This is a genomic window from Streptomyces sp. NPDC024632 (genome assembly GCF_055559175.1).
Genome location: NZ_JBVHLD010000010.1, coordinates 196,951 through 254,621 on the forward strand (window position 1 = coordinate 196,951; position 57,671 = coordinate 254,621).

Here is a 57,671-nt window from a genome sequence, read left to right on the forward strand (position 1 = left end):
AGCGGCGCGGCCGGGTCGGGCGCCGGACTGCTGAAGTCCGGGCGGGAGTAGCCCAGTCGCGGCATGCGGCTGAGGTCCTGCCCGGTGGCGGGGCCGGGCACCGGGCTCACCGCCGGGCCGTGCGGCGGCTCGTGGGCGCTGGTCGGGGCGAGCGCCGCGCCGGCCGCCGCGTCCTCCAGGAAGGGCAGCATCCCGCGCTCCAGCAGCGCCCGGTACCAGGCGTCGCGCGCGTCGGCGACCTCCGGCGGCAGCGCGTCGGGCGAGTCGTGTATGGCGGAGGAGCCGTCGCGCAGCGCCGTGAGCAGCAGTCCGACCGCGCCGAGCAGTATCGACGCGGCGGTGACGGCGGCGAACAGCCAGCCCGCGGTGCGCAGCGGCGACGCGATGGCGGGCTCGGGGGCCATCGCGCGCAGCGCGTAACCGATCAGCAGGAAGATCACGGCGGCGGCGCCCGCGAGCAGCGGCGTCAGGACGGCGAGGACGGCGATCAGGCCCGCGCCGGAGCCCGCGCCCTCCGCGACGCCCATCGCCGCGTAGCCGAAGGACCGGTTGTCGCGGGCGCGCGCCGACTCGCGGGCGGCCTCCCGCGACGCCTCCCGGACGCCGCGGTACGTCTCGTACTCGGCGGCCGCCGCGTCGGCGATGAGTTCGGCCGCGCCGAGCGCCAGGGTGCGCAACTGCTCGCTGTTCAGGGCGGAGTGACCGTTGGAGTGGTTCGTCCGTCGCGAGGCGGGGCGGCTCTCCGCCACGTCCCCGCCGTCCGGCCCGAGGGCCCGCTCACGGTCGGGTCCGTGATCCCGCAGGACCGTGCGCAGCGCCTCGTCCAGCGCGCGTTCAAAGTCCGGGCGGTCTTCGGTGAGCAGGTGTGGAGCGCTGGTCATGTGCATCCCCCGATGCTCCGACTCCCCGAGCGCGGCCGGTGTTCCCCGAGGGGAACCGGCCCGGTCGGCCGAGTACGCGGAGAGCGGCGTGCCTACGGATACAGCGATGGTAGAGCGGGGAGGCGAGACCGTGACAGGGTGCAACCAGGAAATCTGACGGCGCGAAATGTGCCGGACACCGACACGCCACCCCAAAGACGCCGCGCGAGACGCCCGGCCCGCCGCGCGGAACGCCCAGTCCGCCGCGCGGAGCGCGACGGACCCGCTAACCCACCAGCGGCAGTTGGGCGACCAGCAGCCGTCCGTCCATCGTGACGCCGCCGTCCATCGCCACCGCCAGATTCTCCGCGTAGACCATCGGTCCGTTGACGGTGTGCACCCGCTCCTCGCCGTCGGCCGGATATTCGCCGCCGACCTCGCCGAGCAGGTACGGGATCGGGCTGTGCCCGTGCACGACGCGGTTGCCCCCGTAGGTGCCGAGCAGTTCGCGGGCGGCCCGCGGCCCGCCGTCGCCGCGGAAGGCGAACCGCTTGGTGAGCTTGCGGAACAGGTCCCAGCACTCGTCGGCGTCGCCCCGTTGGAGCACGCCGGTGACCGTGTCGTTCATCTCCTCGACGCTGCTGCCGTAGTCCAGATACGCGGTGGTGTCGGAGTGCACCAGCAGGTGGCCGTCGGTGACGTGGGCCGCGTCCAGCCGGGACATCCAGGTCAGATGGCGGTCCTCGAGACGGTCCATGTCGGTCGGCTGGCCGCCGTTGAGCCGCCAGGCGGCGAGGAAGGAGGCGGTGCCGCCCGTGGAGTTGACGGGGGTGTCGCCGAACCGGTGCGCGCCGAGCAGCAGCAGTTCGTGATTGCCCATCAGGGCACGGCAGTAGCCGCCCGCCGCCGCGGCCTCCGCCGAGAGCTGCATGACCAGTTCGATGACGCCGATGCCGTCGGGGCCGCGGTCGGTGAAGTCGCCGAGGAACCACAGCCGGGCGCTGCCCGCCGCCCAGTGGCCCTCCTCGTCGACCAGGCCGCACTCGCCGAGCGCCGCCAGCAACTCGTCCAGATAGCCGTGCACATCGCCGACCACGTACAGCGGTCCCGGCCGGTCGCCCGCCGCGCCGTCCGCGGTGATCACCGGCAGGTCGTGGGCGGTCGGCGTGTACTCCGCGGGGACCAGGGGCGCGTCGGGTCGCGTCGGCTCGTACGCGGCGGGCCGCTGTGCGGGCGGCGCGCTGTCGTACGCGGGCGGCACCGGTGGTACGGCGGCGCGGGCCGGTTCGTACGCCGGTGCCACACCCGCCCCGCCGGTGGTCGCCGACGGCACGGGCGGTACGGGCGCGGCGGCCGGGACCGCCGATGCCGTGCCGGCCGGAGCCGGAGCCGAATCGATCAGCATGGGAGCCGGTTCCGTCGGAGCCGGAGCCGCGGCCCCGCCGTACCCGCCGGACGTCTCCCCGTAGCCGCCGCGCGGCTCGAATCCGACCGTCGGCTCAAACGCCGGAGCCGTGCCGAAACCGGCCGTCGGCTCGTGCCCGGACACGTACGCGGACGCCTCGGGACGCCAGCCTTCCGAAGTCCCGGGCTCGGGTCCCTGACCTGCCCCCTGAGTCATCGACCCCTCCACGATCGCGCCGCCATCCGCCCATCATAGGAATGACGCTGTCGCGTTGTGACATACCCAGGCACCTGGTTTTCGCAGGGCGCAGACAAACCATCCCTTAGCTCCCTCGTACGCCCGCACGATTCGTCTTCCGGCCGTCGGCGGGGGCTCGGTCACCCGTTCGGCCGATCACTCGCGGGGGTGCCCGGCGGAGCCCTCCGGCCGGACGGCCGCTCTTCCTCAGCCGCCCGCGGGCCCCCGCGGATGACTGACCGTCGTGCGGTGCGCGCGCCGCTGCGAAGAGGTGCGGACGATCAACTCGGTCGGCATCACCTGCTGTACGGGATGCGCGCCGCCGACGCCCTCGATGGCGTCGATGAGCAACTGCACGACCGCCGTACCGATCCGGCGCGGTTTCAGCGACAGCGTGGTGATCGGCGGTTCGGTGCTGGCGTAGACGGTGCTCTCGCTGCAGCAGACCAGCAGCAGGTCGTCGGGCACGCGCAGGCCGTAACGGCGGGCGGCGGCCAGCAGATCGGTGCCGTTGGGGTCGAAGAGCCCGTAGACGGCGTCCGGGCGGTCGGGCCGCGCCAGTAAGCGGTCGGCGGCGACCGCGCCCGCCCGCGGGTCGTGCGCGGGATACGACTCGTAGACCGGCTCCTGGCCGACCCGCTCGCACCACTCCAGATACGCGGTGGTGGACAGCCGGGTGTACGTGTCGGTGGTGGTGCCGGTGAGCAGGCCGATCCGGCGGGCGCCCGCGGCGGCGAGGTGGTCGAGGATGCCGAGGACGGCGGCCTCGTGGTCGTTGTCGACCCAGGCGTGCACGGGCACGCTGCCCGCCGGGCGCCCGTCGCTGACCACCGGGACGCCCTGCCTGACCAGTTCGGCGACCAGCGGGTCGTGGTCGGAGGGGTCGATGACGACGGTGCCGTCCAGCGCCACGTTCCCCCACACGTCGTGCCGGGAGGAGGCGGGCAGGATGACCAGGGCGTAGCCGCGGGCCAGGGCGGCGGAGGTGGCGGCCCTGGCCATCTCCGCGAAGTACGCGAATTCGGTGAAGGTGAACGGTTCTTCGCCGTAGGTCGTCACGGTCAGGCCGATCAGGCCCGATCTGCCGGTGCGCAGTGTGCGGGCGGCGGCGGACGGGCGGTAGCCCAGCCGGTCGGCGACCTCGCGCACATGGCGGCGGGTGGCGTCGGGCAGTCGGCCCTTGCCGTTGAGTGCGTCGGAGACAGTCGTGATCGAGACTCCGGCGGCGGCGGCGACGTCCCTGATGCCCGCCCGCTCAAGCCGGCGTCCGATGGGCCGGCTCGCCTGGTGGTTCCCTGCTGCTGTCATGGCCTGCCGATATTAGGACGGCGCTGGTCCGGTCGGCGCCTGCCGTTTCTACCCCCCAGAAGATAGGTTTCTGCAAGATCGAACCCCGTATGCAAGGTGGAATATGCAGGCGGCAGGGCGTGCCCTGTGGGTGATACCGGCGCGGGTGCGGCCGATGCCCGTCCATTGGTCCACCGACAGGAGTGACGTCAACTCACTCCTACGAGGGACGCGGGGTGCCTTTTTTTGGCCGCCTTCTCTCCCCCGGACTCCGTCCGGGGGTGCCCCCATGGGCGGCTCAGACCCGGTATCGACAGTCGATCGCGGGTACCGCACCTCCACAGGGGGCGCGGGCGCTCGTAGGGTGTGGCCATGACCCCCAAGCTGCGCGCGGAACTGGACGGCATCCCCACGTACAAGCCCGGGCGACCCCCGGCCGTGGACGAGAGCGGTGCCCAGGCCGGGCCCGCCTTCAAGCTGTCCTCCAACGAGAACCCGTACCCTCCGCTGCCCGGTGTGCTGGAGGCGGCCACCGCCGCCGCGGCCACGTTCAACCGCTATCCCGACCTGGCCTGCTCGGCGCTGACCGCCGAGCTGGCGGGACGTTTCGGCGTGCCCGAGGCACACGTGGCGACCGGCACCGGCTCGGTCGGCGTGGCCCAGCAGTTGCTCCAGTCGACCTCGGGCCCCGGCGACGAGGTGATCTACGCCTGGCGGTCCTTCGAGGCGTATCCGATCATCACCCGGATCAGCGGCGCGCTGCCGGTGCAGGTGCCGCTGGACGCGGACGAGGTGCACGACCTGGACGCGATGGCGGCGGCGGTCACCGACCGCACGCGGCTGATCTTCGTCTGCAATCCCAACAATCCGACCGGCACGGTGGTGCGCCGGGCCGAGCTGGAACGATTCCTCGACCGGGTGCCGTCCGACATCCTGGTGGTGCTGGACGAGGCGTACCGCGAATTCATCACCGACCCCGATGTTCCCGATGGAATCGATCTGTACCGGGACCGTCCGAACGTGGCGGTGCTGCGGACCTTCTCCAAGGCGTACGGCCTGGCGGGCCTGCGGATCGGCTTCGCGGTGGCGCACGAGCCGGTGGCGGCGGCGCTGCGCAAGACGGCGGTGCCCTTCGGCGTGAGCCAGCTCGCGCAGGACGCGGCGGTCGCCAGCCTGCGCGCGGAGCCGGCGCTGCTGGAGCGGGTCGCGGGCCTGGTCACCGAGCGGACCCGGGTGGTCGAGGCGCTGACCGCGCAGGGCTGGACGGTGCCCGAGACGCAGGCCAACTTCGTCTGGCTGCGGCTGGGGGAGCGCACCACGGACTTCGCGGCGGCGGCCGAGCGGGCCGGCACCACCGTCCGCCCCTTCGCGGGCGAGGGCGTACGGATCACCGTCGGCGAGACCGAGGCCAACGATCTGCTGCTGCGGACCGCCGAAAGCTTCCGCAAGGAGCTGTGACGCGGCGGCGCGCCCGTCGGCACGATCCCCCGAAACCCACTCCCACCTGCGCTTTCGCCCCTTGCGACCCCCCGGTTGCAGGGGGCGAACTGCTGTGCGTAATACTGAGCTTGTGAATGTATTCACGTTCACAAGCTGATCGGGTTGTAGGAGAAAAGGAGACGGATCGTGCAACTCGCAATGGGTCCACTGGACGTCGCCCGATGGCAGTTCGGCATCACGACCGTCTACCACTTCCTCTTCGTGCCGCTGACGATCTCGCTGTCCGCGCTCACGGCCGGACTCCAGACCGCGTGGGTGCGCAGCGGCAACGAGAAGTACCTGAGGGCCACCAAGTTCTGGGGCAAGCTCTTCCTGATCAACATCGCCATGGGCGTGGTGACGGGCATCGTCCAGGAGTTCCAGTTCGGCATGAACTGGTCGGACTACTCGCGCTTCGTCGGCGACATCTTCGGCGCCCCGCTCGCCTTCGAGGCACTGATCGCCTTCTTCTTCGAGTCCACCTTCATCGGCCTGTGGATCTTCGGCTGGGACAAGCTGCCGAAGAAGATCCACCTCGCCTGCATCTGGATGGTCTCGATCGGGACGATCCTGTCCGCGTACTTCATCCTGGCCGCCAACTCCTGGATGCAGCACCCGGTCGGCTACCGCTACAACCCGACGACCAAGCGCGCGGAACTCACCGACTTCTGGGCGGTGCTCACCCAGGACACCGCGCTGGCGCAGTTCTTCCACACCATGTCCGCCGCCTTCCTCACCGGCGCCGCGTTCATGATCGGGATCGCCGCCTACCACCTGGCCCGTAAGCAGCACATCTCCGTGATGCGCTCCTCGCTGCGCCTCGCCCTGGTCGTCGCCGTCGTCGCGGGCGCGCTCACCGCGATCAGCGGCGACACCCTCGGCAAGGTCATGTTCAAGCAGCAGCCGATGAAGATGGCCGCCGCCGAGGCGCTGTGGGACGGCCAGAAGGGCGCGCCCTTCTCGATCTTCGCGGTCGGCGACGTCAACAAGGGCCACAACAAGGTGGCCATAGACATTCCGAACCTGCTGTCCTTCCTGGCCACCGACAACTTCAACGCCTACGTGGGCGGCATCAACGACGTCAACAAGGAAGAGCAGGCGAAGTACGGCCCCGGCGACTACCGGCCGAACATCCCCGTCGCCTACTGGGGCTTCCGCTGGATGATCGGCTTCGGCGTCGTCTCGATCGGCGTCGGCGCGGCCGGCCTGTGGCTCACCCGCCGCAAGTTCTGGCTCGCGCCCGCGCACCGCACCGGCGACGACGAGGTCCCGCACCTGATGCTCACCAGGAACGGGCAGATCGGCCCCCGGCTCACGCGCTGGTACTGGTGGATCGCCCTGTGGACCATGGCCTTCCCGCTGATCGCCAACTCCTGGGGCTGGATCTTCACCGAGACCGGCCGCCAGCCCTGGGTGGTCTACGGCGTGCTGCGCACCCGCGACGCGGTCTCCCCCACGGTCTCCACCGGCGAGGTCTTCACCTCCCTGATCGTCTTCACCCTCCTCTACGCGGCTCTCGCCGTCGTCGAGGTGCGGCTGCTCCTGAAGTACGCCAAGGCGGGGCCGCCGGAGCTCACCGACGACGACCGCCGCTCCCCCACCCGGATCGGCGGCGACGACGACGGCGCGGACGCCGACCGCCCGATGGCCTTCTCGTACTGAGCGTCCGTACCGACTGATCCGTACCGACTGATCCGTACCGACTGATCCGTACCGACTGATCCGTACTGACTGAGAGGAGTGCGACATGCATCTGCACGACGTCTGGTTCGTCCTCATCGCGGTCCTGTGGACCGGCTACTTCTTCCTTGAGGGCTTCGACTTCGGGATCGGCGTCCTGACCAAGCTGCTGGCCCGCGACCGTACCGAGAAGCGGGTCCTGATCAACACCATCGGCCCGGTCTGGGACGGCAACGAGGTGTGGCTGCTCACGGCGGGCGGCGCGACCTTCGCGGCCTTCCCCGACTGGTACGCCACCCTCTTCTCCGGCTTCTACCTGCCGCTGCTGATCATCCTGGTCTGCCTGATCGTGCGCGGCGTCGCCTTCGAGTACCGCGCCAAGCGCGACGACGAGCGCTGGCAGCGCAACTGGGAGAACGCGATCTTCTGGACCTCCCTGGTCCCGGCGCTGCTCTGGGGCGTCGCCTTCGCGAACATCGTGCGGGGCGTGAAGATCGACGCGAACAAGGAGTACGTCGGCAACTTCTGGGACCTGCTCAACGGGTACTCGATCCTCGGCGGACTCGTCACCCTGAGCCTCTTCACCTTCCACGGCGCCGTCTTCGCCTCGCTCAAGACCCTCGGCGACATCCGCGACCGGGCCCGCGCGCTGGCCACCCGCGTCGGCGTGCTCACCGCGCTCCTCGCGCTGGCCTTCCTGACCTGGACCCAGGCAGCGCACGGCGACGGCCGCAGCCTGCCCGCGCTGATCGTCGCGGTCGTCGCCCTGGTCGGGGCCCTCGGCGCCAATCTCGCGGGACGCGAGGGCTGGTCGTTCGCGCTGTCCGGCGTCACGGTCGCGGCGACCATCGCCATGTTCTTCCTGACGCTCTTCCCCGACGTCATGCCGTCCTCGCTGAACGACGCCTGGAGCCTGACCGTCACCAACGCCTCCTCCACGCCGTACACGCTGCGGATCATGACGTGGTGCGCGGGCATCGCCACGCCCCTCGTCCTGCTCTACCAGGGCTGGACGTACTGGGTCTTCCGCAAGCGCATCGGCACCCAGCACATCGCGGGCGCGGCGACCGGTCACTGACGCGACCGGTCACTGAGGGCCGATCGCTGACAGTCGGTCACTGACCGAAGGGAGATGTTCCACGTGAAACCTGTCGATCCGCGACTGCTGCGGTACGCGCGTACGACCCGGGTCTTCCTCGCCGGGGCGGTGCTGCTCGGGCTGGCCGGGGCGGGGCTGATCATCGCCCAGGCGGTGCTGATCGCCGATGTGGTGGTCGGCGGGTTCCGGGACGGGGAGGGTGTCGGGGAGCTGCGCGGGACGCTCGCGTGGCTGGTGGCGGTCGCCGTCGGGCGGGCGCTGGTCGGCTGGCTCACCGAGCTGTGCGCGCACCGGGCGGGGGCGGCGGTGAAGTCGCAGCTGCGCGGGCAGCTGCTGGAGCGGGCCACCGCGCTGGGCCCCGGCTGGCTGACCGGGCGGCGCAGCGGTGAGCTGACCACGCTCGCCACCCGCGGGATCGACGCGCTGGACGACTACTTCTCGCGGTATCTGCCGCAGCTCGGTCTCGCGGTGGTCGTGCCCGCGGTCGTGCTGGCCCGGATCGTCACCGCCGACTGGATCTCGGCCGCCACCATCGCGGTGACGCTGCCGCTGATCCCGCTGTTCATGGTGCTGGTCGGCTGGGCGACCCGCGAGCGGATGGACCGGCAGTGGAAGCTGCTGGCCCGGCTGTCCGGGCACTTCCTCGACGTCGTCGCGGGGCTGCCCACGCTCAAGGTCTTCGGCCGGGCCAAGGCGCAGGCCGACAACATCCGCGCCATCACCGGCGAGTACCGGCGGGCCACGCTCAAGACGCTGCGGATCGCGTTCCTGTCCTCCTTCGTCCTCGAACTGCTCGCCACCATTTCCGTCGCGCTGGTCGCGGTCGGGATCGGCATGCGGCTCGTCCACGGCGAGCTGTCCCTGCGGACGGGCCTGCTGGTGCTGATCCTCGCGCCCGAGGCGTATCTGCCGCTGCGGCAGGTGGGCGCGCAGTACCACGCGGCGGCCGAGGGGCTGGCGGCGGCGGAGCAGGTCTTCGAGGTGCTGGAGACCTCGCCGCGGACCGGGGCGGGTGCGGTACGGGGGCGGGCCGCCGCGCCGGATCCGCGGGGTGCCGCGATCACGGTCGAGGGGCTGGTCGTACGGGAGGGCGGGTCGCTGGCCGCGACGACGTTCACCCTCGCGCCGGGTGAGACGGTGGCCGTCACCGGGCCCAGCGGGGCCGGGAAGACGACCCTGCTCAACGCGCTGCTCGGCTTCGTTCCCGCCGCCGAGGGGCGGATTCTGGTCGGCGACACCGACCTCGCCGCGATCGACCCGGCCGACTGGCACCGCTGGATCGCCTGGGTCCCCCAGCACCCGCACCTGTTCGCCGGGACCGTCGCCGACAACGTACGGCTCGCCCGGCCCGACGCCGACGACGCCGCCGTACGTACCGCGCTCGCCGACGCCGACGCGCTCTCCTTCGTCTCCCCCGCCACCGTCCTCACCGAGGACGGCACGAACCTCTCCGCGGGTCAGCGCCAGCGCATCGCCCTGGCCCGCGCCTTCCTCGCCGACCGCCCCCTGCTTCTCCTCGACGAGCCCACCGCCAACCTCGACGGCGCCACCGAGGCCGAGATCGTCACGACCCTCCACCGCCTCGCCGCCACCCGCACCGTCCTCCTCATCGCCCACCGCCCCGCCCTCCTCCCCCTCGCCACGAAAGTCCTCTCCCTCCGCCCGCCCCGCATCTCCGCCGTCGACGGCGACCCGACCGCGGCGGGGGACGGGGCGTCGGCGGCGACGGATCTGGTGCCTGGCGGCACGGTGGTCTCGGCGGGGGACGTCACCCCGTCCGAGCCCACGCCGGTCGCGGCGGCGGCTCGCGCGGCGGCGACGGCGACGCCTGTGGTGGCGGATGGCGGGGTTCTCTGGCGGGTGGGGCTGCGGGTGCGGCGGGCGGCTGTGGGGGTGGTGGGGCGGTCCGGGCCGGAGGCGCTTCGCGTACGTGGTGGCGGGGCGCTGGGGCGGTTCGTGGCGGCCGTCGGGCTGGGGGCGGCGGCGTTGCTGTCGGCTGTGGGGCTCATGGCGACGTCGGGGTGGCTGATCAGCCGGGCGTCGCAGCAGCCGCCGGTGCTGTATCTGATGGTGGCCGTGACGGCGACGCGGGCGTTCGGGATCGGGCGGGCCGTGTTCCGTTACGGCGAGCGGCTGGTGGCGCACGACGCGGTGTTCCGGGCGCTGGCCGGGGTGCGGGTGGCGGTGTTCCGGCGGCTGGAGCGGCTGGCGCCCGCGGGACTCGGCGGGACGCGCCGCGGTGACCTGCTCTCGCGCCTGGTCGCGGACGTGGACGCCGTCCAGGACCACTACCTGCGGTGGCTGCTGCCCGCGCTGACCGGCGGCCTCGTGTCCGTGGCGACCGCGGCCTTCACCGGCTGGCTGCTGCCCGCCGCCGGGCTGATCCTGGCCTGCGGGCTGCTCGCCGCGGGCGTGGCCGTCCCCGCGCTGTCGGCCGCCGTCGCCCGCCGCACCGAGGCGCGCCTCGCGCCCGCCAGGGGCGAACTGTCCGCCCGCGTCCTCGGCCTGTTCACCGGCACCGCCGAACTGACCGTGGCGGGCGCCCTCCCGCGCCGCCGAGCCGACGCCGCGCGCGCCGACCGTACGCTCACCCGGATCGCGGGCCGTTCGGCCGCCGCGACCGCGCTCGGCGCCGGACTGACCGCGCTGGTCAGCGGGGTGACGGTGACGGCGTGCGCGTACGTCGGCGTCCGGGCCGTCAGCGGCCACCACCTCCAGGGCGTCGCGCTGGCCGTGCTCGTGCTGACGCCGCTGGCCGCCTTCGAGGCCGTCGCCGGGATGCCGCTCGCGGCCCAGCAGCGGCAGCGGAGCCGGCGCTCGGCGGCGCGGGTGAGCGAGGTGCTGGACGCGCCGCTGCCCGTACGCGAGCCGGAGCGGCCCGCGCCCCCGCCCGCGTCACCGTTCCCGCTGGTCGTACGGGAGGTGACGGCCCGCCACCCGGGCCAGGACGCACCGGCGCTGGACGGCGTCGGCCTCACCCTCACCGAGGGCCGCAGGATCGCGGTCGTCGGCGCCTCGGGCGCGGGCAAGACGACCCTCGCCCACGTACTGCTGCGGTTCCTGGACACCGAGTCGGGCACGTACACGCTGGCGGGGCAGGACGCGGCGGGCCTGGACGGCGACGACGTACGCCGCCTCGTCGGCCTGTGCGCCCAGGACGCGCACGTCTTCGACAGCACCGTCCGGGAGAATCTGCGGCTCGCCCGCCCCGGCGCGGACGACGGCGAACTCCGGGAGGCGCTGGCCGCCGCCCGGCTGGACATCGACCTGGACACCCTCGTCGGCGAACACGGCGCCCGGCTGTCCGGCGGCATGCGCCAGCGCCTGGCCCTGGCCCGCGCGCTGCTCGCCCGTTTCCCCGTCCTCGTCCTGGACGAGCCCGCGGAACACCTCGACCTGGCCACCGCCGACGCCCTGACCGCCGATCTGCTGGCCGCCACGCGCGGCCGTACGACGCTGCTGATCACCCACCGGCTGGCCGGTCTCGCGGGCGGCGCGGTCGACGAGATCGTGGTGCTGGAGCGGGGACGGGTCGTGCAGCGCGGCGGCTACGAGGAACTGGCGGCGGCCGAGGGGCCGTTCCGCCGCACCCTGGAGCGGGAACGGCTCGCGGACACGGCTCTGGCGGGGGCCACGGCCGCCGCCTCGGGACCGCGTTCGCTCGTGGGCACGGGCACCGCCTGACTTTCCCGGACATACGCCACCAAATAACCTCGGCTCATGGCCTCAGACAACGAGACGCCCAGCGGGACGCCCGAGGAAGCGCGCCAGGAGACGGCCGGGGCGGCCCCGAACGACGAGGACGCCCCGGCATACGCCCCGGCCTACGACGCGGCACCCCCCGCGGGACCGACCTCTTCCGGAGACGCTCCGGGCGACGGGGAGACCCCCGAGCCGACCACCCTCAGCTTCCAGGGCATCGCCTCCCAGATCACCGTCCGGCTGCCGGAACTGCTGGAAGCGGTCGTCTCGGTCGGCACCGGCATCGAGCTGCACACCACGCTGCGCCGCATCGTGGAGACGGCGGCCGAGCTGGCCGGGGCGCGTTACGCCGCGCTCGGCGTCCTCGACGCGGACGGCTCGGGACTCGCGGACTTCATCACGTACGGGATCAACGAGGCCGACGCCGAGCGGATGGGCGCACTGCCCGACGGTCACACCGGGCTGCTCGGCGAGCTGATCCGGCACCCGGTGCCGCTGCGGCTGGCCCACCTGTCGGACGACGCCCGCGCGGTGGGCCTGCCGCCGGGCCATCCGCCGATGAGCAGCTTCCTGGGCGTCCCGATCCGCGTCCACACCGAGATCTTCGGCAATCTCTACCTCACCGAGAAGCGCGGCGGCCGGCAGTTCACCGACGAGGACACCGCCATGCTGCGCATCCTCGCCATGGAGGCCGGGATCGCGATCGGCAACGCCCGGCAGTACGAGGCCACCCGGCAGCGCGAGCACTGGATCAGCGGCGCCGCCGCCGTCACCACGGCCCTGCTCACCGGGGACGGCACCAGCGACGCGCTCGACGTCGTCGCGGTGTGGGCCCGCAAGCTCGCCGAGTCCGCCGCCGCGCTGGTCATGCTGCCGAGCCTCGACGAGAACGGGGCCGGGGACGGCGGCCTCGAGGTCGTCGCGGCCTCCGCCGCCGAGCCGGCCGGCATGGTCGGCACCGTCATCCCGCCGCAGAATCCGATCGCGGCCCAACTCCTCAACGGCGAGGCCGTCTTCGTGGCGGACGCCGCCTCCGACCCGCGCACCACCACGCGGCTGGCGGAACGCTTCGGGCCGACCATGATGCTCCCGTTGCGGAGCAACGACCGTGTCATCGGCATCCTCGCGCTGCCGCGCGAGCCCGGCGGCCGTCCGTTCACCGAGGCCGAACGCGTACTGGCCACCCAGTTCGCCGCCCAGGCAGCGCTCGCCCTCGTCCTGGCGGACGTGCAGCGCGACCGCGAACGCCTCGCCGTCTACAAGGACCGCGACCGTATCGCCCGCGACCTGCACGACCTCGTCATCCAGCGGCTCTTCGCCACCGGCATGATGCTGGAGGGCGCTGGGCGCAGGGCCCGTACGCCCGAGGTGCGCGAGGGCATCGGCCACGCCGTCGACGAACTCGACGCCACCATCCAGGAGGTGCGCACCGCCGTCTACGCCCTCCAGCAGGCGCCCGACGACGCCCCCTCAGGACTGCGCGCCCGCGTCCTGCGCGAGGTCGGCACCGCCGCCGTCCCGCTCGGCTTCCAGCCGTCCGTACGTTTCATCGGACCGGTCGACGCGCTGGTGGGCGAGCCCACCGCCAAGAACCTCGTCGCGGCGCTGCGCGAAGTCCTCTCCAACGCCTTCCGGCACGCCCGCGCCTCGCGCATCGACATCACCCTCGACGCCACCGCCACCCTTCCCGGCGGCGGCGACGCGGTCCGCCTGACCGCCACCGACGACGGCGTCGGCATCCCCCCGGCCGGCCGCCGCAGCGGCCTGCGCAATCTCTCCCGCCGCGCCCAATCGCTGGGCGGATCGAGCCAGTTCGGGCCGGGCCCCGAGGGCGCGGGCACGACGGTGCGGTGGGAGGCGCCGCTGCGTACGGACTGACCGGGCGGAGCGGTGCGACCAGCCGTCCCCGTACGGGCTAGGGCCTGTCCGCGTGCCGGGCGGCGATGATCCGCTCGATGACGCGGGCGACCCCGTCGTCGTTGTTGGACTCGGTACGGTGCGTGGTCGTGGCCAGGACGCGGGGATGGGCGTTCGCGACGGCGTACGACGTACCGGCCCATCCGAGCATCGCGAGGTCGTTCGGCATGTCGCCGAAGGCGACGACCTCGGCGGCGGACACCCCGCGCTCGGCGCAACATCGCGCCAGCGTCGTGGCCTTGCTGACGCCCTCGCCGCTGATCTCCAGCAGCGCGCTGTCGCTGGACCGGGTGATCTCGCCGTGCTGTCCCGCCACGCTCAGCCCGATGGCGAGGAATTCGTCCGGGTCGATGGACGGGTGCTTGGCGAGCAGCTTCAGCAGCGGCTGGCGCGGGTCGCGCACGGCGAGCAGTTCCTCGATCGGGGCCGTGGGGCCGAAGTCCGGCTCGATCACGCGGGGGTAGTCCGGCTCGCGGTAGAAGGTGTCGGCGCGTTCGACGGCGAAGGTCGTGCCGGGCACGGCGGCGCGCAGCGCGTGCGCGACGGCGAGGGCGTCGTCCTCCGGCAGCGGGAACGCCTCGATCAACTCGCCTTTGTGCAGGTCCCAGACGGAGGCGCCGTTGGCCAGGATGGCCATGCCGTGCCCCGCGAGGTGGGCCGCGACGGTGTCCATCCAGCGTGCGGGGCGCCCGGTGACGAAGAAGACCTCGATGCCCGCGGCCTCGGCGTCGGCGAGCGCCGCGACCGTACGCGGGGACACCGTCTTGTCGTCGCGCAGCAGCGTGCCGTCCAGGTCGGTGGCGATCAGCCGCGGCGGAGGGGCGGTGTAGGAGGCGGCGGACGACACGTCCGCTGATCGATGCTGCCCGCTGGGCTCATTGGCTGAGGTCACGGGCCCATCCTTGCGCATCCTTGCCCCGCCCGCACAAAGGTGCGGATACCCGCTCAGCCGAGCCCGTTTTGGCCGCGATTCCGGCTTGATCCCATCGCTCCCGGGGGCGTCACAGGGGCGCGGGTCACGCGATCACGGCAGGGGTACGGGCTGACGGACTGGCAGCGGATACGGCTGACGGTACGACTGGCTGGTGCGGCCGCCGGCGCGGCTGCTGGTGCGGCTGCTGGTGCGACGAGGGTGAGCGCTGCGCTTGTGGGGCGCAGAAATCTGTGGGGTTGGTGCGGTGCTGGTCGTACAAGAAGCTTGTACGGAAGGGGAGTTCGTGCGGGGACTGCGTCCCGGGAAGTTCCTGCGGGATCTCCGTGCGGGGACCACGTACGGGATCGTCGTACGCGGTCCGGCTCAGCGGACGAGCACCGCTTCGTCCGCGGTGCTGGTCAGGGCGTGGTCCGCGAGGGCCGGACTGGCGGGGTACGGCAGGGCCTCGCCGGTGTCCGGGGAGATGCTGCGGGCGGAGGGGGAGGAGCCGTGCGCCTCGGCCCTGATGCGCTGCTTCATCGTGGGCGGCAGCGAGCGGCTGCTGGGGCGCGGGGCCGGCAGCAGTGCGGCGCAGGACGGTGTCCTGGTGGGGGTCGGCGTGGCGCCCGTACCGTTCGCCGCGGCGACGGCCGCGGCCGGGACGGCGGCGGCCTGGGCGGCGGCGGTGTGGACGCGGGCGGTGCGGGCCGGAGTGGCGAAGCCGAGCCCGGCGACGAGCTTGAGGAGCACGCCGACGAAGGCGCTCCAGAAGGCGGTGACGTTCTTGAAGACGTTCATGACCTCTCGATTCCTTGGTGCGGAAATCTGACTTCTCCGATCATGAGGAAGACGGCACGGAATCGTGGGAGCCGCACCCCGGATTCGCGGATATACACATAAACGCCACTCATTCGGACCAAGGGGGTCCTGTGCCGCCCCGCACCGACGGGGCCGCGGCCGGTCCTGAGGCGCTGGATAAGGTGGCGGCGTGTCCCCTCCCGAGGAGCCGCCCCGGCGCGGCGAACAGGCCGAGGTCGCCGCGTTCCGCCAGGCCCTGGGCCTCGACGCCCTCATCGACGTGCACACCCACTTCATGCCCGAGCGCGTCATGGCCAAGGTGTGGGCGTACTTCGACGCGGCCGGTCCGCTCGTCGGCCGCGCCTGGCCGATCGCGTACCGCGAGGAGGAGCGGCGGCGTGTCGAGACCCTGCGCGGCTTCGGCGTCCGGGCCTTCACCTCGATGCTCTATCCGCACAAGCCCGGCATGGCGCGCTGGCTGAACGACTGGGCCGCCGACTTCGCCGCCCGCACCCCGGACTGCCTGCACACCGCGACGTTCTTCGCCGAGCCCGGCGCCCCCGACGACGTACGCCGCGCCCTCGCCCAGGGCGCGCGCGTCTTCAAGTGCCACCTCCAGGTCGGCGGCTACGACCCCAACGACCCGCTGCTCGACGACGTCTGGGGCCTGCTCGCCGACACCGGCGTTCCCGTCGTCACCCACTGCGGCTCCGGCCCGGTCCCCGGCCCCTTCACCGGCCCCGCCCCCGTCGCCGCCCTGCTCGCCAGGCATCCGCGGCTGCGGCTCGTCGTCGCCCACCTGGGAATGCCGGAGTACGAGGACTTCCTCGGCCTCGCCGAGCGGCACGAGCGGGTCCTGCTCGACACCACCATGGCCTTCACCGACTTCAGCGAGTCCGCCGCCCCCTTCCCGCCCGCGGCCCTGCCCCGCCTGTCCGCCCTCGCCGACCGCGTCCTGCTCGGCACGGACTTCCCCAACATCCCCTATCCCTACGCCCACGCCCTCCACGCCCTGGAATCCACCGGTCTCGGCGCCGCCTGGCTCCGCGCCGTCTGCCACGACAACGCCGCCCGCCTCTTCGCCCTCCCGGCCCTCCCCTAGCGGGCGGAGTCGGGGTCAGGGGCCGGGTCCGGGCCGGAGTCGGGGTTCGGGCTCGCGTCCGGGGCGGAGTCGGGGTCCGGGCTCGGGCCTTGGGGGGTCAGCATCTGGAGGAGGAGGGTGCGGAGCTCGGCGTCGGGGAGGGCGGGGAGGCGGGTGAAGGCGCCGGAGCCGCGGGCCAGGACGACGCCGATGAAGGCGGCGGCGATGAGTTCGGCGCGCAGGGCGGGGTCGGGGGTGCCCTCGGCGAGCAGGCGCCGGTGGAGGGGGTCCACGACACGGCGGTGCAGCTCCGCGCGGGTGGCCTGCTGACCGGCCGGGTCCTCGTGGGGGCGGACGGCGACCTGGTAGACGGGGTTGGGCCCGTGGCGCCGGGTGCGGTCGAGGATGGTCGCCAGACGGTCGGGGTCGAGGAGGTCGACGATGTCGTCCGGGCCGTCGTTGGTGCGCAGCGTGGCGATGTAGAGCTGGGCCTTGCCGCCGAAGTAGCGGGCGATCATCGCCGGATCGACCCCGGCGCGGCTGCCGATGGCCCGCGCGGTGGTGCGGTCGTACCCGTGCTCGGCGAACAGCTCGCCCGCGGCCTTCAGCAGGCGTTCGCGGCTGCCCGCCGCGTCGCGCCGGTGCTGGGCCGCCCCGGCGGGCCGTTCGTCGGCCGGTGTCGTTCCACTCATTCCGCGGCCGTTCCGTCCAGTTCGTGGAGGTCGTCGTGTTCGCCGGGCCGCGCCCGCACCCGGGGGCGCGCCTGGGCCGCCGCCGCGGGCCGTGCCGACGGACCGGGCCGTGCCGACGGACCGGGCCGTGCCGACGAACCGCGTCGGCGCCACGGCACGGCCACCGCCACCACGGCGGCGGCGAGCCAGACGCCGCAGCTCAGCAGCCCCACCGCACTGTACCCACCGGACGTGGGGAACGCCGCGCCTTCCGCGGTGTGCGCTTCGAGCACGGCCGCGCTCAGCGCGCTGCCGACCGCGTAACCGATGTAGCGCAGCACCTGGTTGAAGCTCATGGCGCTGCCCGTCTCGTGCGCGGGCACCGCGCGGACGAGGAAGCCCGGCACGACCGCGAAGATGACCCCGACGCCGAGGCCCGCGACGAACATGACCGCCATGATCTGCGCCATGTTCCCGCGCCATGCGGTGAACAGGGCCATCGCGGCGAGCAGCACCAGGCAGCTCATCGGCAGGACCCGCTGGGGCGAGATCCGGCGGACCAGCACCGGGGTGAGCCGGTTGGCCAGGAAGCTGCCCAGGGAGAACGGCGTCAGGGCGAGACCGGCCACGACCACCGTCCGGCCCAGCCCGTAGCCCGTGGTGGCGGGCGTCTGCACCAGCCTGGTGACGGTGGACAGCAGCAGGTACATGCCGACGCCCGCGAGCACCGCCGCGACGCTCGCGGTCAGCACCGCCCGGTCACGTACCAGCCGCAGTGTGACCAGCGGATGATCCGTACGCAGCTCCCACCACACCCAGCCCGCGAAGAGCAGGACGGACGCGGCGATCATGCCGTCCACGCGCGCCGAGGCCCAGCCCCAGCTCTCGCCCTCGCTGATCGCGACCAGCAGCGACGCGGTGGCCACGGCCAGCAGCACCGCGCCGACCCCGTCCAGCCGGACGCGGGCGCGATGCCGCGCGGCCGGGACGACCCACGCGGCGGCGGCCAGGCCGAGCACGCTGACGGCCACGCCGAACCAGTACGCCGCGCGGACGCCGCCGCCCTGCGCGATCAGACCGGTGAGCGGATAGCCCAGGCCCACCCCCGTCACGGCCGTGATCGACAGCAGGGCGATCACCGGAACGGCGCGGGCGGCGGGCAGTACGTCCCTGGCCACGGCGATGGTCAGCGGCGTGAGCCCGAGACCGATGCCCTGGAGGGCGCGGCCGACGAGCAGCGCGGCGAAGCCCAGGGGGAGCGCCGCCAGCACGCAGCCGACGACGACCAGCGCGAGGGTGCCGACGACGACGGTCCTGCGGTGCGGCCCGTCACCGAGCCGCCCCATCACGGGCGTGGCCACCGCCGCCACCAGCTGGGTGATCGTCAGCGACCACTGCGCGTCGGTCACGGACACGTGGTCCATCGAGGCGATGGACGGGATGAGCGGTGCCCCGAGGCTGCCGATCACGGCGGTGACCAGGCATATGAACGCCAGACAGGGCACCAGTGCCCGCGACCGTGCCGACTCCATCGTGCTCCTCGCGCCCGGGCCCTGAGGCACCGTGTGGTGCGTGCGCCCGACAGGGGCGGACCGATGCCTACAGCCGATGTCTACATGTGATGTCTACACCTGATGATAAGCAGAGGTGATCGGCGCGATCAGCCCCGCCCCCGGGGTCCGGGGTCCGGGGCCCGGGGGCGGGGGGCGGGGCGGGTTTGGTGCGGGCGGCGCGGGCCGGAGCGGACTTCCCGGTGCCGCCCGTCAGCCCACGCCTCCGGTTCCTGCTCCGGCTCCTGCTCCGGCTCCTGCTACGGGGCCGACCGGCGTGTCCCCGCTCAACGTGATGCGGTGCATGACGCGGTGCTGGTCGCCGTAGTCGCGGTTGGCGTAGTGGGCGGTGCTGCGGTTGTCCCACAGGGCCACGTCACCGGCGCTCCACCGGTGGCGTACGAGGTGCTCGGGCTTGGTGAGGTGGGCGTAGAGGATGTCGAGCAGCCCCCGGCTCTCGTGGTCCGACACCCCGAGAACATGCGAGGTGAAGCCCGGGTTGACGAAGAGCCCCTTGCGCCCGCTCTCGGGGTGCACCCGCACCACGGGGTGCTCCACCGGCTTCAGCTCGGTGTACTCCTCTCCCTCCCACACGTTTCCCCGGCCCTTCCTGCGCTGGGCCAGGTAGTACCCGAACTCGCGGGTGCCGTCGTGCACCGCCGTCAGCGAGTCGGCCCACGCCCGCAGCCCCGGCGACAGCGACTCGTAGGCGAGCTGGCTGTCGGCCCATGTCGTGTCGCCGCCGTTGGGCGGCAGCAGCACCGCGCGCAGTACGGAGATCGCCGGCGGGCGCCGTACGAACGTCACGTCCGTGTGCCAGACGTCCGCGAAGCCGTTGTCCTGGCTGTCGACGGCGTACACCTCGGGGGCCACGTCGCCGGAGTCGTGGATCGGGTGCCCGGTGGTGACCTCGCCCAGGCGGCGGCCGAACTCGATCTGCGCCGCGTCGTCGATGTCCTGGCCCCGGACGAAGAGCACCTTGTGCTCCACGAGGGCCGCCCTGATCGCGGTGACCTGGTCGTCGTCCAGCCGGCCGAGGTCGATGCCGTGGATCTCCGCGCCGAAGCGCGGGCCGAGCGGGGTGATCGGCAGACGGGACGCCGTTGACGACGGGGTCGCCCTCGGCGACGGGGACGACGGGGACGGCGTTGATGACGGGGACGGCCTTGACGACGTCGTCGGACGGTCGGCGTCGGTTACGGCGGGCTGCTCGCTGGTGATGCTCACCTGTGGTTCCTCCTCTGTCGCGGATGGTGTGGGTGTCGCGGGTGTCGCGGGTGTCGCGGGTGTCGCGGGTATCGCGGATGTCGCGGATGTCGTCGATACGGAGCGCGGGTGTCGTGGATGGAGAGGTCGTGAGGACCGGGGACCAGGGATCAGGCCGCCGCGGCCTTCACGGTGTGCGCGATCCGGGCGCGCAGCTCGGCGAATTCCTCGCTGTCGCGCAGCGCGTCGGCGTCGATGTCGCCGCGCGGCAGCGGGATCGGCAGGTCGAGGGCCACGGTGCCCGGCCCCTTGGTCAGCACCACGATGCGGGTGCCGAGGAAGACCGCCTCGTCCGCCGAGTGCGTGACGAAGACGGTGGTCCGCCCGGTCTGCGCGGTCACCAGGCGTACGTCCTCCTGGAGCCGTTCGCGGGTCAGCGCGTCGAGCGCCGCGAACGGCTCGTCCAGCAGGAACAGCGGGTGGTCGGCGGCCAGGGCGCGGGCGATGGCGACACGCTGCTGCTGGCCGCCGGAGATCTCCCAGATCCGCCGCTTCTCGGTGCCCTCCAGGCCGACGCGCGCGAGGAGTTCCGCACGGCGCCGGGGCCACTGGTCCCGGTCGACCCCGGCGTAGCGCAGGGCCAGGTCGATGTTGCCCTTCACCGTGCGCCACGGGAAGAGCCGGGGCTGCTGGAACACCACGCCGGCCGCCTTGCCGGGCAGCGGCTCGACGCCCGACACCCGTACCGAGCCGTGGGCGGGCCGCTCGAATCCGGCGATCAGCCGCAGCAGCGTGCTCTTGCCGCAGCCGGACGCGCCGACGAGCACCAGGAACTCGCCCGCGGGCACGGTCAGATCGACCGGTCCCACGGCCGTCACCGCCTCCTCGCCCTTGCCGTACCGGTGGGTGACGCGGTCGAGCGCGATGACCCCGGCGGCGGGTGTGGCGCCGCCACGGTCGGTGTCGGAACGGGGGGCGTCGGAGCGGGGGGCGTCGGCACGAGTGGCGTCGGCAGCCGCGGCAGCCTCGGGCCCGGTGGTCTTGTCGGCCGTCCGGCCAACGGTCCCGCTCGCCGTCTCACTTGAGGACATCGGGCAGCCCCTTCAGATACAGCGCCTTGCCGACGACGTCCTCGGACGGCGCGGCGTCGATCTGCTTCTGGTCGGCCAGGAACCGGGCGGTGCCGGTGAGATACGTCGCGAGCTTGCCCGGCTGCCCCTCCGTACCCAGCCACGCGGCGGAGGCGACCTCGTCGGGGGTGAGGAACACGCCCTGCGCGAGCTGCTTCCTGGCGTCGTCCGCGCTGATGTTCAGCTCGGCGGAGACGGCCTTGACCGTGCCCTCGGGGTCGGACTTGAGCAGCCCGAGCGCCTGCGCCTGCGCCTTGCGCCACACGTCGATCGCGTGCGGGTCCTTGGCGATCAGCGCGTCCGAGACCACGGCCAGGTCCAGCGTCGGCTTGCCGCCCGCGCTGATCTCCTTGCTGCTGATCAACTGCGTTCCGGTCTTGCGCAGTTCGTCCAGGGTCGGCAGCCACACATACGCGGCGTCGATGTCCCCCCGCTGCCACGCGGCGAGGATCGCCTGCGGCTGGAGGTCGACGAGCTTGACGTCCGACGCCTTGAGGCCCGCCGCGTCCAGCGCCGCCAGCAGGCTGTAGTGCGAGGTGGAGGCGAACGGCGTCGCGACCGTCTTCCCCTTGAGACCGGCCACATCGGATATGCCGGTGCTCTTGCGGGCCACCAACGCCTCGTTCTCGCCCGCGACATCGAGGATGAACGCGGCCTTGTACGGGATCGGCGAGGAGCCGGAGATCCCGCGCGCGAAGGGGCTGGAGCCGAGGGCGCCGATGTCGAGGGACTTGCCCAGGAACGCCTGGTTGACGCTGGCGCCCGAGTCGAACTTGATCCAGGTGATCTTGTAGTCCGGCAGCGCCTTCTCCAGCAGCTTGTGGTTCTTCACGAGCAAGTCGCCGCTGGGGAAGGCGAAGTAGCCGATGCGCAGCCGCTTGGAACCGCCGGACGAGCTGCCGCCGTCCGAGCCGCAGGCGGTGAGGGCGACGGAGGCCGCGGCGGCCAGCGCACCGCCGAGCAGCAGGCGGCGCGAGGGTCCTTGGGCGGCGGTGCCGACGGGAACTCGGTGCTTCCAGGCAGACATGGGGAGCCGTTTCTGTGCGAGGAGGGGACGGGCGGGGCGAAGGGCGTACGGGGTACCGGTTGCGGGTCGCGGGTCGCGGGTTACGGGGGCCCGGAGCCGCGGGCTGCTCGCTGCGGGCTGCGAGGGACCGGGCCACGGACGGGGGGGGCGGGCGGGCGGCCGGGAACTAGGAACGGCCGCGCCACGGCACGACGCTGCGCTCCAGCCACAGCAGCAGACCGTCGATGACGAGCCCCGAGACGCCGATGGTGAAGATGCCGACGAGCACCACCGGCGTGTTGTTGTAGTTGGCGGCGTCCTTGACCATGCCGCCGATGCCGGGCAGCCCGTTGACCAGCTCGGCGGCGACGAGGGAGGAGTACGTGACCCCGACCGCCAGCCGGACGCCGGTGAGGATCTCCGGCAGCGCCGACGGGGCGATGACGTCCCGCATGACGTCCCACCGCGACCCGCCGAGCGCGTGGGCCGCTTCAACAAGGCCGCGCGGCGCGGCGGCGACGGCCGCGGTGGTCGACACCGCCACGGGCGGGAAGGCGGCGATGGCCAGCAGGGTGATCTTCGGTTCCTCGTTGATGCCCAGCCAGATGATCAGCAGGGAGAAGTACGCCAGCGGCGGCAGCGTCCGCAGGAAGGTGATCCAGGGTTCGAACAGCGAGCGCACCCAGCCGACCGTGCCCATGAGCAGGCCGAACAGCACTCCGAGGGCGATGCCGATACCGCCGCCGATCGCGATGCGGCGCAGGCTGATGGCCAAGTGATCGACGAGAGTGGTGCCGTTGTAGCCCCGCACCCCGTCGTGCGTCGTGGACACGTCGATGAACGCGTCCCACACCTTGGCCGGGGGCGGCACCAGCGTCTCGCTCCACTTCCCGCTCGCCGCCAGCAGTTGCCACAGCACGAGGAAGAGCAGGAGCGAGCCGAGCGGCAGCGCGAGACGGCGTACGCGCGCCCAGACGCCCTTCGCGCGAGGACGGCCGCGCCCCGGCGGCTCGGCCGGATCGGTCGGCTCGTCGGATATCGCGGCGGGACCGGCTTCTGGCAGGCGTGAGGTGGCGGACAACGGACTGCCTCCATGGGGGTGCCAGGGCAGGCGCGGTCGACGTCAAGCGACAGCGGCGACTGTCCCCGAGCGAGAGCAGAAGGGGAAAAGGGCAGAGCCGAACGCCCCACGACGGGGTGGGCTCAACGAAGTTCGGGAAAGGGGCCGCGCCGGGTCGAGGACCGAACGGCGGGCGGCGTCAGAGACGCGTGATCAGCGACAACACGAAACCGGGCGTCGGCACAGGTCGATGACCAGGCGTCGCACCAAAAGATCGTGATTCATGGGTCATATTTGTACAGCAGACCCGTCCCCGCACCAAGAGTCCGTCCACCCTCTGGTACAAACCCCTCCGCCCCCGCCCCCCTGACGCGCCCGGCCTGGGGTTCGGGACCGCCTATACGTATGACCATCTGTCCTGGCGGAGCTTCCGGGACAAGCCGTGGTACGGCGCGGTGCCGACCCTGACCGCCGCCGCCGCGGTCACCAGCCGGATGCGCCTGGGCACCCTGGTGACGTCGGCCAAGCCGCGTTCATACATCACGAGCTGACCTGCGCGAATCCCTGCACTCCGGCATTTGGCGTGGACATCGCGGGTAGATGGAGCCAGTGAAAAGGGCGGGGCGAGTCAGCTGAGCTGGGCGGGAGCCTCGGTGATGATCCGCTCGAAGATGACGGGGTCATGGCCGAAGATCGTGTCGGGCACCGGCCAGTGCAGCACGATTTCGTTGATGCCGGTCTCCGCGTGCTGTCCCGCGAAGTCCACGAAGGCGTCGACCGAAGTGAAGGGCTGGGCGTACTTGGGGGTGAAGCCGGTGAGGAAGATCTTCGGCGCGTCGGCTGGATCGCGGTCCTCGGCGGCGAGGGCCGCGGAGACGCGCTCGACTTGACCGCGGATGGCGGAGTCCTCGGAGGTATCCCGCAGGTCAGCGCGTTGCTGCCTGTCAGGCGACCCTGTGCGCAGGGCGAAGATGCGACTGCTGCTGTCCGCGGCGTACCGCTCCAACTGGTGCATTTATGGGGCAGGGCCCGTCGCCCTGGCCAGGTTCGGCAAGCCACTTTCCTGGGTGGGCCGGAACGGCCCCGGGGTACTACTTTCAAAGGTTGCCGTGATCGAAGATCTCCTGGATCGCGTCCTCTTGCCGACGGAGATCCACGCACCCGTCACCGTCGCTGTAGACAACGATCCGAGCGCCGATATCCAGGCCGGCTTCGGCAAGAACTCCGAGAGGGATCTCCACGGTCCCGTCGTCGTTGACGATCGCTTCAAATGGCTCTCTGATCACCGATCCAGTCTGCCAGCCCCCTCCTCGACAGCGGAAATCACCCACGGTGTCGGACGGAACTCGGGGAAATAGGGTCAGCTGCGACGTTATGACGGCCTGCCGTGTCCTCCTGTAGTAGATCTGTACGACGTCTGCGGTGGCTACCCATAGGCAGCTAGTAAGGCTCGTCGCACCAGGAGAACGGAGCAGGACAGTGACACCGGAAGCAGAGCTGCTTGACGCGATAGCCGACCAACGCGCCCGTGTTCGAGGGCACGCGGCCTGGTCCTCAAGCGCTGACCGCATCTACGTCCTGCTCAAGGTCGTCACGAGGCAGCGTGCGATGGAGATCACGGCCGGCGTCGAGACCGATGTTCCCTGGGAGAGTGTCCTGGCGCAGTTGATCGAGTGGCACCACGAACTGCCCGTCGGCGAACAGGACCTCGGCGAGGACACCGCGATGGAACTCGCGGTGGCTGTAGTGGGCCTTCAGACCCTCAACCTGATGGAGGCGAGCATCCGAGCAGGGGGCTACGAAGTTCGCCGCTCACGGGAGGCTTTCAGAGTTCGCCATCGGTGGGACCCCGCCATCGAGGTTGCCGACATGCACCTCGAGAGGAGTGCGACGCCACACGACGTCTCCGGGCTGTCCGACGTCGAACGCCGGTGGATATCAACGAGGGGTGTCGGCTCGCGCTCGGGGCCTCCACTCGAGGTGCTCGCCGCCTCTGTCGAGCGTGCCTCCAAGGAGATAGCTGCGTTCCGCCAAGCAGTACCTGAGGGCCACTTGCCGGATTCGTTCGACCTCGGAGAGGGTCTGACTGTCGGGGCCATGGCGCGCGTCCTAGCCGTGTTGATGGGCGTGGCCTCTCTCTGCGAGCACACGGCCCACCGTCTCTCCCGTCTGGAGAGCACGCTTGCACACCTGCAGATGTCGGAGCTCCGCGCGGTCTTGGCCGAGCTGTGCCCGACTGTCTCCGAAGAACACCAGGATGCAGCCGTGGCGCAGCTGGTCTTCCGACGGGGGCGTAGCGCAAGGACTTCCCCGCTTGTGCAGCACGGAGAGAAGATCATCCTCTGTCCGCCCCTTCTGACGCCTCGGGCGATCGACCCGATCGTGCTCCGTTCGGCTGCGGCGGACTTCCGCCGCTTCGGGTCCGTGGGACGCGCCCAAGGCGACCGGGCAGTTGCCTGGGCTGAGTGGCTCAGGGGAGTTCCTGGACTGCTGGTCGCCGAGAGAGTGCCGGCCTTCAGGCCGGACGGGAAGCCAGCGGGTGACCTGGACGTCGTCGCTGTCGATCCGGTGCTGCGCATCGGCCTCTGCGTCGAGGTCAAGTGGCCGATCGACGCGGTCACCTCCGCCGAGGTCGTGAAGGTCGAGGACTGGGCTACCTCAGCTGGTCGCCAGCTCGACCGTCTCCGTGGGGAGCTCCGATCCGGCGTGGCCACAGCGGAGCTTCCTGCCGGTTGGCCCACCTTCGACAGCATCGAGTGGACCTGGTGCGTTGGCACGCCACAGCAGCTGTGCCTCAGACCCCTGCCGGTGCCTGAGATGTCCGTGACCTCGCTGAGATACCTGCTCGCCCTTGGCCATCCGTCCGGGCTGCAGCCGGTGCTCGACATACTGCGGACGCCCGTTCTGCCGACTGCTGGTGTCCACTTCCAGGTCATGCGGCGGTCCGTTCCTGTTGGTTCCCGCCGAGTGGACCTGGACGCGACAGAGGTGGCCTCGTACAGCTGGCACCCTCGGTATCGGTAGCAGGAAGAAGCCGTCGTGGCCCTGGTTCGGGACTTGCCTCGTTCCGTACAAGCAGCGGCGTGGCATAGCTGTCCGAACACACGGACGAACTGGTTGTCAGAGTAAGATCTGCGGCAATTCCCGCCTCTCGGGGGCGTGCGACTGATGATGACCAACGGGGGTCTACGTGGATGTTGCGGGCGAAGATGCTTACCTGCGGCCGCGTGCTCGCCTGATGAGCACCCTCGGCGAGGAACTGATCAGCAATGAGCGTGTCGCCCTCACCGAGTTGGTGAAGAACGCCTACGACGCTGACGCCAGCCTTGTGCTGATTCGCTTTCTTGGTCCCTTGCCCACCGAGGTCACTGAGAATGCGGAGGACCTCAAGGGGACCCAGACCGCAGAGGGCGCCGATGCAACCGAGAGCCCGGATGGCCCAGCAGCCGTAGGGGGCACCGAAGCAACCGAGGTCCCAAAGGACACCGAAACTGCCACGGCCACCGGTTCCATCGAGGTCTGGGACAACGGCCACGGCATGTCGCCGGAAACGGTGCGTGGCACATGGCTGGATATCGCGACCGCGTACCGGCAACGTGCACCTCGTAGCGAGAGTCGGGGTCGACGGGTCCTGGGAGCCAAGGGCATTGGTCGCTTTTCAGCGGCCCGCCTCGCGCTGGTGACAGAACTCACCACGCGGCGCACCGAGAGTTCGGAAGAGGTCAGTCTCCGCATCAAGTGGGGTGACTTCATCGACGGCGAGTCGTATCTGGACCAAGTCCCTGTCCGCTGGAGCGTAGGCGAACCTGCAGTCTTCGCTCCTTGGGAGGAGGCAGACCTGCTGTTCGACGACCTCCAGGAGAAGTACGGCGCAGATGTGGGCTCCGACAGCACTCGCGTCGACAGCCCCTGGGGCGATGCCGAATCACCGCACGGGACCGTGATGCGACTTGTCGGCCTGCGGCAGGTGTGGGACGACCACACGGTGACGTTGCTCAAGCGCTCGCTCTCGAGATTGCTCCCTCCGCCCGCTCCGACCGAGCTGAGCGTTCCGGGTACCCCGGACTTCGCCATCTGTCTGGAGTTTCCGCCCGGTGACCTGGAGCATCATTCGGGATTTGTCGCACCCAGCGAGGCGCTGGCGCATCCTGACTACCGTCTGACCGGTGGCGTGGACGCCGAGGGCAACGGCCGCTTCAGGATGTCGCTCGCCGCGGAGGATACCACGACCGAGGTGAACCTCAAGCTACCGACAGACGCGGGTAGGCCTTCGTGCGGCCCTCTTGAGGTCGACATCCGAGCCTGGGACCTGGAGGGGCACTCGGTCCGCCGACTTGTCGCCCTCGACGTCGGCGCGAAGAACATCTCCGAGGTTCGCCAGCTCATCCGGGGCAACAGCGGCGTGGTCCTCTATCGCGACGGCTTCCGCGTGCTGCCCTTCGGCGAGCCAGGAGACGACTGGCTGCAGCTCAACCTGCGTCGCGTCAACAACCCCACCATGCGTTTCTCCAGCAACCAGGTCGCCGGCTACGTGTACATCACGGCTGACGGTAACCCCGGACTGCGCGACCGTTCCCACCGGGAAGGTCTGATCGACAGCAAGGAGTACGAGGACCTCAAGAAGGTCCTCGCGACGGCCGTGTCCGCTCTGGAGACAGAACGGTACCGGGTTCGGCGCCTCAGCCAGCCAGCAGACCCAGGTCCTCAGCAGCCATCATCCGGTTCGGAAGGGAGCCAGGGTCACGGAGTCTTCAACTCCTTCACCTTGGACCCTCTGCGCAAGGTGGTTGAGGAACGCTATGCGGACGATGCCGTCCTCGGCCGCGCTCTTGACGAGGCAACCGGGACGATCAACGAGAGCGTCAAGAAGGTCCAGGAGATCCTCTCGCAGTTCTCCCGGTTGGCCACACTCGGGACGCTCGTGGACGTGGTCCTGCACGACGGTCGCTCCGCACTGACCCGCATCGCGTACGACCTCCAAGACCTGGACGACGTGATCCTGGGCATCCCCAGGGACAATGGGATCCTCGTACAAGCGCTGAGTGACATCCGCACCAGCTTCGCCTCGCAGGAGAAGGCGCTGGACCGTCTGTTCACGCGGATCCAGCCGCTCAGCGGCCGTCGGCGGGGGCGTCCTCGGAGCATCTCGTTGCAGCGGGCGATCAGCGAAGCGGTGTCCGTGTACGAGGGCGAAGCCAAGAAGCTCAACGTCGAGGTCACCATCGAGGGCCAGGACACAATGGTGACTATGGACCCGGGCGACATCAACCAGGTGATCGTCAACCTTGTCGGGAACGCACTGTACTGGCTCTCCACGCAGGAGGACGACCAAGACCGCCGAATCCGTATCGACACGGAACGTCTGCCTGACGGAGCGGTCGAGATCACGGTCAGCGACAGCGGTCCGGGTGTCCGTGAGGACATAAGGGGCCTGATCTTCGACACGTACTTCAGCGACAAGGAGGACGGGATCGGTCTGGGCCTGAGCATCGCCGGGAGCGTCGTCCAGGACTTCTACGACGGCAAGCTTGCATTGGTGTCCGAGGGACCACTACCTGGGGCTTGTTTCAAGGCAACACTGAGAAGGAGTGTCGGGTGACAACGGGGGAGTCGGTCCTGCGTCTGCTCATCGTCGATGACGAGCACGACCTGGCAGCACGGCTTGCAGGGATGCTGAAGAAACGGCTCGTCGATCTGGGAACGATCGAGTGCGAGATCGAGGAGCGCTTCGACGACGCAGAAAGACGCCTCGCGGACGAGCACTTCGACCTGGTCGTCCTCGACGTCCGGGACAGCTCCGGCCACAGCCCGGCGACGGACGCTCTTACGCGGGGACGTTCCCTGTACGAGCGGGTCGCCGATGTCCGCTGGGTTCCCGTGATCTTCTACACGGCCGTGCCCGGGCAGGTCGAGCACCTGGCAGCGCCACCGCTCATCCAGGTCGTCGCAAAGAACCATCTCGACGAGGTCACCCGTGCAGTACGTGACGGGCTCACGTGCGGAGTGCCCGCGCTGACCCGTCATATCAGCGGCCTGCTCAACCGCCAGCTCGGCCTGTTCCTCAAGGACGTCATCGCGCCGAACTGGGAGCAGATGGCGACGACGGACATGAGCGAGACAGCTCTCGTGCTGGTTAACCGCCTGTCGGCCTGGTTGAAGGAGAACGCCGTCCAAGACCTGGACGGCGTCATAGGCAGTCGCGTTGGAACTGTGGTGGCGCACTCGTCCGCTGCCCGTGTGTATCTCAATCCTCCGGTCACCTCCCATCTCACAGCCGCTGACGTCATCAGCTCGAACGACGGCCAGTGGTGGTTGGTGCTCACCCCTGCCTGTGACTTGTACGAGGACCCTGCGGTCACAGGAAGCGTTGGCGGCCGACAGGCGAAGGTCGAGTTCGTTCGGCTGGCCCGCGCTACCGAGATCCGGCAGTCCGGCCCCTTCCTGACGTGGGACGACACCCGTACCAAGAAGAATGAGCAGGCGCTGAAGAGGATCTTCAGAACCGATCACAACCGTTACAGGGTTCTGCCGAAGTACCTGAACATCCCCGACCTGGTAGTCGACTTCGAAGACGTGAGCTCGGTACCCCTGGTTGGCATCCGAGGCCGTCTCGAGTCCGGGGAGTGGAAGCGTGTCGCCACCCTCGACAGCCCGTTCGCGGAAGCGTTCCTCACGGCCCACAGCCGTACGGTCGGCCGGATCGGTACCCCCGACATCGACTTCAGCGCACTCGAAAGAATGCTGACCACTGATCCGACGCCCGTCGAACCCCTGATGCCCCCGGAGCAGCCAGGCCTCACGGAGACCCCGGAGGCACCGGCATCGTAGGACCGGGGCAAGTGGCAGTGACCTTGTACGCAGCGGTCTCGACGTTCCGTCGGACGCACTCCCGCACGCGCACGACCGTCCATCCACCTGCCTGCGCAGCATCGGTGTTGCGCAGATCGCGGGATCGGTTGGCAGTGAGCTTCTCAGTCCAACGCTCGGCGTTCTGACCGCGGGAAGGGCTGCGGACCATGTGTCGGACAGCCGTACCAGAAGCAACTGTCCACGAAGACCGCCACCCGGTACCGAGGCAGGGCGAAGTCCGCTGTGCACCGCGGTGCCACCTTCCGCTGCAGTCGGAAGGGGAGCCCCAGACGGTGGACGGCACGACGGAGTGCGATCTCGGGACTGGTGTCCCGGGAACGGCGCCCCCGCAGGTGAGTACCCTTCTCGGTACTCACCCAGCCCGTCACGCTGCCTCCTGAGGACACGACAGCCTCTCCACGTACTGTCTGCTTCTGGCGATTCGACGAGCGAACTCACCGACCTGCAGCCGCTTACGGCCTGAAGCCGAGCTCCAGCGCCTTGGACCTGGTCTGCACTGCCTGTGACGCCTGGTGGGCCGGCACCGTTTCGTCAAGTTCGAGACGCCGGCCAACCTGCTGGAGCAACTGCCGTTGCCACGGGCTCAGACTGTGCGTTTCCTTGGCCCAGCGAGCGATCGCGGACCACTCGTCGACGGGAACCGCAAGGAGCTCGACCTCCGTTCCCTCGGCGACGACGTCGCTCCCAGCCGAAAGACCAGACGCGTGCAGGGGTGTGGCGCGAAGCTCTGCTTCCAGCTCACCGGGCACCTTCCAGTGCACCCGGGACACCATGTCCCAGCACTCGCCCTTCTTCGCCCACTCTCCGACGTTGTTGCCACGTAGAGGAGTCAGCACTGCTTCCATGACCAGAGGACAGAGGGAGTCGATTGCCTCCTCCAGGGCCGGTGTGATCCGCTGCTCCTGCCAGATCCGGTCGAGATCGATCCGCCGGTCGGCAGCAAGCACGAGTCTGGCCATCGTGTAGGTCGTGACATGGCTCTTGTGGCTGGCCGCCTCGTGTCTGGCCGCGACCCGGTCGACGGCCTTGAAGAGGATCGCCATCGCGATGACACGCCTGCAGTACTGGGTGTCGACCTCCGGTGGCTCCTCAGTGACTCGGAGCGTGAACTCGACGAAGTTCTTCTGCGCAGCCCGGCTCACCAGATGAGGCAGCTGCTCCCAGGAGTGCACGTACTTCGCCAGGTCCGTCTTGGTGAACTTCTGCTTGAGGGGGTTCACCCGCTTGAACTTCTGCTGACGGGGAGCCGTCGCAGCCTTCGTCAGCTCGTCCGTGTACTGGCCACGAGCCCTCTCGTAGAACCAGTGCGTCTCCTGGCTGCTTCCGTCGGGGGCGGGCGCCCAGAGCGAACGGGTGTACCGCTGCACGTCCACGTGGAAGGCGTCGTTGGAGCTGAAGTCGACCTGCGTCACCCTGTTCTGCGTGTTGGAGTACTCCGAGATCTTCTTGACGATGTCCGTGAGTCGCTCGGGCGCCACCTTGGTCAGCTTCATCTGGACCTGTACCGCGGATAGGTCGGCTCGGTCACGGGCTCTTGCGTAGTAGAGCGACGCCGTGGTCTGGCCGCCGTTGACAATCTGGAGGCCCTTGACGTTGCTGACGTGCGTCGGTCGGCCTTCCGCGTCGCGGACGAACTCGACCTCCGTCGCGGTCGCCGTGATGCCGTTGTTGTAGGCAAGGAATCGTCCGGGTGTCTTACGGATGGTCTCTCGTATACCGCGGTTGACGCCTCCCTTGGCCTGCAGGAACGAGCGGACGTTCAGTTCGAGCAAGCGCGTCCAGTGGACTTCGTACAGGTCCGCCAGCGTGCTTCCCGGAATTACTCCGAGCACCACCGAGTGGTCAGCTTCGTCGCTCGGGGTGAGTACGCAGGGAAGCGGGGGGTCGAACTCGACCAGAATGGGTTCTGCAAGCGAGCCGGACGTCTCGTTGCGGTGCAGCCGTGCGACATCCCACACCTCCCGGCTCACCGGCAGACCGTCGAACTCCGTCGGTGGGACGACAGATGCGGTACAGATCCTGTTCGTGAGGAACAGCAGGCGCACTCGGGCGACCTCGCTCAGCGCCTTGCCTACTGCCACGCACATGTCGTGCACGTCAGAGGACTCGTCGATGTACTGTGCCAGTCCCTCCCGGCAACGCCTGGCGAAGGTTAGTAGCCGCCTGAAGGCTGCGTCCATCTGCGCCTTGGTCGCCTTGCGGTCCAGCGGCTCGACGTCGAACTCGGTGACGAACAGGTCCAGAGTTGTGTCGTCCGCGCTGACCCCGTAACCGGACACCTCGAAACCACGTCCGGAGTGGTACGCCCCGAAGGGGTTCTCGAGAACCCCCGCCTGCTCCAGGTCGTACAGGACACGCGCCGTGAAGACGTCCTGATGCATCAATCCCTCCGCTTCGGACGTCGCCTGCACGTCCGCCACGAGGCTTCTCGCGTACTCGGACAGATCTTGTTCAGCCATCGGCTCCCCCCGTCAGTCCCGCTACTTCTTCGTCTGTGGCTCGGTGCTGTTCCAGATTGGCGACCGCCACGTGGTACCGGCAGTCGCTGACTCCCTCGGGCAGGTCTGCCTCGACCAGCCTGGGAAAGCCCTCTCGTACGTGCCAGAAACGCATGTCCCGCACGGTGTAACGGTGGTCGTCGTAAAGCTCGCGATGCCCTGGCAGGTAGCCGGCCTGCGTCAGCAGGCCGTCGAACCGGGCATGCGCCGTAGGACTCCTCAGGCGGTCGCGGATGCTGTCGACCACCTGGTTCAGGCTCTGCCCTGAGCCCCCGTGCCGCTCGTCGAACGTGACCAGGCACAGGAGCAGAGCTGGCACTCCGGTGCCGTCGAGCTGTCTCTCGCTCGCGATCCGGAGCGTCTGGGGACGCTTCGCCGAACTGGCCTTCACCTCCAAGGCCACAGACGGCAGCTGGAAGTCCTGGTTCGCTCCCGAGGGACCCGCCCACGCCTCAACTACCTCCAGGTCCGGCAGCCCCCCGAGGAGCCTGTCCCGCAGGACGACGAGCTCGCCCACCAGACCGCGACGACCATCAGCAGTCAGGCCCGTACTGCCCACGGTCCGGAGCAAGTTCTGCCACCGTTCGTAGCGCTCGACCGCTGAGTGCAGCGCTCCGGCAGCATCGCCAGCGAGGCTCGCGCTCTGGGCCACGTCGTCGACCAGGGGGTTGAACACCTCACGGAGCTCGCTGGCCTTCAGCACGAGCTTGAGCTCGTACTCAAGGCGCGAGACGGCGTTGATCTGGATCTCGATCCCCGCTGTGCGCGGAAGGTGCTGGACGGTCCTTACGACGCCGCCTGCCGAGTGGGCATCGGACGAGATGACCAGCATCCTGTCGCCGTTCGGATGGTCAACTGAGAGGTGCATGCCGACCGGCGAGTGCGCATACAGCCGACGCACGGATCGTCCGGGGGCGTCCTGCGGCGACTCGAGGTCGTTCCAGTCCTCCTCTGTGACGCTCACTCTCCGTCCTCTAGGGCGTCAAGCGGGTAGACGTCCTCTTGGAGGTAGATCGCGTTCGCCATGTACTCCGTCCGGACATGGCGCTCGGATTCGGGAAAGCTCACCTGGAACCCCACGAGGTGCGTCGGTGCACCCTCCTCGGCGTCCTCGTCGTTTCCCTCCTTGGCGCCAACGGTTATGGGGTAGAGGAGCAACAACGCTTCCTTCGGGTCCCGTTGCCGACGCAGATACACACCTGAGGGCTCCTTGGGCTCCTTGGACTTCTCCTTGAGCCTCGCCTCAGCCCTGGTCTTCTCCAGCGCCTTCCGGACCCGCTCGTCGTCCAGTCCGAGCTGTTCGTCGACAGGGCTGAGGATCCGTCGGATGGTGTAGCGGCCCTCCTTCCGAAAGCCCTTGTTCAGGGGAGCCCGTCGCACCGGCCCCACTTGATGATCACCAATCCCCAGGGTGGACTCGGCCTGGGAACTGCTGACGAGGGCAACGGTCCAGTTGCACAGTTCGCCGTTCCGGGCACACTGCTCGATGTAGTCCGCGATGAGCCTTGGACGCACTCGCTGTGCCATCCGGTCAGCCCGGTATTCGGCCAGGAAGGCGGCGATGAGGTCGGGCTGGATGCTTGCCCACGTCACGGTTCCGCTCCGGTCGTCGACTACCGGGGTTCCGACGGCGTCGAGGCGCCTCACGAAGTGCTCGAGAGCCTGGAGGTTGCGACGCACGGCATGGCTGCCGAAGTCGAAGATGACGGTCTCCGGTCCCTCGCCCGAGTAGCTGAGAAGCACCCGCCTGCCGTTGCTCATCTTGTTGGCGGCGGTGACCATGAGGCCCAGAGATGAAGCCCTGACCTTGAGTCCGAAGTCCCGAGGAGTAAGGCCGAGCGTGGACATCTCCTCGACCTCGCGGCTGAGTTCGTCTGCAGCCGACGTGACCTCCACGTACGCCGCCTGCACTTCCGGAGTGGTGTAGAGGCGACAGAGATCCTCGAAGCCAGGACGGTACCCGAACCATCTGCCCATCTGCAGCAGGCTGTCGTACGTGTTCGCCCACCGAAGGTAGTAGCTCACGGTGAGCCCTTCCAAGGTGAGCCCCCGGGACAGCTTCTGGCCGCCGATGGCTATCACGGACAGGCCGATCCGCCTGTGCTCGTGGTAGTCGAGAACGTCCTGCGAGGTGCCGTTGATCGACTTCACCGTGATCTTCTTCAGTGCGTCGGACAGCTCTGCCTCCACTTCCTCCCAGGTCAGGGGTGGCGCCTCGTCGGCCGTAAAGCAGTCGGTCGTCCGTTCGAAGTCCTGCTCCCACAGCTGACGGAACTCCAGCAGCAGCTCTGCCCCTCGGCCGTAACGGTCGCGCAGGACGTCACTGAGCAGGCGCAGCAGGTCGTCCACCTGCTCGTGAACCTGTCCCTGCACCCGCGTGAAGCGGGTGACGTGCACGAGCATCGAGTTGTGCACCTTGGCCTGGCCTCGTGCACGCCGTGCGGCGCAAGACATGACAAACGCCATGACCGCCTCGCGCAGTGAGGCCGGCGGCTCCCCCCTCAGGCTTGCACCTGCCTTATGGCGAAGCGGCAGCCAGCTCTCCGCGTCCCGGACGTGTCGGACGAGGGGCAGCGGTTCGATGTCCGGTTCGTCGTCGTCCGCGACGCGAAGGCCGAAGACGCGCTCGGGTCCGAGGTAGTTGGACGGGGAGGGGAGGCTGCGGACGAAGCTCTCAGGGAAGAGGTCCTCGCCGGCCTTTCGGTGTTCCGCGTCCGGATCGATGTAGATGTTCGCGAAGGGCGTCGCCGTGTAGCCGACATAGGCCGACTTCTCGAAGGAGTTGAGAAGCTCGCGGATCGCCTGGTTCGTCTTCGTCGGGTCCGCGTCCGGGTCCTTCACCGTGTTGATCGAGGCGTTGTCCGCCTCGTCGTCAATCACCAGGAGCGGGATGTCCTGGACGATCCTGCCGCCGTTGGCGAGATCGGTTCCCTGTACGTCGACTGCCCAGTTCCGCAGGTACTCCAAGATGCGCCAGTGCTTCTTCACCACGAGGACGACGGGGAAGCGGCCCAGCGGGAAGTTGATGGTGGCGGCGGCCTTCCGCCCGAAGTCACCGTCCTCACGGCTGTTGGTCGGAGAGGCGATGTCCAGCCGCTTGCCACCCTGGAGGGGCATGCGGCCAGCACCCATGGCACGTGTCCGTCCCGGCTCGTTGGCTCGCATCTGGTACTGGGTGTTGAATCCCAGCAGACCCTCGTCTATGCGCAGTTGCGTCTGACTGCGGAGGTCGTTGTGGATGCCGGCGAGCACGACGATGAACTGGTAGCCCGCATCGACCGCCTTGGCTCCCAGGCCGATGTACTGACCGGTCTTGCCGGACTGCACCTGACCAATCACCAGGCCCCTGCGTCGCCAGGGTCCCTGCCGACGCGGATCCTCAAGCTGCCCGAGGACGTCATCGGTGGTCTGGTCCAGCCGGTGCACGACCGAGAGGGGGAGCTTCTTCACGTCCTCGAGGAACCAGCGGTAGCGCTCCCAGAACTCCCAGGACCGGTCCACCTTCGCTTCCCGGAGCCACGCCTCGTGCCCCTTCGGGTCTGACAGCCCCAGGGAGCGCTCCTGGAACACCGTGACCAGGGTCTCGATCTCCTTCAGCAGCTCGTCGCGGTCCAGCTGCTCCCCCCGGCCCGTCATCATCCCGAAGACCACGTTGACCGCGTCCTCGACCTCGTCCTGAGTCGGCTGGCGACCGTGCACCAGGAAGCCGCGCACGAGCCGTACGGCCCGGACGAGAGGTTCGTCGGGGGAGGCGCTCATGGTCGGCCTCCGGACTGGTCAAGAATCATGGATATAAGGCTACGGTCGGCCATCGATGTGCGTTCACGAAGTCCAGAAGCCGCGCAGCTGGTCGAAGGGGGACATGGAGCGCAACCGGTCACCGGCTTCGGCCGGTGACCGACCCGCGGCGACCATTGCCTCGAAGATCTGCTGGGCCACCTCGGTCACGTCGGCGTCCGCCTCGCCCATCGAGCCTGCGAACGGCTCCGGGTCGTCCTCGGTACCAGTCTCGTGCATCACCCGTAGTGTGGCCACCGGAACGGTCTCTTCGAGGAGACGAAGGAGTGCACGAACCCGTGCGGGTTCGGCCCCTCCTGGCCTCGACACGGACTGCACGAGGGGATGGCTGCGGTTGATCCGGCAGACCAGCCTCTCGTCGTCCCTGTTGACCTTCCAGGTGTACACGAGGGGATCCCCGTAAGTGCGTGCCGCGACAAGCCCCCGATGCCGCAGCACGTCAGCGGCCCGCTCCCGCGTCACACGTGCCAGACGCTCCAGGGTCGGACGCAGGCCGACGGGTGGCACCATGCTGGACTTCCTGACGTCGACCCCCCAATCGACGTCGGCCTCTGCGGGAACGTCGACCGCGATCCGCGCCAGGTTGTACTTCTCCTCCTTGCGCAGACGACGAAGCCCCAACCAGTCTCCGGCCAGGATCAACCGGTCACGGCGGTAGACGTAGAAGCCCTGCTGGTCAAGCCAGCCGTTCGGCCCGCCTGCCCCCTCCTGTTCCGCTGGCGTCAGTCGCTGGGTACCTGGCAGGACGAACGCCTCGATCCTCACCTCACCTTCCCTGACCGGGTGCCGCTCCGGGGGAAGTCGCAGGACAGAGGGATGGTGCATCAGGAACGGGTCCCACGGTTTCACCGCCGACCCCGAGAACCTCAGCTGTCGTCTATGAGCACCTGTCAGGAACCGGGCGAACACCATGCCCAGATGCTCCTCGGCCCGCCTGGCCTCCGCATAGAACTGCTTCTGTGCCTTCGTGTCCTGCTCGGTCGTGCTCGCGTAGCCGTTCAGCCGGCGCCAGAGCACGACGGTACCCTGGCGGCCTTCGCCCCGAAGACGAGCCAGGACTGCCTCGGTCTGGGTGTCGACCTGGCTGAACAGCCGCCACTCCCCGGTCGACTCGACCAGATCCAGGTCCCAACAGCGGGTGTGCCACTCCCCTGACACCGAGGATGTCACGACGAGCTGCCTTGCTTGGGAGAACGACGCGGACTTCAGGCCCACTCCGAACCGGCCGAGGTCCCCTGCGGACCGCTCCGTCTGAGGGCCACGGGCTGCGACGGTCATGGCTGTGACCAGTTCAGCCGGGGACATACCGTTTCCGTCGTCGGAGACCGCGATCCAGGTCTCCGCGCCTGCCCAGGTGAACTCGACGTCGATCCTGACGGCATCCGCGGAGATGCTGTTGTCGACGATGTCGGCCACAGCCGCAGGCAGCGAGTACCCGAGAGAACTGAGCGTGGCGATGAGGCCGGCAGGCTCGGGAGGCGCCAGCTCGTATGTCATCTGTCGTCTGCCCTGCCTTTGCCGACCTGAATGCTGACCCCTCGAGGGGGCTGCTACGGCCCTCACGTGGAGTGCTGCGTGGGGTAGCTCGTACGTGGACGGTCCGAGTGCATACTTCCCACGTGTCCGGCCAATCCTATCGGCCGCGGATATGCAGTGACGAAAGACCTGCGGATGCACCACGAGCCCTGGGTCCACAGCAATGCCGACAGCCGTCGCCTGACACGGTCCAGCCCAGGCCCGTGGTGAGACACGCCTGTCAGGACGTACGGACGGGGACTCAGCTCACGTTGACGGCTGCAGCAGGCTCTGAGCCGCTCTCCGCCATGGGGGTCTCAGCGGACACTTTCCCCTGACTAACGCAGAAGGCACTCACAGGGCAACTGCCGCACGCGGGCTTGCTGACCTTGCAGAACGTGCTGCCGATCAGCCGAAGGCTGGCCATACGTAGAGGAGCCTTATCCCCGGAGCCGATGATTCGCACGAGGGCGACACGCCCGTCGCTCAGGCGGTTAGTGCGGTCCGAGTCACTGTCGTTAAGACGCGCTGCGACACGCAGTGCCGCCTGCCCAGTCCAGAGCACGTCGTCGCCGTTCAGGAGCTTGAACAGCGAGCGCTCAGCAGGCTTCATCCCGAGCAGGATGGCGACCTCGTCTTGGTGATCACGTGAGTTCCAGATCCGGCGGAGGCCCACAACAGTCTGCAAGCGCTCCATCCGACTCCGAGCCGTCGGAGTAGGGGCAAGCTCTTCGAGAGCGGCGACCTTCTGCGCAGACAGCCATGACAGCCCGCGGACCTGGTCGACCAAGTCCGCCAGCTGTGCTTCCTGCAGCCGCGCCCCGGACAGCAGCGCCACCACTGCCGCAGCCATCTGGGACAGGTGTTCACCAGGGAGATGTACCCAGTCCTCCGACTCCTGGCGCGCGACAGCCCAGCTATCCAGCTGTACCCGCACCTGACTCCAGCGGGACTTCAGACCGCCCTCAGGCTTCTCAGCTCCAGGAACAGGGCGCAACACCTTGGCTGCGGCCTCACCCAGGAGCGGCGGTACCGCGTTCCCGATCTGGCGGAAGGCGTCACTGCGCGTTCCAGCGAACCGGAACCGGTCGGGAAACGTCTGTACGCGAGCAACCTCGCGAACCGTGAGGGTGCGGTTCTGGTCCGGGTGGATGTACCAGTAGCCGTCCTTGGCGATGTGCGCGGTGATGGACCGACTGCGCTGTGCCCAGTCAAGCTTCTTGTACTTGTCGGTGAAGCTGTCAGCCCGATACCTGCGCAGCGACTCGTCGACATCGGAGTAGAGCGTGTTCGACTCCATAGTCGAGAAAATTTTCCAGTCGTCTGCGCGTACACGTCGGCTCATGTGGTCCCATACGACGTCTTCGGACTGGTCCTGCTCCGCTCCTTCCCGCATCTTGCTGACGAAGGAAGAGGGCGTTGCCGACGCTGAGTACCGTGTCCGCCGGCCTCCTACTCGCTCAGTAGGCAGGATGTGCGGCCGAGTACCCGCGTACTCGTCAGTTGCCACCAGCAACGACGGAAGATCACCGATGGCATCACGGAGAGAGACACCCTCCTGGTCAGGCTCCCAGTCGAATCGCTCGACGTCGTTGCGGGCCAGGAGGATCAACCGCTTACGGTGCTGGGGAACGCCGTAGCGCCAGGCGTCCACCAGCCGTACCTGCGTGGCGTAACCAGCGTTCTCAAGACACTGTTCGATGAATCGGACCACCCGGAAGTCGTCGCTCAGTCCCATGTCAGGGACGTTCTCCATGAGCACTGCACGAGGCTGCAGCTCTTCGATGATGTGCAGGTACGAGCGCCACAGCTCCTTCCGGAGATCGACGGGATTCCGGCCGTGGTGCTCGACGAGGCTGCGGATCTTGCTGCGCCCTGCCCGGCTGAACGGCTGGCAAGGGGGACCTCCTGCAACAAGGTCGATTCGCCCGCGAGCGGGCTTCATCAGCTCGAGGAGTTCCTCCAGTGCGGCTGGCTCGCCCAAGTCGACGTCTAGACTCATGCCGGGGAAGTTGGCAGCATGAGTTTCCAGGGCGGGACCGTTGTGGTCGACGGCTGCGGCAATTGTCCAACCAGCGCGCGTCAGCCCCAGGCTGAGTCCACCCGCGCCGGAAAAGAGATCGAGCGCAAGTCGCTTGTCAGCCCCGAACGATTCCAGCCACTGGGGGAAGTCCTCCTGTCGGCAACTGTTCTCGTGAGGCACAAGCGACAGGTAATCACTCCGCTCGAGAGGGACGCCATAGACCTGCTTGGTCACAGTACGAACCTCCGCATCGAAGACAGGACACACCAGGAGATCATGGATCCCCTGGTGGGAGCAAGAATTTGGGCATAAGATTCGGTGATCGCCACGACCTTCCGACCGTCCGGCCCTGTAGCTAAGTACATGCTATCGACCGTCCCGTCAGTACCGTTTGCCGCCCCCGCCCCCGCCCCCGCCCCGCCCCCGCCCCCGCCGCATTCGCGACTAGGCCGAGCCTAGGACATGGCATCGGTGCGCGGCAGGAGTGTCCCGGACTTTCGGCAGAGGGTCTCCCTCACAGTCCGGGGTACCAGGCAAACGAGAACGCAGGCGCACGGTGACGGGCGGTATGGAATGTTGCGCTGCCAGTGACACCCATGGCTGATTGGATCTGGTGCAGCGTTTGGTGGCAGGTTGACCTGCCCCACGTCCTGGGTTCCAGTTCTGGTGGCTGACTGGCCCAGTGAAGCGCTGCGGTGAGGTCGCGCGGTGGAGCGCACGCCCTGCTTCACGGCCTCAGTTCACGAGCGGCCTGAGCTCTCCGTTTAAGGCCATCGGCATGATCCATTCACCGACTTCCCTCAGCACGATCCAACTCTGTGGAGGAGCGCACGCCGGCCGCAACTCTGCCCCGTAAGCCCGTGTCGTGTGTCACCGATCAGGTGAACTGTCCCGGGGCTTCGAGAGCGATGCGTTCGAAGGTGGCGTGGTCGTAGGCGAAGTCGGGTGAGTCAGGGATGGGCCAGTGGATGACGATCTCGGTGATGCCGGCCTCGGCGTGGCGTCCGGCGAAGTCCACGAAGGCGTCTACGGATGCGAAGGGGGTGGCGCGGTCGGGGGTGAAGCCGGTGAGGAGGATCTTGGGGACGCTGTCGGGATCGCGGGCGGCTTCGCGCAGGGCGGTGGAGAGGCGGTCGACCTGGCCGCGGACGGCGTCCAGGGACTCCTTGGCGGTGCCGGTCTCGTACAGAGCGGGGTCGCCGGTGGTCACCCACGCCTGGCCGTACTTCGCGGCGAGCTTCATGCCGCGCGGGCCGGTGGCGGCGACGGCGAACGGCAGGCGCGGAGACTGCACGCAGCCGGGGATGTTGCGCGCCTCGACGGCTGAGTAGGAGTTGCCGTTGAAGGTGATGTCGCCTTGGAGCAGCAACCGGTCGAGGAGTTCCACGAACTCGGCGAAGCGGTCGGCGCGCTCCCTCGGCGTCCACGGCTGCTGCCCGAGCACGACGGCGTCGAATCCGGTCCCGCCGGCCCCGATCCCGAGCGTCACCCGGCCGCCGCTGACGTCGTCGAGCGTCATCAACTCCTTGGCGAACGGCACGGGATGCCGGAAGTTAGGTGACGTAACGAGGGTTCCCAGCCGGATGCTGTCGGTCACACCGGCAGCGGCGGTCAGCGTCGGGATCGCCCCGAACCACGTTCGGTCCCGGAAAGGCACCCGCCACGACAGGTGGTCGTAGGTATAGGCGGCGTGGAAGCCCAGTTCCTCGGCTCCTTGCCACACCTTCCGCCCCCCAGCCCAGGGGTAGATCGGCAGGATCACGGTGCTCAGACGCAGACTCATGCCCGGGAGCTTACGGCTGCCTCATGGTGCCTGGCCGTGCATCGTGCTGCTGGCGGGTCCCTCACCGGGGAGAGGCGTCACTCATCGATGGGCAACTCCCCTTCATCGGAGTGGCTGGCCCTGGCCTGTTGGAGCGTCTCTGCGATGGTGGCGAACTCGTGATCCACGTGCGATGTGACAGCGACCCAGCCGACCGTCATCGGATGAAAGGTGTCCCAGTAGCGATGAAGGTGACGGACTGCCTCGCTCAAGGCGGGTACAGCGGTTCGTGAGGCGACGCGCCGGAGGACTCGACGGGTGATGCCCCCGGCTCCACGGGCGGTGGGGGTGATGCTGTTGGCGAGGAGGAGCGTGGCGGTGCGGATGGCGTCGAGCACTTCGTAGGGGGCGGCCTCGGCGAGCGGGCCGAAGATCAGAGTGGGCCACGGGGTGCGGCAACGGGTCCAGGCGAGGCGTTCGAGGGAGGTGCCCAGGTCGAGAACGAGGCGGTCGGGGTGGGCGGCGTTCCAGAGGAGGACGAGGTCGCCGAGGGGCAGGCCGGCGTGGTCGAAGCGGAGGGTGATGCCTTCGACTTGGCGGCGGTGCCAGATGGTGAGGCGGCCGTGGAAGGAGATGTGGCGGGCGTGCAGGCTCAGGCGGGACAGGACACTGAGGAGTTGGTCGAAGGCGGCGGCGTAGGCATCAAGGTTGGGGATGAGTTCGACGCGCGACGTGTTGACGAAGGACGTGAGGAAGCCGTCCTGCAGTGAGCCGTCGGCGGCGCGCTTGGCGGTGAGCCGTACAACGGGCTGGGGGATGAAGCCCTGACGGTAGGGGATCGTGCCGCCGTCCTTGAGGACCGGGTCAAGGGCCTGAACCGCGGAGATGGTCAGCTCGGTCTCGCGACCCCAGCGAAGGGGTAGGCAGGCGGCGCGGGGGACGCCCTGTTCGGCGAAGGCTGATTCCAGGCGGGCAAGCAGGTCGGGCCACGGAAGAGCGTGCCGGGGTGGGCGGTACGGCGTCGCGTGATCCTGATGGCGGATCTCCAGACGTTCGCCGTCGAGGGTGAAGTCCCATCGAGGCCCGAGGACTTTGCGGAGTAGGCGCGGTATCTCGGAGGGGTCGACGGTGCTCAGCATGACCGCGATGCCAGAGCCTCGAAGTGACGCTGCGGGTCGAAGCGTTGCTGTCCAATCGCCTGTACGAGGACGGGGTCCAGGTCTTCCGTGCGGGTGATCGCTTCGGCGAGCGCCCGCGCTGCCGTCTCGTCGTCCGCCTCGGGCGGCAGGACCGTAGTCTCCCCGGTTAAGGGGCAGAGGGCGGCCTCCGCGCAGGTGCCCTCGCGCCAGGTCAGGGCCGCCACCGGTGTTCCTGCCCGCAGCGCCTCCCCGAAGACTGCGGCGCCAGCTTCGACGTAGTCGCGGGCGTACGTATAGACAAAGGTTCCGGCACCGTGGAAAGCGGCGGTCTTGGCGGCACCGCCCAGTTCCCCGTCCCACTGGACATGCTCGGCGGCGAAGAGCCGTTCGTGGCGCTGGACGTACGCCCTGTCGAAGACCGGGCCGACCATGCGTAGGCGGCGACCGAGGAGTTCGGCAGCGCGAAGGGCCAGGTGCGGAGCCTTCTGAGCGTCGATGCGGCCGACCCATACGAGGTCGTCGCCCTTGACCGCTGGTGGTTCAGCCTCGCCCAGGCCGAGGTGGACTGCCAACTCCGCGCGGGGCTGCCAAGCCGCGTACCGCTCGATCATCTCGGGCGAGTAGCAGTACAGGCGGTCCCGTTTGCCGTCGAAGCCATCAGGTGCGTGCTGGAAGTCGGGATTGTGCTGGAAGGTGGCGACGTCGCAGTCGAGCGCCTCCCGAACGCGGCGCCACGCAGGCAGTGTCGGGTACTCGTGGCCGACGACGAGCAGGTCATAGCCGGTGGCAGCGAGGTCGCGTACGGCGGCCGAACCCGGCGCGATGTCCTCAAGCCGAACCGGCTTTCGGGTCCACTCGGGTCCGAGGTCGTCCCGCCAGCTCGGCCCGAGGAGGTGTACGTCGGCGCCTGCGGCTCTCGCCCCTACGGCGACGGCCCATAACCAGCGTTCGATCCCGCCGTACCCGGCCGGGGGAAATGCGTAGCTGCCAGGGAAGTCGCAGACGCCGACCAACACTTATGCCTCCGAGGGTGCTCCGTCCGCCGTGATCCGGCGGAAGCCGATGTACGGGACGAGGGATTGCGGGAGCAGGACGGAGCCGTCCTGCTGCTGGTGCTGTTCCAGGACCGCGGCCAAGGTGCGGCCGACGGGCAGGCCGGAGCCGTTGACGGTGGCGACCGGGGTGGGCTTGTTGTGCTCGTTACGGGTACGGATGGCGGCGCGGCGGCCCTGGAAGGTGCCGAAGTCGGAGATGGAGGAGATCTCGCGGTACGTGCTCTGGCTGGGCAGCCAGACCTCGATGTCGTACGTGAGCTGGGCGGAGAAACCGGTGTCGCCGGCTGCGAGGGTGACGACGCGGTAGGCGAGGTCGAGTTCCTTCAGGCACGCTTCCGCGTGGCCGACCATCTTCTCCATCTGGGCCCTGGAGTCGTCGGGTGCGCAGATGCGGACCATCTCGACCTTGGAGAACTGGTGCTGGCGGATCAGCCCGCGGGTGTCGCGGCCGTACGAGCCGGCCTCGGAGCGGAAGCAGGGCGTCTGCGCGGTCAGGGCGAGAGGCAGGTCTGCGGGCGGGATGATCTCGTCGGCGTAGAGGTTGGTGAGGGGAACCTCGGCGGTGGGGATGAGGAAGAGTTCGCGGTCGGCGACGCCGGTGGCAAACAAGTCCTCTTCGAACTTGGGCAGCTGGCCCGTTCCGGTCATGGTCTTGCGGGTCACGAGCAACGGCACGGAGTGCTCGACGTAGCCGTGGCGGCGGGTGTGCAGGTCGAGGAAGAGCGTGACGAGGGCGCGTTCCAGTGCGGCGCCGACGCCGCGTAGGACGCTGAAGCGTGGGCCGGAAAGCTTTGTGGCCCGTCCGAAGTCGAGGATGCCCATGCCCTCGCCCAGGTCCACGTGGTCCTTCGGCTCGAAGGAGAACGCGGGCGGGTTACCGACCCGGCGCTGCTCGACGGCAAAGTCCTCGGAGTCGCCGTCGGGCGCCTCGTCCGCCGGCAGGTTCGGGATGGTGAGGAGGAACTGGGTCAGCTCCTCCTGGATCCGTTCCTGCTCGACCTCCGCCTCGCGGATCTGCTCCTTGAGCTTGCGGGCCTGATCCTTGAGGGCAGACGTGTCGCCGCCCGACTTCGCCGTCTTCTGGACCTCGGCTGCCACACTCTTGGACTCGGAGCGCAGCTCGTCGGCGATGCCGATGCTCTGGTTGCGGCGGGACTGGAGGGACTCCAGGGAGGAGAGGTCCAGGGCGTAGCCGCGACGGGCGAGGCGGCGGACCGCCTCATCTCCCATGTCGATCAGAGCGCGTGCATCATGCATGAGGGGGTCTCTCCTCGAGCGGGGTCGGTAGAGGATCGAAGTTAGCAAGAATGGACACCCTCCTCCGACCCGATTGCGTACGGTCACCTCCCGACGGCTCTACGCGACGGTCAGTTTGGCTCAGACCGTCGAGGAGACGCCCAATGAGCCGGACCAGCCGGGCGTCCGAGACGACCAGCGGGTCCAGGCACGCGGCTTCCGGGAAGAACAAGGGCATGGGCGAGTCCGGGGCTTCGGCCACAGCCCAGCCGAGGACGGACAGCAGAAGACCGTGCGCCACCAGGACACGCGGGCCAGGCCGCATCAGCGCAGCCTGGACCCCGGTCAGCATCCTGGCGATGCCTTCGCGTTGCGACTCGGCGGAGCCTTGCGGTCGGATCCACGGGCCGTGCCCGCCGAGCCAAACCGCGTAGTCAAGGAACGGGCCGCCCTCGAAATTGCCGTAGTCGAGTTCGTTGAGCCGCGGGTCGCTTTGGTGCGCGACCCCAGGAGCGTTGGTGAGTAGGGCTGCCGTCTGCCGGGCGCGCGAGAACTCGCTCGCAATCCACGTCCGCAAGCCGCTCAGGGAGCCGGTGTCGCGCAGCCGCTCGCACGCGGCGACTCCTTCCGGGTCGAGCGGGAGAGCGATGCTTGGGTCACCGTTCACCAGGTAGCGGGTGCTGTACGTGGTGCTCGCATGTCTGAGCAGGTACGTCGTCATCTCGCTGGGCTCCACTCGGCCTGGGCGCACAGAGCGTCGAGGACCGTTGCCATGCGGTTCACGCGCCGGTCGCCGCTCTCCTCGTAGTAGAGGAGTCCGTCGATTCCGATGAGGAGGCACCACGGGATGATGCGGGACCGACGGTTGCGAGAGCGGGATGCGGCTTGGCGGAGCCGTTCCTGCGTGCCGTCGCCGAGGCGGTAGTAGAGAGTCCAGAAGGCCCAGTCGAACAGAGCGTCTCCGTCCATGGGCACCGGGTCGAGGAGAACCGGTCGGCGCTGCCTCGTGAAGGCGACGTTCTCGCGGTACAGATCGGCGTGGAGTACGGTCCTGCGGCCGTGATCCTCTGCCAGTCCGTCCGTGTGCACGGCTACTCGAGCAGCGAGTTGGCCGTATGAGCTGCCGCTCCGACGCTTCTGTACGCGAGGCAGCACCTCGTCCCGCAGGTGGTCGGAGAGCGACGGAAAGGTTCCGGGCGGCACCCTCCGCCCAATGCTGTGGGCCTGCTGGATCGCTGCGGCTACGAGGGTGGTCTCGCCGTCCGGCGGTTCCTCGCCTCCCGGCCTCGGGCCGACCATGCGGAGGGCGGCCACCGACAAGTCGTCGTCCGCCATGAGCACGACTCGGCCAGGACCCGGATGCCAGAGCCGTAGAGCGGCCACCTCTCGCGCGTATCGGCTCGGGTCGGGCCACGCCTTCAGCAGTACAGCACGGCCTCGGCGGTCGACGGCGGTCGCGAGCGCGGAGGCGTGTCCAGCGTCGTGATAGCCGGTGAGGGTCAGTTTCCACCCGCGGCCGGCGGCGGCGAAGATCTGCGGGACACGGTCCAGCCAGGCGTCCGCCGCCGATCCGTAGTGCACGGTCAACCGGTCTCGGCAGCTCGCGGAGACTGGTGGGAGGAGGGTTGGCGCGTTCAACTCAGCAGCACTCCATCCTGGATGAGTTCCTCCGTGAGGGCGGGGAATCCGGCGAGAGCTTCGACGACGAGGGCCTGGACCTTGTCCACTTGGGCCGCCGGTTCGGAGAGCCGGATCAGGATGCGCCACGGTTGGTCCAGCGGCTCACCCGTCGCGCTGACCAGATGCACCTCAGCGTGGCCGCCTGTTTCCTGGTGGAGTCGGTGGGCCAGGCGGGTCGCGGCCAGGTTGTAGAGCTTGCCAACGTGGTAGACGGGGTTCTTGCCGCTGGCGCCCTCCATGTTCATGGGGCGCAGCGGGGTGATCAGACCGTTGACGCGGTTGCCTCGGCCGACGACGCCTTCGTCCCCGGACTCGATGGAGCTGCCGGTGTAGGTGAGGTACAGCTCGTCCTTCTCCGGCACGTCACGGACGTTCAAGCGGAAGTCGACGGGGGTGCCGGGCAGGTGCAGGCCGGCGAGGCGGCGGCATTCGGCGAGGATCGTCTTTTTGTTGGCGAGGTACGCGGTGCGGTCCGGTACGAGCGGACTCATCTGGGGGACGCACAGAACGACGTCGGCGCGGTCGCCCTCGTAGTAGCCCATGACCTTGACATCTGTGCCACACCACGGATGAGCCTCGGTGAAGGCGCTCGTACCGGAGAAGTCGTCGGCCAGTTCGTGCACGAAGGGCTCGAAGGGGCCCTGGGGCGCCCAACCAGTGCCCAGCGAGGTGTCGTTGGCGATCAGGACTCGTCGTTCGCGCAGGTCGTCGACGGATCGTGGGGCGAACCATCGCGTGCGTTCCGGGGCGTCGGTGTCGGTGATGACCGCGCCCGGACTGGAATTGCTGGTGATGTGGAAGTGCAGGTCGAGGTGGGCGGCGAGAGACGGCAGGCGTTCGGAGAAGAAGGCCCGCACGGTGCTTTCCGCCAGTTCGTCCACGGGGATCTCGGTGTCGCCGCAGGTGCGGGCGGCCCGGCCGTTGATGAGGACGCGGACGGGCGCGGTCATCTCGCCGGCTCCGTACTCGACCCGGCTTGCTCCGCCCAGGAGCGCGAGCTTGTCGAAGTTGTGGTGGAGCACGGCCCCGAAGTTCTCCAGGGTGTAGCGGCTGTACGCCTGTGAGAGTCGCTCGGCGAGGTGGTCGGCGAGGGTGTCCGGGTGGCCCAGCCCCTTCCGCTCCACGATGGTGGTGGCGTCCGGGTACGGCGTACCGGTCTCGATGACGATCCGGCTTCGTCCCAGGTTCTTTGCGGTGCGGTTCACGGTGTTCTCCTGAGCGTCTCGAACGGACAGAACGAGCGGGATGAGCGGTGTTACCGCGGAACACCTGCGTCGCGCAGGTCGGTGATCAACCGAGCCAGGGTTCGTACGACGCTGGTCGGATCGGCGGAAGTGATCAGGTCGCGCAGGCTCTCGGCGGACACGAGGGCGAGATCTTCGGTGCGCCGTCGATCGAGCCAGCGCACCAGGCGCCAGGCGGCTGCTGGTCCCGTGACGGGGAGTTGCCCGATCACGTCGAACGGGAGAGGCGAGATGCCGGAGTAGGTGAGGTCGCGGATCAGGTGGAAGGCGGCGTCCACGAGGTCACACACCGCGGGCCCTCGGGCAGCCGCTTCCCAGTCGACGACATGGACGGCACGCCCTGAGAGCAGGAAGTGCTCCGGCTTGATGTCGCCGTACAGGTACACGCACTCCTCGTCGTCCAGGACGGTGAGCGCCTGCCCCAGGTCCGGCCACCAGGGTCTCGTTCGGCAGCGCTCGGACAACTGGTCCAGGAGGGCGCCGCTGTTGGTGAACCTGTCGCCGCGAGTCGGCAGCCAGCCGGTGCCCGGCCCGCCGAGGACGCGGTGGCCCCGAAGAATTCCGGTCAGCCAAAAGGTGCGCTGGACGAACGCTTCGACGTCCTCTCGCGTCGCAACCTGCGACGCCGTACCGCTAACCGCGTCTATCAGGGCCCAGCAGTATCCGTCTTCCGCACCGGCCGCCCGTACGGCTGGTACAGGTACGCCCCAGTCGCGGGCGAGCAAGAGCGCCTGGGCCTCTCGGTTTCGCCGTTGCAGCGGTTCGATCGAGCGGTAGACCTTGAGCAGGGACCTGCCCTCGCACGCCCACCACGTCACGGACAGCGGCTTGTCGTGGTGGAGTACGAGCGGACCGAAGCGTTGCATGCAGGCGCTGTCCAGAGGAGTGATCACGACCACCCCAGGCTGGAGACGCGGCTCGCGAGGGCGATGGGGATTGGCCAGCGACGCCCGTGCTGACTTCGCGATGCGGGAGCACAGGCGCTGTCGTCGGCCCTTTCGATCCTTGCCTGCGCGGTACGAACGAGGACGCACATCCGTCGGGTACTGGTCAGGACCGCCACATCCGCCTTGATGAAGAAGACCGTCTTGCCCAGCTCTTTCGGAACCCAGCCCCAGCCGTGCGAGAAGCTCTCCACCAGAGCGAGACCGCGCCCGGAGGTGGCGTCGGGTGAGGCTCTCGACACGACAGGAGGGCGAAGAGAGCGATCGGTGACCTCGATCTGAAGGAACTGACCGGTCCACTGCGTCCGCACCCAGCACTCGTTGCCTGCGTGCGTAAGCGCGTTGGCGATGATCTCGCTCGAGCAGAGCTCCACGTCGGACAGGGCTCCCTCGGACAAGGGAACCTTCCAGTGCCTTGCCGTCACGGTAATCCTCCGCCGAGCGCGGCTGACGGCCTCCGCGCCGGCTCGGACGTGGAACTCGTCCGGAGCCGGAAACTGCTGGTGGTTCATACGGAGCCTCTTCTCGGCATCGGGGAGGCAGCTGACACCGGACGGGGGGACAAGTGCCAGCCGCCGGTCTGGTTGCCCTCTGTTGCCTGATCAGCACACCGGATAACGTGCGGGGCCAGGAGCCCATCAAGCGGTCAACTCGGTCAACTTCCTTGCGGAGCTCGTCTTCGACCTGCACGAAGAGGCAGCATGGGATGGGCGGAGGCGCGCAGCGACGCGGGGGTGAACCGCTGAATGAGCCGACGACCAGAAGGGCCGAATCTCCAGCTCTCCGCGTGCCTGGACGAACTGGCCTGGAGTCCCAAAGTCCTTGCCCGGAAGGTGAATCGGGCCTTCGGTGACGGGACGGTGGCCGAGTCGGCGCCCTATCACTGGCGCGACCACGGCAGCCTGCCCCGCTCGCCGTTGCCGACGGCGGTCGCGCATGTGCTGTCCCAGGAGCTGGGCCGGACGGTGACCGTCGAGTGGTTATGGCAGGCGCGGTCGACGCCCTCGCAGGCCCTCGTGCCGGCGGACAGCGACCTCGCACGGCCTTGGACCGCGCGTGAACTGGGAGGGATCATGGAGGACTGGGTCCGCAGCGGACTGCGCGACCGCCGACACTTCCTCGCCGCCTCCGGCGCCACTCTCTTGGCCATCGTGTCGCAGTACGTCGACAGCCCGGCCGGGCGCGGGCAGTTCACCGACCGGCTGGCTCACCCCACCGATGCCGACCCCCTCATCGACCAGGTCGAGCAGAACCTCCCCCTCCTCCAGCTACTGGACGACGAACACGGCGGGGCCCGCCATCTGTCCTACGTAGGGGCCCAGTTCCGCGCTGTCGCCCTCCTCCTCCACGAAGGCGGCCATTCCCCCTTCGCGACGGCGCGACTTCTGCACGCCCTCGGTGAAGTCGGCCAACTCGCCGGATGGATGGCCTTCGACGCCGGAGACCACGGACTGGCCCAGCGCTACTTCGCCTCCGCCCTGCGCGCCGTTCACCAGGTCAACGACAAGCCCCTGGCCGCGCACATTCTCGCCGACCTCGCCTTCCAAGCCGCCAGCCGCGAACACCCGGCCGACGCCGTCACGCTCGGCGAGGCCGCGGCCCGTACGAGCGAGGGCGCACCTGCCGGTGCCCGAGCTTCCGTGCTCTCCCGCCTCGCCTACGCCTACGCGGCTGCGGGACGCACGACGGACTTCGACCGCACACGCGAGACGGCCCGCCAACTGGTCGAGTCCTCCTCCCCGGACGGTTCCGAACCGCGCTGGATGTACTACCTCACCGGCAACCACCTCGACTGCCAGGCGGGTTACGCACTCGTTCAACTCGGCCGCATACGCCGAAACGAAGGCGCCACCGCGGAAGGCCGCCACCTCATCGCCAAGGGCACGTCACTGCTCACCACCGGAGCTCACGAAGTGCCCCTGATCGATCCCAGCCAGCGCCGCGCCCTGTTCGAGGGCTCCTGGCTCGCCCTCGGCTACACCGCTCTCGGCGAGACCGAACTCGCCTGCCAGATCGCAGGCACCGCGACCCAACGCCTGGCGACGGTCCGCTCGCCCCGCAGCACCGCACTGCTCCACCGACTCGCCGTCGACCTGCGCCGCCGCCAGCGCAATCCGCACGTCCGGAGCTTCCTGCCGGAGCTGGAACGCGGCCTCGCCAAGCACCCGGCCGAGCCCGCAACCGCGCGCTAGGGTCCGGTCCTGTGAACGGAGTCGAGAACGTAACCGTCATCGGAGCTGGAGTATCCGGCCTGACCGCCGCCATTGTCCTCGCGGAGGCCGGGGTTCGCGTCCACGTAGTCGCCGAGGACCTGCCCGGCCGTACCTCCCTGGCGGCTGGCGCGATGTGGGGCCCCTACCTGGTCGAACCCAAGGACAAGGTCGACGAGTGGAGCCAGCACTCGCTGGAGGTCTTCCGCGTCCTGGCCGACGATCCGAGTACGGGCGTACGTATCACCGCCGGCGTCGAAGCCTCCCGTTACGCGGATGCGCCGCCTGACTGGGCCACGACGCTGCCCGGCTTCCAGCCCTGCGGCCCCGACGAACTCCCGCCGGGCTTCAGCACGGGCTACCGCTTCGAGGTCCCCCTCATCGACATGCCGGTCTACCTCGCCTACCTCCAGACCCGCCTGCTCGCGACCGGCACCACAATCACGCAGGACACGGTGACCAACCTCGACGAACCTGCCCTCGGCCCCCTCGTCGTCAACTGCTCCGGCCTCGGAGCACGCCAACTCGCCGCCGACAGCGACCTCCGCCCCATCCGCGGCCAGCACGTCATCGTCACCAACCCCGGCATCACCGAGTTCTTCTCCGAGGACACCGGCACCTCCCCCGACCTGCTCTGCATCTACCCTCACGGCGACACCGTCGCCCTCGGCGGCACCGCTATCGACGGCCGCGCCGACCTCGCCCCCGATCCGGCAGCAGCCGAAGCCATCCTCCGCCGCTGCACAGCCGTCGAGCCCCGTCTAGCCGAAGCCCGCATCCTGTCCCACCGCATCGGCACCCGCCCGACGCGGACGGCCGTCCGCGTCGAAGCCGAGCACCGCCCCACCGGCCGCACCATCCTCCACAACTACGGCCACGGCGGCGCCGGCGTCACCCTCTCCTGGGGCTGCGCCCACGACATTCGTATGCTGTCTGCCTCACGAAGCTGAGCACGTCATGCAGCAGCGGGTTCCCTGTCAGCGTTCCACACTGGGGCTGTGGTTCGGTGACGACTACGAGCGGGCGATGGCCCAGCTCCCGGACCGGCTTGGGCTCTGGGGTCTGGGGGCTGGGACGTCGGTCTCAGCTATCGCCGACGTTCTGCTTCACGCGCCATTGGAGACCTCGTCAGTCGTGGATACCGGCTGGAGCCAGTCGCTGTCTGGCCGGGTCAGCAAGCGGGCGTTGCCATAGGCCATCGCAGTCGTGAGCACGGTGTGCCCACGGTAGTAGTCACCCTCACGGGATACCACAAGGGCGAGGTCTACTCGGCCCGGGTTAACAAGCGACAATGGCAGCAGCAGTTGGACCTTCTTCTCTGCCACGTACCAGAAGGGGACAGCTGCTTTGTATGAACGCCGCACGCGCTTCTCCGCACGCTTCACAGCCCCCTCCAACTGCAGTTCAGCGCTGAGAGCATTATTCTGCAGCTCGCTCGGGAAGCGCTCCGGATGACCCTCAGCCACGTGCCGGGCATTTACTATGAGACGGCGTGTCCAGTCATAGAAATAGTCGCCAGGGTCGTCGGTGTAGCGCGGAAACGCCGGCAGGTCGCGGAAGTTTTGAAGGATCGTCCGGTGACTCTCTTCATACCAGTTCTCAAATCGCCAAGGCGACTGTCCAGCAGTATTGCGGGTGAATACCCCGTAGATGGACTCCTGCTGACGGGTGAAAAGGCCTGTGTTGAAGACACTGCGGGAGCCATCTGTGTTCTGCAGGACTTCGCCACGTTCTAGAACATGTTGGAACGTTAGCTTCACGTAGCTCTTGAGGATGCGCTTCTCGCCCAGGTAGTGGGCATCGAGGCCATCCCAATCTTCGGCCTCAGCCAGGTCGGCCAGTCGGTCGATGTAATCCAGGGAGCCGGTACCCTGTCGGCGTTCATCGGCGGTACGCAGACGACCCATGTAGGCGTACTGAAAAAGTGGAGCGGTTGGACGGGGCTGAATCATCTGTTCTCCTTGATCGTTAGGGTTGGGGCATCGGTCCTGCCTTTCGTGCCTTGCGGAATGTCACTAAGGCCCGCCGGCAAGGCCAAAAGCGCCGTGTGCGCCGCCGCTGCCGTGCTGCTGATACTGGCACTCGCTGATCGGAGGCCGCTCAGTCCTCAGCGAAGATCGCCCGGAAGCTGGCGAGCACCTTCTCCAGCTCGTCGACCTTGTCGGCAAGATCCGCAAGCTTGCCGTCCTTGGCTCGTTCCGCCTGTACGGCATCTGAGGTGTTCAGTCGTCGGAGGGCCGCTTCGGCGTCTCCGGTGCTGTTGCCGTTGCGGACGGCCGCGACAACAGCACCCGCCTCGCTGCCCGCCTTGTAGAGGACGACGCTCTGGTGCTGGTTGTTGGGGAGATCGAAGGGGAGGTGCCCGACGCCGATATCGGCGAGCTTGTCATGAATGCTGGTAAGGACACGGACGCCGAGGCGGCCGTAGCCGTCGATGTCCCGGAGCGCCCACATGGCAACACGCAGGACGCTGCCGTTGGCCTTGATGGCCTTGTCGAGATCTGTCCAGGTAGAGAACTCGGGTGATGCGGACTCGAAATCATCAGCGGCTGCCATGACTTCTCCAAGGTGGGATCTCATTGACTACATAGAGAGCGTAGGAAAATTTCATCCTCATGTCAAGGGAAATTTTTCCTGATTCACGTACGGGCTGTATCCTCGCTCGCGGCTGACCGCGCAGGGACTGCTTCGGCAAACGTCGGCATCCGACGTCGGAGTGGTGGCTCCTCCCCGCTAGGCGACGGGACCGCGGGGGATGCGGCTGGCCGCGCGGTACGGGCAGGCGTGGGTGACGACGGGGGACCCGGCGCTGTACGAGACGGGGACGCCGGAGGAGTCGCTGGCGGCGGTACGCGGGCAGGTGGAACGGCTGGGCGCGGCGTGCGCGCAGGCCGGGCGGGACGTGCTGAAGGTGCCGAAGGTGATGCTGACCGGCTTCACCCCTGACCAGGGGCGCCCGCTGGAGTCGGTGGACGCCTTCGTGGACTTCGCTGGCCGCCACGCGGAGGCCGGGATCGACGAGATGGTCATCCACTGGCCCATCCCCGACAGCGACTTCGACACCGACCCCGCCGCCTTCGAGCGGATCGCCCTGGAGGCCCCCGCCCAACTGGCCTGATCCGCGCGCCGGGTGGTCAGTGTGCCGGGTCGTCAGTGCGTTGGGTCGTCGGGGCGCCGGTCAGTCAGGGCGTCCATGCGGCGGGCCGCGATCTCCCGGTCGGCGGCGGCCGTCACGAACTCCGGTACGTGGTCGGGCCCGACCAGCTCCCGGACCGCGGCGACCGTGGCCGCCGGGAGCGGCACCGGGACGTGCGAGGGCGGCTCGGCGGCCGGGCGCGGCGGCGGCGCGGGGAGCACGGCGTCGCCGAGGTGACGGCGTACGTGCTCGGTGGCGAGCATCCGCATGGCGCGTGCCAGCTCCGCGTCCACGGTCTGCTGGGCCAGCGGGCGCAGCCGCCGGACCAGGGCCGCCGCCTCCTCGGCTTCCTCGTCGGTCGGCGGGTGACGCAGGAACCGCTCGAAGACGTACTCCGTGGTGAACTCCAGGAACCGCTCCGAGATGTGCTCGACCTGGACCCGCAGCTCCCGCAGGTGGCCGGTGATCGCGGGCAGCGGCACACCGGCGGCGTGCAGCTCCGCGGCGACCGCCAGCTCCTGGGGGCTCGGTACGAGGAATTCCTCGTCGCTGCCCGGCACCGGCTCCAGGATGCCCAGTTGCAGGCCCTCCTCGACGGCCGTCAGATCCGCCGTCCCGCCGAACGCCTCGATCAGCTCGGCCAAGCTGATACGCGCGGGCGTCTCGTCCGACCACGGCCGGTCCACCTCCCCGACCAGGCCGAGCACTCCGCCGAGGCCGGTGCCCGCGTCCCACGCCGCCAGCAGCTCCTTGATGCTGGCCAGCGTGTAGCCGCGCTCCAGGAGATCGGCGATCTGCCGCAGCCGGGCCAGATGCGTGTCGTCGTACACATTGGCCCGGCCGCGGCGCTCCGGCTTCGGGAGCAGCCCGCGGTCGGTGTAGGCGCGGATCGTACGGACCGTCGTCCCGCTCAGATGGGACAGGTCCTCGATCCGGTACGCGCGCTGCTCGGCGGCGGTGGTCACGCCCACACTCCTCCGTACTCCTCGGTGGTCAGGAGGCCGCGGTGCGGCCCGCCGGTCTTTCGCTGGCCCTGGCCGCGGGGGACATGGCCAGATACTCGACGGCCTTGCTCAGCGACCCCTCCTGTGACGGATGGTACGACCGGCGCAGGTACCTGGGCATCGCCCCGTTGAGCGCCGCCCAGGACGGCAGCAGGCCGCGGCGGGCGGCGGCGCGGTGGTTCCTGAACAGGTACTTGCCCTTGACCAGCCCCGGGTCGTGCCGCATCAGGTAGCGGGCCCCGACCACCCACAGATAGAACAGCGTCGGCCACGCGAACGCCATGCCCTCCGCGCGCCGCAGATACCGCCCCGCGCCGCCCCCGCCGACGTGCTGGTACATGTCGAACGCGACCGCCCGGTGCTCGACCTCCTCCGCGCCGTGCCAGCGCAGCAGGTCCAGCATCACCTCGTCGGTGTCCACCTCGTCCAGCGCGTCGGCGTCCAGGATCCAGTCGCCGAGGACGGCGGTGAAGTGCTCGATCGCCGCGATCAGCGACAGCCGGAACCGCAGCCACTCGCGCCGGGTGACCGGCGCGCCCCACGGCGGCTTCTCGCCGAGCAGCACGTCGAACATCCACTCCACGTGCTTGGTGTAGCCGCTGGTGTCGAGATTCTGCTCGGCCAGGTGCTCCAGCACATACGCGTGCTGCACGCTGTGGGTGGCCTCCTGGCCCATGAACCCCTTGACGTCCTTGAGCAGTTGCTCGTCGCTGACGTAGGGGAGCGCCTCCTTGAACACCTTCACGAACCACCGCTCCCCCGCGGGCAGCAGCAGATGCAGCACATTGATGACGTGCGTCGCGGTCGGCTCGCCCGGAATCCAGTGCAGAGGGGTCTGCTTCCAGTCGAACGTGACCCGGCGCGGCTTGATCGCGTAACTCATGGCGGTGCGTCCTCCTTCGGAGAAGATCGGCGGTGTCGGCGTGGGGATCGGTGCTGCCAGCACGGTGCCGGTGGTGAGCCGGCGGCGGGCCTACAGCGGCGGGTCCACGCGGGCCAGCGCCCGCAGCGTCTTGGGGGAGAGCCGGGACAGCAGCCGCGCCCCGCGGGCCTCCGGCGTGACCGGGACGACCGCGGAGTCGCGCTCCACCGCCCGGACGATCGCGCGGGCGACCTTCTCCGGCGGGTAGTTGCGCAGCCCGTAGAGCCGGGCGGACCGAGCCCTGCGCCGCTCCTGCTCCTCCTCGCCGACCCCCGCGAACCGCGCGCTGCGGGTGATGGGCGTGTTGACCAGCCCCGGGCAGATCGCGCTCACCCCGATGCCGTGCGGCGCCAACTCCGCCCGCAGGCACTCGCTGAGCATCAGCACCGCCGCCTTCGACGTGCTGTACGCGGGCAGGGAGCGGGACGGCTGGAAGGCGGCGGCCGACGCGGTGTTGACGATGTGCCCGCCCTGGCCGCGCTCCACCATCTGGCGGCCGAACAGGCGGCAGCCGTGGATGACGCCCCACAGATTGACGTCGAGCACCTGCTTCCAGTCCTCGGGTGTGGTGTCGAGGAAGGCCCCCGCCAGGCCGATCCCCGCGTTGTTCACCACCACGTCGGGGACGCCGTGGAGGCCGGCCGTGCGCTCGGCCAGTTCCTCCATCGCCTCGGCGTCCGACACGTCGACGGTTTCGGGCCACGCGTCGGGCGCGCCGATCAGCCGGGCCAACTCGGCGGTTCTGGCGGCGCCTTCCGCGTCCCGGTCCACCGCGACGATCCGGGCGCCCGCCTCCGCGAAGGCGAAGGCGGTGGCCCGGCCGATGCCGCTGGCCGCGCCGGTGACCAGCACCAGTTGGCCGCCGAACCGCTCCTTGGCGCCGGTCTCCGCCTTCCCGAGCACCGTCCCGCCCGCCCCGGTGACGGTCGAGGTCGCGGCCGGGACGGCGGGGCCGCCGTACTCGTGCGCTGTGACGAACTCGCCGATCCAGCGCGACAGTTGCTCGGGCCGGGAGCGCGGCACCCAGTGCTTGGCGGCCACGGTGCGCCGGGTCAGCCGGGGCACCCACTGCTCCAGGTCGTCGTAGAGCCGCTGCGACAGGAAGGCGTCGCCGGTCGGCGTGATGAGCTGCACGGGGACGTGGGCGTATGCGTCGGTGCGCGGACTGCCCAGCCTGCGGCGGACGTTGTCCCGGTACAGCCAGGCGCCGTGCGCCGCGTCCTCGGGGAGCGAGGCGGTCGGGTAGCCGTCGGACGGCAGCTTCTCGGCGCGGGAGAGCAGCTTGGGCCACTGCTTGCCGAGCGCTCCGCGCCAGGCCAGCTCCGGCAGCACCGGGGTGTGCAGCGCGTACACGTACCAGGACTTGGCCCCCTGGCCGAGCACTTGGGCGACCCGGCGCGGGGTGGGGCGGCGCACCCGGCGCTTGATCCAGTGGCCGAAGTGGTCGAGCGACGGGCCCGAGATCGAGGTGAAGGAGGAGATCCGGCCCTCGGTCCCGCCGACCGTGACGAATTCCCAGCCCTGCACCGAACCCCAGTCGTGCCCGACCAGGTG

General features: G+C 69.3%; 44 protein-coding genes and 2 pseudogenes (2 of these 46 only partly in view). 13 read left to right on the forward strand and 33 right to left on the reverse strand.

Annotation, left to right across the window (positions count from 1 at the left end; all coding sequences use genetic code 11):
* From ACZ37P_RS22325 to ACZ37P_RS22335, 3 genes are all read right to left on the reverse strand, one after another.
* Positions 1–887 carry the 5' portion of a serine/threonine-protein kinase gene (locus tag ACZ37P_RS22325; RefSeq protein WP_467348243.1) on the reverse strand. 94 nt of this gene lie to the left of the window's left edge, so 887 of the gene's 981 nt are visible here — the first part of the coding sequence; its start codon is at positions 885–887; its stop codon lies beyond the left edge, outside the window.
* A 259-nt stretch (positions 888–1,146) separates the two neighbouring features.
* On the reverse strand, positions 1,147–2,265 hold the full coding sequence (locus ACZ37P_RS22330) for a metallophosphoesterase (RefSeq protein WP_467348245.1): 1,119 nt from the start codon (positions 2,263–2,265) through the stop codon (positions 1,147–1,149).
* Between the two features lie 444 nt (positions 2,266–2,709).
* Positions 2,710–3,810, reverse strand: coding sequence for a LacI family DNA-binding transcriptional regulator (locus ACZ37P_RS22335; protein WP_355336624.1), 1,101 nt, complete (start codon positions 3,808–3,810; stop codon positions 2,710–2,712).
* Between the two features lie 351 nt (positions 3,811–4,161).
* Here ACZ37P_RS22335 and hisC point away from each other — a divergent pair, with 351 nt between their 5' ends.
* The 5 genes from hisC to ACZ37P_RS22360 all read left to right on the forward strand — a co-directional run bounded on the left by hisC (position 4,162) and on the right by ACZ37P_RS22360 (position 13,627).
* Positions 4,162–5,247 carry a histidinol-phosphate transaminase gene (hisC, locus tag ACZ37P_RS22340; protein ID WP_188280733.1) on the forward strand — a complete coding sequence of 362 codons (1,086 nt, stop codon included), beginning with the start codon at positions 4,162–4,164 and terminating at the stop codon, positions 5,245–5,247.
* Positions 5,248–5,427: 180 nt separating this feature from the next.
* The gene (locus ACZ37P_RS22345) at positions 5,428–6,930 is read left to right on the forward strand and encodes a cytochrome ubiquinol oxidase subunit I (protein WP_391043491.1); all 1,503 of its coding nucleotides are present in this window, start codon (positions 5,428–5,430) and stop codon (positions 6,928–6,930) included.
* 85 nt (positions 6,931–7,015) lie between these two features.
* Positions 7,016–8,026: a cytochrome d ubiquinol oxidase subunit II gene (gene cydB, locus ACZ37P_RS22350; RefSeq protein WP_355336621.1), complete on the forward strand. Its 1,011-nt coding sequence runs from the start codon at positions 7,016–7,018 to the stop codon at positions 8,024–8,026.
* Positions 8,027–8,089: 63 nt separating this feature from the next.
* Complete coding sequence (gene cydD / locus ACZ37P_RS22355) at positions 8,090–11,731, forward strand: thiol reductant ABC exporter subunit CydD (RefSeq protein WP_467348249.1); 3,642 nt, start codon at positions 8,090–8,092, stop codon at positions 11,729–11,731.
* A gap of 36 nt (positions 11,732–11,767) precedes the next feature.
* On the forward strand, positions 11,768–13,627 hold the full coding sequence (locus ACZ37P_RS22360) for a sensor histidine kinase (protein WP_467348251.1): 1,860 nt from the start codon (positions 11,768–11,770) through the stop codon (positions 13,625–13,627).
* Positions 13,628–13,664: 37 nt separating this feature from the next.
* Here the strand turns inward: ACZ37P_RS22360 and ACZ37P_RS22365 are convergent, their stop codons facing one another.
* Positions 13,665–14,576, reverse strand: a complete 912-nt coding sequence (locus tag ACZ37P_RS22365; protein ID WP_391042094.1) for an HAD family hydrolase — start codon at positions 14,574–14,576, stop codon at positions 13,665–13,667.
* A 387-nt stretch (positions 14,577–14,963) separates the two neighbouring features.
* Positions 14,964–15,377, reverse strand: a complete 414-nt coding sequence (locus ACZ37P_RS22370; protein WP_467348253.1) for a DUF6344 domain-containing protein — start codon at positions 15,375–15,377, stop codon at positions 14,964–14,966.
* A 190-nt stretch (positions 15,378–15,567) separates the two neighbouring features.
* Between ACZ37P_RS22370 and ACZ37P_RS22375 the strand changes: the two genes are divergently transcribed.
* Positions 15,568–16,479, forward strand: coding sequence for an amidohydrolase family protein (locus tag ACZ37P_RS22375; RefSeq protein ID WP_355336616.1), 912 nt, complete (start codon positions 15,568–15,570; stop codon positions 16,477–16,479).
* Here the strand turns inward: ACZ37P_RS22375 and ACZ37P_RS22380 are convergent.
* The 6 genes from ACZ37P_RS22380 to ACZ37P_RS22405 all read right to left on the reverse strand — a co-directional run bounded on the left by ACZ37P_RS22380 (position 16,476) and on the right by ACZ37P_RS22405 (position 22,970).
* Positions 16,476–17,150: a TetR/AcrR family transcriptional regulator gene (locus tag ACZ37P_RS22380; RefSeq protein WP_467348255.1), complete on the reverse strand. Its 675-nt coding sequence runs from the start codon at positions 17,148–17,150 to the stop codon at positions 16,476–16,478. The two genes, ACZ37P_RS22375 and ACZ37P_RS22380, sit on opposite strands and share 4 nt — an antisense overlap.
* A complete protein-coding gene (locus tag ACZ37P_RS22385) occupies positions 17,147–18,661 on the reverse strand; it encodes an MFS transporter (protein WP_467348257.1) in 1,515 nt (504 codons plus the stop codon). The genes ACZ37P_RS22380 and ACZ37P_RS22385 overlap by 4 nt, the downstream gene beginning before the upstream one ends.
* A 231-nt stretch (positions 18,662–18,892) precedes the next feature.
* Positions 18,893–19,771, reverse strand: a complete 879-nt coding sequence (locus tag ACZ37P_RS22390; RefSeq protein WP_467348375.1) for a TauD/TfdA dioxygenase family protein — start codon at positions 19,769–19,771, stop codon at positions 18,893–18,895.
* 284 nt (positions 19,772–20,055) lie between these two features.
* On the reverse strand, positions 20,056–20,811 hold the full coding sequence (locus ACZ37P_RS22395; RefSeq protein WP_467348377.1) for an ABC transporter ATP-binding protein: 756 nt from the start codon (positions 20,809–20,811) through the stop codon (positions 20,056–20,058).
* A gap of 151 nt (positions 20,812–20,962) precedes the next feature.
* Positions 20,963–22,042, reverse strand: a complete 1,080-nt coding sequence (locus tag ACZ37P_RS22400) for a taurine ABC transporter substrate-binding protein (protein WP_355336612.1) — start codon at positions 22,040–22,042, stop codon at positions 20,963–20,965.
* A 166-nt stretch (positions 22,043–22,208) separates the two neighbouring features.
* Complete coding sequence (locus tag ACZ37P_RS22405; RefSeq protein ID WP_391159559.1) at positions 22,209–22,970, reverse strand: ABC transporter permease; 762 nt, start codon at positions 22,968–22,970, stop codon at positions 22,209–22,211.
* 482 nt (positions 22,971–23,452) lie between these two features.
* Between ACZ37P_RS22405 and ACZ37P_RS22410 the strand changes: the two are divergent.
* Positions 23,453–23,626: pseudogene (locus ACZ37P_RS22410) on the forward strand (LLM class flavin-dependent oxidoreductase); the annotation flags it as partial.
* 83 nt (positions 23,627–23,709) lie between these two features.
* On the opposite strand, the gene ACZ37P_RS22415 reads toward ACZ37P_RS22410, so the two are convergent.
* Both ACZ37P_RS22415 and ACZ37P_RS22420 read right to left on the reverse strand, forming a co-directional pair.
* Entirely contained in the window at positions 23,710–24,096 is a 387-nt protein-coding gene (locus tag ACZ37P_RS22415; protein ID WP_467348259.1) for a hypothetical protein, read from the reverse strand.
* 82 nt (positions 24,097–24,178) lie between these two features.
* Positions 24,179–24,367 (reverse strand): hypothetical protein, encoded by a 189-nt coding sequence (locus ACZ37P_RS22420; protein WP_467348261.1) that lies wholly within the window; start codon positions 24,365–24,367, stop codon positions 24,179–24,181.
* A 193-nt stretch (positions 24,368–24,560) separates the two neighbouring features.
* On the opposite strand from ACZ37P_RS22420, the gene ACZ37P_RS22425 reads away from it, so the two are divergent.
* The 3 genes from ACZ37P_RS22425 to ACZ37P_RS22435 all read left to right on the forward strand — a co-directional run bounded on the left by ACZ37P_RS22425 (position 24,561) and on the right by ACZ37P_RS22435 (position 29,909).
* Positions 24,561–26,105 (forward strand): hypothetical protein, encoded by a 1,545-nt coding sequence (locus ACZ37P_RS22425; RefSeq protein WP_467348263.1) that lies wholly within the window; start codon positions 24,561–24,563, stop codon positions 26,103–26,105.
* Between the two features lie 214 nt (positions 26,106–26,319).
* A complete protein-coding gene (locus ACZ37P_RS22430) occupies positions 26,320–28,680 on the forward strand; it encodes a sensor histidine kinase (protein WP_467348264.1) in 2,361 nt (786 codons plus the stop codon).
* Entirely contained in the window at positions 28,677–29,909 is a 1,233-nt protein-coding gene (locus tag ACZ37P_RS22435; RefSeq protein ID WP_467348265.1) for a hypothetical protein, read from the forward strand. Before ACZ37P_RS22430 ends, ACZ37P_RS22435 begins: the two co-directional genes overlap by 4 nt.
* A gap of 143 nt (positions 29,910–30,052) precedes the next feature.
* Here ACZ37P_RS22435 and ACZ37P_RS22440 read toward each other — a convergent pair whose 3' ends face one another.
* The 15 genes from ACZ37P_RS22440 to ACZ37P_RS22510 form a co-directional block, all read right to left on the reverse strand.
* Entirely contained in the window at positions 30,053–30,337 is a 285-nt protein-coding gene (locus tag ACZ37P_RS22440) for a hypothetical protein (protein WP_467348267.1), read from the reverse strand.
* Between the two features lie 66 nt (positions 30,338–30,403).
* Entirely contained in the window at positions 30,404–32,410 is a 2,007-nt protein-coding gene (locus ACZ37P_RS22445; RefSeq protein WP_467348269.1) for an AIPR family protein, read from the reverse strand.
* The gene (locus tag ACZ37P_RS22450; protein WP_467348270.1) at positions 32,403–33,413 is read right to left on the reverse strand and encodes a PD-(D/E)XK motif protein; all 1,011 of its coding nucleotides are present in this window, start codon (positions 33,411–33,413) and stop codon (positions 32,403–32,405) included. The genes ACZ37P_RS22445 and ACZ37P_RS22450 overlap by 8 nt, the downstream gene beginning before the upstream one ends.
* On the reverse strand, positions 33,410–36,208 hold the full coding sequence (locus ACZ37P_RS22455; protein WP_467348271.1) for a Z1 domain-containing protein: 2,799 nt from the start codon (positions 36,206–36,208) through the stop codon (positions 33,410–33,412). Before ACZ37P_RS22455 ends, ACZ37P_RS22450 begins: the two co-directional genes overlap by 4 nt.
* A 63-nt stretch (positions 36,209–36,271) precedes the next feature.
* Positions 36,272–37,744: an ATP-binding protein gene (locus ACZ37P_RS22460; protein WP_467348272.1), complete on the reverse strand. Its 1,473-nt coding sequence runs from the start codon at positions 37,742–37,744 to the stop codon at positions 36,272–36,274.
* 280 nt (positions 37,745–38,024) lie between these two features.
* A complete protein-coding gene (locus tag ACZ37P_RS22465; RefSeq protein WP_467348274.1) occupies positions 38,025–40,019 on the reverse strand; it encodes a DNA cytosine methyltransferase in 1,995 nt (664 codons plus the stop codon).
* A gap of 643 nt (positions 40,020–40,662) precedes the next feature.
* On the reverse strand, positions 40,663–41,568 hold the full coding sequence (locus ACZ37P_RS22470; protein ID WP_467348276.1) for an LLM class flavin-dependent oxidoreductase: 906 nt from the start codon (positions 41,566–41,568) through the stop codon (positions 40,663–40,665).
* 77 nt (positions 41,569–41,645) lie between these two features.
* Positions 41,646–42,686, reverse strand: coding sequence for a hypothetical protein (locus ACZ37P_RS22475; RefSeq protein WP_467348278.1), 1,041 nt, complete (start codon positions 42,684–42,686; stop codon positions 41,646–41,648).
* Positions 42,680–43,702 (reverse strand): glycosyltransferase, encoded by a 1,023-nt coding sequence (locus ACZ37P_RS22480; RefSeq protein WP_467348280.1) that lies wholly within the window; start codon positions 43,700–43,702, stop codon positions 42,680–42,682. Before ACZ37P_RS22480 ends, ACZ37P_RS22475 begins: the two co-directional genes overlap by 7 nt.
* Positions 43,703–44,998 (reverse strand): serine--tRNA ligase, encoded by a 1,296-nt coding sequence (gene serS, locus ACZ37P_RS22485; protein WP_467348282.1) that lies wholly within the window; start codon positions 44,996–44,998, stop codon positions 43,703–43,705. It abuts the gene before it with no gap.
* On the reverse strand, positions 44,991–45,698 hold the full coding sequence (locus ACZ37P_RS22490; RefSeq protein ID WP_467348283.1) for a histidine phosphatase family protein: 708 nt from the start codon (positions 45,696–45,698) through the stop codon (positions 44,991–44,993). Before ACZ37P_RS22490 ends, serS begins: the two co-directional genes overlap by 8 nt.
* Positions 45,695–46,558 carry an aminoglycoside phosphotransferase family protein gene (locus ACZ37P_RS22495; RefSeq protein WP_467348285.1) on the reverse strand — a complete coding sequence of 288 codons (864 nt, stop codon included), beginning with the start codon at positions 46,556–46,558 and terminating at the stop codon, positions 45,695–45,697. The genes ACZ37P_RS22490 and ACZ37P_RS22495 overlap by 4 nt, the downstream gene beginning before the upstream one ends.
* 53 nt (positions 46,559–46,611) lie before the next feature.
* Entirely contained in the window at positions 46,612–47,862 is a 1,251-nt protein-coding gene (locus ACZ37P_RS22500; protein WP_467348287.1) for a methionine adenosyltransferase, read from the reverse strand.
* 50 nt (positions 47,863–47,912) lie between these two features.
* Positions 47,913–48,794 carry a phosphotransferase gene (locus tag ACZ37P_RS22505; protein WP_467348289.1) on the reverse strand — a complete coding sequence of 294 codons (882 nt, stop codon included), beginning with the start codon at positions 48,792–48,794 and terminating at the stop codon, positions 47,913–47,915.
* Positions 48,791–49,357 carry an ATP-binding protein gene (locus tag ACZ37P_RS22510; RefSeq protein WP_467348291.1) on the reverse strand — a complete coding sequence of 189 codons (567 nt, stop codon included), beginning with the start codon at positions 49,355–49,357 and terminating at the stop codon, positions 48,791–48,793. Before ACZ37P_RS22510 ends, ACZ37P_RS22505 begins: the two co-directional genes overlap by 4 nt.
* Positions 49,358–49,591: 234 nt before the next feature.
* Here ACZ37P_RS22510 and ACZ37P_RS22515 point away from each other — a divergent pair, with 234 nt between their 5' ends.
* A complete protein-coding gene (locus ACZ37P_RS22515; RefSeq protein WP_467348293.1) occupies positions 49,592–51,037 on the forward strand; it encodes a carph-isopro domain-containing protein in 1,446 nt (481 codons plus the stop codon).
* Positions 51,038–51,048: 11 nt separating this feature from the next.
* A complete protein-coding gene (locus ACZ37P_RS22520) occupies positions 51,049–52,005 on the forward strand; it encodes an FAD-dependent oxidoreductase (RefSeq protein WP_467348295.1) in 957 nt (318 codons plus the stop codon).
* Positions 52,006–52,161: 156 nt separating this feature from the next.
* On the opposite strand, the gene ACZ37P_RS22525 is transcribed toward ACZ37P_RS22520, so the two are convergent.
* Both ACZ37P_RS22525 and ACZ37P_RS22530 read right to left on the reverse strand, forming a co-directional pair.
* Positions 52,162–53,007, reverse strand: a complete 846-nt coding sequence (locus tag ACZ37P_RS22525; protein ID WP_467348297.1) for a DUF3825 domain-containing protein — start codon at positions 53,005–53,007, stop codon at positions 52,162–52,164.
* 148 nt (positions 53,008–53,155) lie between these two features.
* Positions 53,156–53,611 carry a hypothetical protein gene (locus ACZ37P_RS22530; protein WP_467348298.1) on the reverse strand — a complete coding sequence of 152 codons (456 nt, stop codon included), beginning with the start codon at positions 53,609–53,611 and terminating at the stop codon, positions 53,156–53,158.
* A gap of 181 nt (positions 53,612–53,792) precedes the next feature.
* Between ACZ37P_RS22530 and ACZ37P_RS22535 the strand changes: the two are divergent.
* A pseudogene (locus ACZ37P_RS22535) lies at positions 53,793–54,173 on the forward strand (LLM class flavin-dependent oxidoreductase); the annotation flags it as partial.
* Between the two features lie 32 nt (positions 54,174–54,205).
* Here ACZ37P_RS22535 and ACZ37P_RS22540 read toward each other — a convergent pair.
* From ACZ37P_RS22540 to ACZ37P_RS22550, 3 genes are all read right to left on the reverse strand, one after another.
* Positions 54,206–55,156 (reverse strand): MerR family transcriptional regulator, encoded by a 951-nt coding sequence (locus tag ACZ37P_RS22540; RefSeq protein ID WP_355336607.1) that lies wholly within the window; start codon positions 55,154–55,156, stop codon positions 54,206–54,208.
* Positions 55,157–55,184: 28 nt separating this feature from the next.
* The gene (locus ACZ37P_RS22545; RefSeq protein ID WP_391042111.1) at positions 55,185–56,078 is read right to left on the reverse strand and encodes a metal-dependent hydrolase; all 894 of its coding nucleotides are present in this window, start codon (positions 56,076–56,078) and stop codon (positions 55,185–55,187) included.
* Between the two features lie 90 nt (positions 56,079–56,168).
* Positions 56,169–57,671 carry the 3' portion of an SDR family oxidoreductase gene (locus ACZ37P_RS22550; protein ID WP_467348299.1) on the reverse strand. Its footprint extends 417 nt past the window's final position, so the window shows 1,503 of its 1,920 coding nt (coding positions 418–1,920); the start codon falls outside the window, past its right edge — the gene reads right to left on this strand; it ends in the stop codon at positions 56,169–56,171.

Excerpts from the sequence above, each read along its gene's own strand:
- ACZ37P_RS22330 (WP_467348245.1), bottom strand. The coding sequence starts at position 2,265 with ATGCTGATCGATTCGGCTCCGGCTCCGGCCGGCACGGCATCGGCGGTC.
- ACZ37P_RS22335 (WP_355336624.1), bottom strand. The coding sequence starts at position 3,810 with ATGACAGCAGCAGGGAACCACCAGGCGAGCCGGCCCATCGGACGCCGG.
- hisC (WP_188280733.1), top strand. The coding sequence starts at position 4,162 with ATGACCCCCAAGCTGCGCGCGGAACTGGACGGCATCCCCACGTACAAG.
- ACZ37P_RS22345 (WP_391043491.1), top strand. The coding sequence starts at position 5,428 with ATGGGTCCACTGGACGTCGCCCGATGGCAGTTCGGCATCACGACCGTC.
- cydB (WP_355336621.1), top strand. The coding sequence starts at position 7,016 with ATGCATCTGCACGACGTCTGGTTCGTCCTCATCGCGGTCCTGTGGACC.
- ACZ37P_RS22360 (WP_467348251.1), top strand. The coding sequence starts at position 11,768 with ATGGCCTCAGACAACGAGACGCCCAGCGGGACGCCCGAGGAAGCGCGC.
- ACZ37P_RS22365 (WP_391042094.1), bottom strand. The coding sequence starts at position 14,576 with ATGCGCAAGGATGGGCCCGTGACCTCAGCCAATGAGCCCAGCGGGCAG.
- ACZ37P_RS22370 (WP_467348253.1), bottom strand. The coding sequence starts at position 15,377 with ATGAACGTCTTCAAGAACGTCACCGCCTTCTGGAGCGCCTTCGTCGGC.
- ACZ37P_RS22380 (WP_467348255.1), bottom strand. The coding sequence starts at position 17,150 with ATGAGTGGAACGACACCGGCCGACGAACGGCCCGCCGGGGCGGCCCAG.
- ACZ37P_RS22385 (WP_467348257.1), bottom strand. The coding sequence starts at position 18,661 with ATGGAGTCGGCACGGTCGCGGGCACTGGTGCCCTGTCTGGCGTTCATA.
- ACZ37P_RS22400 (WP_355336612.1), bottom strand. The coding sequence starts at position 22,042 with ATGTCTGCCTGGAAGCACCGAGTTCCCGTCGGCACCGCCGCCCAAGGA.
- ACZ37P_RS22415 (WP_467348259.1), bottom strand. The coding sequence starts at position 24,096 with ATGCACCAGTTGGAGCGGTACGCCGCGGACAGCAGCAGTCGCATCTTC.
- ACZ37P_RS22430 (WP_467348264.1), top strand. The coding sequence starts at position 26,320 with ATGAGCACCCTCGGCGAGGAACTGATCAGCAATGAGCGTGTCGCCCTC.
- ACZ37P_RS22445 (WP_467348269.1), bottom strand. The coding sequence starts at position 32,410 with ATGGCTGAACAAGATCTGTCCGAGTACGCGAGAAGCCTCGTGGCGGAC.
- ACZ37P_RS22455 (WP_467348271.1), bottom strand. The coding sequence starts at position 36,208 with ATGAGCGCCTCCCCCGACGAACCTCTCGTCCGGGCCGTACGGCTCGTG.
- ACZ37P_RS22460 (WP_467348272.1), bottom strand. The coding sequence starts at position 37,744 with ATGACATACGAGCTGGCGCCTCCCGAGCCTGCCGGCCTCATCGCCACG.
- ACZ37P_RS22470 (WP_467348276.1), bottom strand. The coding sequence starts at position 41,568 with ATGAGTCTGCGTCTGAGCACCGTGATCCTGCCGATCTACCCCTGGGCT.
- ACZ37P_RS22475 (WP_467348278.1), bottom strand. The coding sequence starts at position 42,686 with ATGCTGAGCACCGTCGACCCCTCCGAGATACCGCGCCTACTCCGCAAA.
- serS (WP_467348282.1), bottom strand. The coding sequence starts at position 44,998 with ATGCATGATGCACGCGCTCTGATCGACATGGGAGATGAGGCGGTCCGC.
- ACZ37P_RS22490 (WP_467348283.1), bottom strand. The coding sequence starts at position 45,698 with ATGACGACGTACCTGCTCAGACATGCGAGCACCACGTACAGCACCCGC.
- ACZ37P_RS22510 (WP_467348291.1), bottom strand. The coding sequence starts at position 49,357 with ATGAACCACCAGCAGTTTCCGGCTCCGGACGAGTTCCACGTCCGAGCC.
- ACZ37P_RS22515 (WP_467348293.1), top strand. The coding sequence starts at position 49,592 with ATGAGCCGACGACCAGAAGGGCCGAATCTCCAGCTCTCCGCGTGCCTG.
- ACZ37P_RS22525 (WP_467348297.1), bottom strand. The coding sequence starts at position 53,007 with ATGATTCAGCCCCGTCCAACCGCTCCACTTTTTCAGTACGCCTACATG.
- ACZ37P_RS22530 (WP_467348298.1), bottom strand. The coding sequence starts at position 53,611 with ATGGCAGCCGCTGATGATTTCGAGTCCGCATCACCCGAGTTCTCTACC.
- ACZ37P_RS22545 (WP_391042111.1), bottom strand. The coding sequence starts at position 56,078 with ATGAGTTACGCGATCAAGCCGCGCCGGGTCACGTTCGACTGGAAGCAG.